The following is a 57671-nucleotide window of genomic DNA, read 5'->3' as shown; positions in this document are numbered from 1 at the left end:
TCCGCCCCGAGAGACGACGTACGGCCCGTTCGTGCGCTTCACCCGGCTCTCGCCGGGCGCGAACCCCCCATCGTCGCTAGGTTCGCCCTCAAGGTGCGCGGCAGCCGGCCGTGCTCCGGGTACGGGGATCCGTCGAGAAAGGGCGCGACCGTGGACTTCTGGGACTTCTTCTGGCTCCTCGTCTGGAGCTTCTTCTTCATCGCCTACCTCATCGTGCTCTTCCAGATCATCGCGGACCTGTTCCGTGACCGGGAGCTCTCGGGCTGGTGGAAGGCCGTGTGGATCATCTTCCTCATCTTCCTGCCGATCCTGACGTCGCTCGTCTACCTCATCGCGCGCGGGCGCGGCATGGCGGAGCGGCAGGCGGCCGCGGTCGTCCAGGCGAAGCAGGACACCGACGCGTACATCCGCCAGGTCGCGACCACGTCGCCGGCCGAGCAGATCACGCACGCGAAGTCGCTCCTGGACTCCGGGGCGATCTCCCCCGAGGAGTTCGCGCAGCTCAAGGCGAAGGCGCTCGCCTGACGGGCCTCGTCTGACGGGCCTCGCGTGACCGGACGGGCCGGTCGCACCCGCGTGCGGGTGCGACCGGCCCGTCCCACGATCGAGGCATGACCCGCTTCGGCTACACCCTCATGACCGAGCAGTCCGGCCCGCGCGCGCTCGTCGAGCACGCGGTCGACGCGGAGCGCGTCGGCTTCGAGTTCGAGGTGATGAGCGACCACTACTTCCCGTGGCTCGACGCCCAGGGCCACTCCCCGTACGCGTGGTCGGTGCTCGGCGCGGTCGCCCAGGCGACGGAGCGCGTCGGGCTCATGACGTACGTGACCTGCCCCCTCCTGCGCTACCACCCGGCCGTGGTCGCGCAGAAGGCCGCGACGGTCGCCCTCCTCTCCGACGACCGCTTCACGCTCGGCCTCGGCGCCGGGGAGAACCTCAACGAGCACGTCGCGGGTGAGCGCTGGCCCGCGGTCGGCGAGCGGCACGACATGCTCGAGGAGGCCGTGGAGATCATCCGGTCGCTGCTCGACGGCGAGCGCCTCACGTTCGAGGGCGTGCACTACCGCGTCGACTCGGCCCGGCTGTGGGACCTCCCCGACGAGACCGTGGAGATCGGCGTCGCCGTCTCGGGTCCGCAGTCGGTCGAGCGGTTCGCCCCGCTGGCCGACCACCTCGTGACCACCGAGCCCGACGCCGACGTCGTCCGGCGGTGGGCGGGGGTCCGGGACCGCGCGGACCTCGCGCCGTCGCGCGTCGTCGGGCAGATGCCGATCTGCTGGGACCCCGACGCGGACGTCGCCGTGGCGCGCGCGCACGAGCAGTTCCGCTGGTCCGTGGGCGGGTGGCGCGTGAACGCCGACCTGCCCACGACCGAGGCGTTCGAGGCCGCGAGCCAGTTCGTCCGGCCCGAGGACGTCGCCGAGGCGATCCCGTGCGGCCCGGACCTCGACGCGATCGTCGAGGCCGCCGCGGCCTGGTGGGAGGCAGGGTTCACCGACCTCGCGCTCGTCCAGGTCGGTGAGGTCGGTCAGCGCGAGTTCCTCGACCAGGCCGCGGGACCGCTGCTGGAGAGGCTCCGCGCCGCGAGCCCGACCGACACCCGCGGCGCGTAGCTCAGTCTCCCGTCGTCCTCCGGCGGAGCACGAGCACCGAGCCGGCGAGCACGGCGAACACGGCGAGCACCAGGACGACGGCCACCGACGCGCCGGTCGTCGCGAGCCCGCCGGTCGGGCCCTGCGACGGCGGTGCCGCGAGACCGGGAGCCGGTGCGGACACCGGCGGGCCGCCGGGCGCCCCGGCCACCGGGTCGTCCGGTGCCGGCGCTGGTCCTGGTGCTGGTCCCGGTACCGGTGCCGGCGCCGGCGCCGGCGCCTCGACCAGCGTGACGGTGCACGTCACGTCGGCCTCGAGCGGGACGTCCACGGCACCGTCCGCGGCGCACGCGTCGGCGAACCGCACGGTGTACCCGTCGACCGCAGGCTCGACCGCGACGGCGTACGCCCCGGGGACGAGCACGTGCCGGCTCCCCGGGAGGGCGAGCGGCGGTGCCGCCGCGACGGTCCGCCCGTCGCGGTCGCGGACGACGACGGCCGTCCCGAGCGGTACGTCGAGGACGTCCGCCTCGAGCACGGGCGACGGCACGGCGAGGGTGAGCCCTCCGGCCGTGGGAACGGCGGAGCGCGTCGCCAGGGCGGACGGCCCGACGAGGCGAGCGGGCTCCCCGTCGGCCGTCTCCACCGCGGTCACCACCGTGAGTGTCGACGGTCGTGCGACGGTGTCCACGTCCTCCGCGGCGTTGTTGGCGGGGGTCAGGTCGGCGCCGCTCGCGCCGTCGTCCCACGCCTCGGCGCGTACCGTCACCGGCGCGTCGACCTCCTGCGGACCGACGACGCGCGCGACGAACGTGACGCGGGCCGTCGCTCCGGCGGCGACCGTCCGGTCGTGCCACGTGAGCATCCCGCCGACGCTTCCCGGCGCGTCGTGCTCGCCGGCATCGGATGCGCCGACGAGCTCGAGCCCCTCGGGGAGCGCGGCGGTGATCTCGACGCCCGTCGCGTCGGCCGCGCCCTGGTTCTCCACCGTCACGGTGTACGTCACGTGCTCGCCCGCAGCGACGCGGTCACGTCCGTCGTCGACGGTCGTGACGAGGTCAGGACGCTCCGTGACGGCCGTGACGCACGAGCGCGACAGGGACTCGAGGACCGGCTGCGGGTCGCGGCCGAACGCCGCGATGTCGAAGACCGCTCCGCCGCTGCCCGTCGCGAGGTCCTGGTAGTCCTGCGTCGACGCGCCGGGCGAGACGATGGCGAAGAGGACCGCCTCGTGCTCCTCGAGCGCGGCACGCGCGTCCTCGACCGTCGCGCTCGCGCGCTGCGTGCTCTCGTCACCGACGAGCACGAGGCACGTCGCCGCCTCGGGGCGCAGGCCCGTACCAGGTTCCAGCGCGTGGACGACCGCATCGATCCCCGGCTCGGTCCCGCCGCTGGTCCGCAGGCCGGCGAGCGCCGCCTCGACGTCGGTCAGCTCGTCCGTCGCGGGCAGGTGGGTGTGGGGCAGGTAGTCCTGGCCGTCGGCGCCGAAGCCCACGAGACCGATCTGGTAGTCGATCCCGCGCGCCAGCTCGCTCGCGATGAGGAGGACGTGGGCGCGCACGGCGGCCTGGTAGCCGCCCATGCTGCCCGACTCGTCCACGAGGAACAGGACGTCTCCCGGCGGCTGCGGCACGCGCGGTACCGAGTCCGCGTCCTGCGCCGCCGCGTGCACGGCGTCACCGGCGTACCGGGAGACGAGGTCGCGGTCGTCCTCCAGCGGCACGCGCGCCTCGGCGACGCCGTGCTCGTCCGTCTCGGCCTCGACCTCCCGGCCGGCGGTCCCGAGCGTCACCACGCGGCCCGCGAGCGGCTCCCACGTGGCGCGGTCCCACAGGACCGCCCGGGCCGTGACGTGGCCACGGGACTCGGTCCCCGGAACCACGTGCGCGCTGACGTAGGCCGGACGTCGCTCGACCGTCACGACCGTGCTGTCGCTCGCGGTCGCCCCGTCCTTGTCCGTCACGGTGAGCGTCGCGGTGTACGTGCCGGCGGTCGCGTAGTCGTAGCGGGCGCGCACGGTCGACGTCGTGCACGGGCTGAGCCGCTCGACCGTTCCGTCGCCGCGGTCCCACACGCACTCGAGCGACCGTGCGTCGGTGCTCCCGGGGTCCGCGACGGAGGCCGCCGGGGCCCAGCCGTCGAGGAGGCGCACCGTGGTGTCCGCGCCCGCGGACACGGTGGGCGCGGCGTTGGACACCGTCACGGTCGTCGTCGCGGACGACGTGCGTCCGCGCGTGTCGCGGACCGACATCGTCACCTCGTACGTGCCGTCGTCCGGGAACACGTGGGAGGGGGCGGTGGTCCCGGTCGTCCGGCTCCCGTCCCCGAAGTCCCACGCGCGCTCGACGATCGCCGCGTCCTGCGGGACGGTCGTGTCCTCGATCCGGACGGACGTCCCCTCCACGGTCCGCGCGGGCGCCGTGACCTCCGCCTGCAGCGGGCCCACGACCGTCTGCTCGAGCGTCGTCGTGCCCCGCTCGCCCGCGTCGTCCGTGACGGTGAGCGTGACGACGTACGTCCCCGGCGCGGCGTAGGTGTGCGTCGGCTCGCGCTCGGCCGACGTGCTCCCGTCCCCGAAGTCCCACTCCCACGCCACGACGGTCCCGTCCGGGTCCGTGGAGCGGTCCTCGAACGTCACGGTGGCGTCGCCCACCTGTCCGGTGACGACGCGCAGCTCGTCGGTGGCGATCGAAGAACCGCCCCGGTTGTCGAGCGCCTCGTAGCGCACGCGGTCCGCCGCGACGGGCGCGTCGAGCTCGACGACCTGGAGACCCGAGTCGTCCGCGAGCACGGCCTCGGCAACGGTGGTGAACGCGTCGGACTCGGCTGCCGCCGCGCCGACCCGGACGTTCACCGGACGGGTCGCGCGCGAGTACGACGAGCGGACCTCGACGCGGTCGACGAGGTACGTCCGGTCGAGCCGCACGGTCGCGTGCTGGTTCGTCACGGCGCCGTTCGCCGTCCGCCAGGGTCGCTCCGTGCTCGGGTAGTCGACGTCGATCATCTCGACGCCCGCGTACGTCGACGACCACTCGCTCGACACCTCCGCGAGCACGCCGCCGTGCGCGGTGAGCGCGACGTCCGTGCCCCCGCCCGCGGGTCGCGGGACGAAGGACGCTGCCGGCGGGCCGACGACGCGCACCTCGCCCGTCACGACGTGCGAGACCACGCCCAGCGCGTCCGTCACGCGCAGCGCGACCGTCCTCGTGCGGTCGAACGTCACCGTGGGCGAGGCGTCCGTGCTGTCGACGTCGAACGTCGTGCCGTCGTGGTCGAGGTCCCACTCGTGCCGGACGACGCCGTCGGCGTCCGTCGACCCGTCGACGAGCTGCACCGGCTGGCCGGGGGCGGGCTCGACCGGGGAGACCTCGAACCGGGCGACGGGGCGGTCGGTGACGACGACGTCGCGCGTGACCGTGTCGCCCAGGCCCGCACCGTCGACCACCTCCAGCGTCACCGGGACGGTCCCGCGCGCGGCGAACGTGTGCTCCGGACGCTCGGTCGTGTAGTCGGCCGAACCGTCCCCGTCGACGTCCCACGACCAGGCGACGGGAGCCCCGCCCGCGCTCGCCACGGTGGTGTCGCGCAGGACGGCGGCCTCCCCGACGATCGCGGGCTCCGGCTCGACGACGAAGCGCGCGACGGGGGGCCCGACGTCGGGCGTCGCGGGGTCGCAGTCGTCGTCCCTGCCGTTGCCGGGGACCTCGACCCCGTCCGGTCGCGCCGACGCGTCGGCGTCGTCGCAGTCGACGTTGGCGGTCCACCCGTCGCCGTCGGCGTCGGGGTGCACCGCGAGCACGCGCCACCGCAGCGCGCGCGTCGCGCCCTCCGCGGTGGTCACGACCGCGCGCACGTTCGCGATCGTCGAGTCGGGGGCGGCGGCCGGCACGTGGTCGTACGTCGTGCCCGTGCCCACGGGGGTGCCGTCGACGTCCCAGTCGACGGTCGAGCCCGGCGCGTCGGCCCGGAACGTGCGGGTCGTCCCCACGGGGACCCGCACGAGGTCGTCCGTCGGCGGGTCGACCGCCACGAGCGCCGGGCCGTCGAGCGCGGCGACGTCGACGTGGGCGAGGTCGACCGACCTGCGCCCGGCCGCGTCGGTCCCCCGCACGCTCACGACGGCGCTGCCCGCGCGGTCGAACGTCCCGACGACGCTCGTGCCCGTCGCGTCGTCGTGCTCACCGTCGGCGTCGAGGTCCCACGCGACCTCCGTGCACGTCGCGCACGTCGCGGTGAGCGTCACCGCGGTCCCGGCGGTGGCCGTGTGCGTGCCGCCCGCGTCGACCACAGGGTACGGGGAGCCGCCGGAGCCCGCGACGGCCGCCTCGAGCGCGGGGACCAGCGCTCCCACGCCCGTGGCCACCTCGTCGAAGGCGGCGGTCATCGAGGCGTTGGCGGCCTTCTGCCCGGCGACGAGCGCGTCGAGGCTCCCCGCCGGGTTGTCCAGGTCGAGGCCGACGATCGCGTTCTCCAGGGCGGCAACCCCCGCGGCGTCGAGGCCGGCGTTGCGCAGCTCCCGCGCGTCGTCCGACGCGATGCCGTCCGCCGCGATCGCCGCCTGCTCGGCCGCGAGCGTCGCGAGCGTCGCATCGAGGTCCGCGCCGAGCTCCGCCTCGACCCGCAGGAGCTCGTCCGCTGCCGCGTCCTGAGCCGCCATCACGTGCTGCAGGTCGCGGGCGTACCCCTCGATCGCGCGTGCGTGCATGAGGGCCGCCGCCGCGTCGCCGGCCTCCTGCGCGCCCTGGTACTTCTCGAGCGCGCCGAGGAACGCCGCGCTGAGCGCCGCGCCTTCTCCGGTGGTGTCGGCCCACGCCGCGGTCGCAGCGTCGAGCGGGTCGCCCAGCGGTGCCGGGAAGGTGTCGACCGGGCCGACGAGGGCGGGCCCGACGAAGTCGGGGTCCGGCGGGTCGGCGGCGATCCCGGCGTAGTGGTCGGACTGGTTGAGGATGGTCAGGACGACGCCGACGTACAGCTCGGTCATGAGGTTGACGCCCACCGTGGGGCAGTACCAGTCGGCCGGGTAGGGCGTGGGGATCGCCAGGCACACGTACGTGAGGTAGAAGTTCACGAGCTTGCCGCCCAGGCCCGGACCCGTGAAGCCGGACGCCATGGAGTACCCGATGTGCGCGGACAGGAGCGCCGCGTACGCGTAGGCCGCGGTGCGCCAGTGCTCGGCCTGATCGGTCGCGCCGGCCTTCATCGCCGCGATCGCGGGGTCGGGGAGCGGCGGGACGTCAGACGGGAAGCGGACGCTGAACGCCTCGCGCAGGATCGTGTCCGAACCGTCGAACACGCCGTTCTGGCACGTGTCCTCGACGACGTCGTACGTGCCCGGCCCGAGCGTGCCCGACGGCTGGGTGATCGCCAGCACCTCGTCGATGAACGCGCTGCCGAGCATCGCGCTCTGGATCGTGTTCGGCGTGCCGGAGACGTCCGACAGGCCGCTGCCCGTGGACACGGTCCCGCTCGGGACGACGTACACGTCAGACGCCGTGTAGATGAAGTCGCAGTCGCGGGTCAGGGCACCGCTCGCCAGGACCGTCTGGTTCGGGCCGTAGACACCTTCCAGACCCCAGTACCCCGTGGCGTCCGCCTGTGCCGGGACCGCGCCGGCGGTCACGAGGCCCACCCCCAGCAGCGTCGCCGTCAGTGCCGCCGTGGCGCTCCGCCAGGTGCTCACGTCGTCGTGCCCCCTCTGCTCGTCCCCGTCCCGGGTGACGGGTGTACGCGCGAGGAACCCTACCGGCGGCCGCTCTCAGGAAACACCCAGCAACAGGCGAGCGGCGGGTGAAATCGCTCGTCCCGAGCAGCGCTGCGCCGCGTGCGCGGGCATGCCGGGGAAGGGCCGGCTCAGCCCTGGGGGCGCAGCGCGATGACCATCGCCTCGACGGCGAGCAGCGGCGCGACGTTGCCCTCGAGCCGCTCGCGCGCGACGCCGATCGCGTCCATCCGCCGCACGGTCTGCTCCGGCGTGGAGTCCTCGGCCAGCGTGCGCACCGCCTCGGCGAGCTCGACGTTGACGAGCTCGACCTCCGCCCCGAGCTGCACGACGAGCACGTCCCGGTAGAGGGACAGCAGGTCGACCATCGCGCGGTCGAGCACGTCGCGCTGGTGCCGGGTCGCGCGCCGCTTCTGGTCGGCCTCGAGGTCGCGGAGCTGGGACCGCAGGCGCGGCGGGAGGGTCTCGCCGTCGGCGACGCCGAGCGCGCGCAGCAGCTCGGCCTTCTCGGCCGCGTCGCGCTCCTCGGTCGCGGCCTTCGCCTCGGCCTGCGCGAGGTCCACGAGCTCTCCCGCCGCCAGCACGGCGTCGCCCACCCCGCGGACGCGGCGCGCGAGCGAGAGCACCGACGTCCGCCGGTCGCGGGCCCCCGCGTCGCGGGCCAGCCGGCGCGCGAGCCCGATGTGGCTCTGCGCCGCCCGGGCCGCGACGAGCGCGACGCGCTCGTCGACGCCGTCGCGCTGGACCAGCAGCCCGGCCACGGCCTCGACGGGCGGCACGCGGAGCACGACGCCACGGCACCGCGAACGGATGGTCACGAGCACGTCCTGCGGGCTCGGCGCGCAGAGGATCCACACCGTGTGGGGGGCGGGCTCCTCGATCGCCTTGAGCAGCACGTTCGTCGTGCGCTCGGCCATGCGGTCGGCGTCCTCGACGACGATCACGCGCCGTCGGCCCTGGGACGGGCTGCGGCTCGCGACCGTCACGAGGTCACGCACCTCGTCGATCTTGATCGTGACGAGCTCGGTCGCGACGAGCGTGACGTCGGGGTGGGTCCCGGCGAGCGTCGTGCGGCACGCCTGGCAGCGCCCGCAGCCGCCCTGCTCGCACTGCAGCGCGGCGGCGAACGCGCGCGCCGCGTTGGAGCGGCCGGACCCGGGCGGGCCGGTGAGCAGCCACGCGTGCGTCATCGCGGCGGGGTCCGTCGCGGCGGTGCGGAGCACCTCGACGGCCTGGTCCTGACCGACGACGTCGTCCCAGACGGTCACGCCGCCCCGCTCCCCGTCGCGGGCCCGGCCCCGATCCCCGAGCCGGGCTCGTAGCCGATCGCGCTGTCCGTGTCGTCGAAGCCGTCGTCCGGGTCTGCAGCGACGGTGTCCTCCGCCTCCTCCACGACCGGCGTGAGCTCGAGCCGGGCCGCGACGTCGACGCGGATCTGCGCCTGCAGGTCGTCGACCGAGGCGGCGGCGTCGAGCACGACCCAGCGCTCCGGGTCCGCCGCGGCGCGCGCGAGGAACGCGTCGCGCGTGCGGCGGTGGAACTCCGCTCCGGCACGCTCCAGCCGGTCGTGCTGTCGCCGGATCCGCGCCCCGGCCACGGCCGGGTCGAGGTCGAGCAGGATCGTGACGTCCGGCATGAGGTCCTGCACGGCCCAGCGCGAGATGAGCTCGACCTCGTCCGCGCCGAGCTCGCGACCGCCCGCCTGGTACGCGACCGAGGAGTCGAGGTAGCGGTCCGTCACGACCACCGCGCCGCGCTCGAGGGCCGGGCGCACGAGGCTCGCGACGTGGTGCGCGCGGTCCGCGGCGTAGATGAGCGCCTCCGTGCGCGGGTCCATGTCCTGCCCGTGGAGCACAGCGGCGCGCAGCTCCTTGCCGAGCTCGGTGCCGCCGGGCTCGCGCGTCAGCACGACCTCGCGCCCCGTGAGCTCGCCGAGCCACTGCCCGAGCAGGCGGGACTGGGTGGACTTGCCGACGCCGTCGCCGCCCTCGAACGAGATGAAGTACCCGGGTGCGCTCACGGCGTCCACCCTATCCGCGCCGTCGGACACGGGTGCGGCCGCGGGCTAGCCTCGAGGCATGCCCGACCCCGTTGCCGCCCGCCCCCTGCCCTCTCCCGGCGTCGCGTTCGCCGGACGCACGTTCGACGCCGTCCTGTTCGACATGGACGGCACGCTCATCGACTCCGTCCCGGCCGTGAACCGGAGCTGGCGCCGGATGGCGTCCGAGCACGGGCTCCCCGACCCCGACGACTTCCAGATCCCCCACGGGACCCCTGCCCGCACCCTCATCGCGACCCTGCTGCCCGCCGACCGCGTGGAAGCCGCGTTCGAGCGCATCCACGAGCTCGAGCTCGAGGACACCGACGGCGTGACGATCCTGCCCGGGACGCGCGACGCGCTCGCCACGCTGCCGCAGGCGCGGCAGGCGATCGTCACGTCGTGCACGCGCCCGCTGGCGGCGGTCCGCATCGCGGCGTCGGGTCTCGCCGCGCCGTCGGTCGTCGTGACGGCCGACGACGTCGCGCGCGGCAAGCCCGACCCGGACCCGTTCCTGCTCGGCGCGGAGCGCCTGGGCGTCGACCCGGCGCGCTGCCTCGTCGTCGAGGACGCCCCGGCGGGGATCGCCGCAGCGCGTGCCGCGGGCTGCACGACGCTCGCCGTGACCGGCACCCACTCGGCCGACGAGCTCGCGACGGCGTCCCCCGCCCCGGACGCCCTGGCGACGGGCCTGGCTGCGGTCCGCTTCGTCGTGGACCCCGACGGCGTCCGCGTCACCGACGCCTGACCACCCCGCCGAACAGGGGGGGCGCCTCCCACCCTCGCCCCCTGACGAGCCACGACCGCGTGGTCGGCAGGCTGCAGGCGCACGTTCGTCAGTAGACGCCGGCGCGCAGCGCGGCCGTGACGACCTTCGACGCCGCGGCGTGGACCTCGGCGAGCTCGTCGAGGCTGAGCCCCGTGGCGGCGACGATCGACGGCGGGATGCGCTCGGCGTCGCGGCGGCGGGCGCGGCCCTCGGCGGTGAGGGTCACGCGCACCTGACGGCCGTCGTCGGGCGAGCGCGACCGGCGCACGTAGCCGAGCGCCTCGAGCCGCTTGAGGAGCGGCGAGAGCGTCCCGGCGTCGAGGTGCAGGCGCGCGGCGAGGTCGCCGACGGTCGAGGTCGTGCCCGCGGCGTCGTCCTGCCAGAGCGCGAGGAGCACGAGGTACTGCGGGTGCGTGATGCCGAGCGGCTCGAGCAGCGGACGGTACAGCGCGACCATGCCGCGCGCGCCCGCGGAGAGCGCGAAGCAGACCTGCGCCTCCAGCGCGAGGGGGTCGGCGAACAGCGTGGCCGCGCCCTGCGCGACCGTCCCCTCGACCGTCGTGTCGACCTCACCACCCGCCATGGCGCCATCGTACCGAGGATCGCGTTATTCTTGGTACACCAATGATTGGTGCACCAATCATCTGACGAGACCTGCAGCGGAGGACACCGTGGCGCGGAAGAACGACAGGCGCACGCTCGGCATGCGCATCACCGAGGGCTTCCTCCCGATCTTCGGCCCCGCCCAGGTCGGGCGCCATGACGCCGACGGCCGAGGCGTCTCCGACGCGGAACGCGAACGCGACCAGGACCTGAAGACCCGCTTCGAACGCGTGACGGGCCCGGACGGCCGCAGCTACGTCGTCGAGCACACCGACTGACACCCCCGCGAGATCGACCCGAGCGTCCCCAGATCGACCCACCGAGGGTCGATCTCGGGCGCTCGGGTCGATCTCGCGCCGGCAGCCTCACTCCCCGGGGTACACGACCCCGATCTGGCGGCGGACCTCGTCGAGCGTGCGCATGACCTCGAGCGTCGAGTCCCACGACATGCGTGGGCTCTGCGTCTCACCCGCGGCGACGCGGCGCGCGACCTCGGCCGCCTGGTACTGCTTGCCCTCGCCCGTGAACCCGTCGTAGTACCAGGACGAGCCGTCGTGCCGGACCACGCGGAACGACGTCGGTGCGTAGAAGTTCCCCTCGACCTCGATGCGCCCCGCGGTCCCCGAGATCACGGCCGTCGTGGCCGTGCGCGACCACAGCGTCGTGGAGAGCGTCGCCTGCGTGTCGCCGTAGCCGAGCACGACGCTCACCTGCCCGTCGACGCCCGTCTCCGTGAGCGCGCCCACCGCGGTGACCGACGACGGCGCGCCCAGCAGGTCGTGCGCGAACGACACCGGGTACACGCCCAGGTCGAGCAGCGCGCCGCCCGCGAGCTCGGGCGCGTAGAGCCGGTGCACCGGGTCGTACGCGAACCACTGCCCGTGGTCGGCGCTGAGGTTGACGACGTCGCCGATCTCCCCGCGCGCGATCACCCCGCGCAGCGCGGCCACGTGCGGCAGGAACCGCGTCCACATGGCCTCCATGACGAACACGCCGGCCGCGCGCGCGGCGTCGAGCACCTCGACGGCCTCCGCCGCGTTGCGCGTGAACGCCTTCTCCACGAGCACGTGCTTGCCCGCGGCGATGGCGAGGAGCGCGTGCTCGCGGTGGTGGGAGTGCGGCGTCGCGACGTAGACGACGTCGACCTGCGGGTCCTCGACGAGCTCCTGGTAGCCGTGGTGCGTCGTCGGGACGCCGTGCGCGGTCGCGAAGCGCTCCGCGCGGACACGGTCGCGCGAGCCGACGGACGCGACCCGACCCTGGGTGTGCAGGCGCACCGCCTCGGCGAACGACGACGCGATGCCGCCCGCCCCGAGGATGCCCCAGCGGATCGACGGCGCGCTGCGCGGGTCGGGGACCGTGCCGGTCACGTCGGCGGTCAGGTCGGGGACGGGGTGGACGGCGAGTCGTGCCGAGTTCTCGGCAGCCGCCTGGGCCTCGATGCTCATGGGCCCACGCTATCCCGGTGGGATCGCTCCCACGCCGAGGTGTCCACGGAACCTCGGGGAGACGTGCGACCCCGCGGGACGACATCTCCCCCGTGCGGGTGGTGCGGCGTGCGGCCCGGCGCGCCACGATGGGGACCATGACGTCCCCCGCGCCCCGGACCGACGCGCCGACCGACACCCCGGACGTGCCCGAGGCGCGCGCGAGCGCCCGCGGGCTCGTCAAGGTCTACGGGTCCGGCACGACGGCGGTGCGCGCGCTCGACGGCGTCGACGTCGACTTCGCGCGCGGGCGGCTCACCGCGATCATGGGCCCGTCCGGCTCGGGCAAGTCGACGCTCATGCACTGCCTGGCGGGCCTGGACTCGCCGACCTCCGGGAGCGTCGTGATCGACGGGCAGGAGATCAGCCGGATGTCGCAGCGGCGCCTCACGGCGCTGCGCCGCACGCGCGTCGGGTTCGTCTTCCAGGCGTACAACCTCGTCCCCACGCTCACCGCGGCGGAGAACATCACGCTCCCCCTCGACATCGCGCGCACGCACGTGGACCGGGCCTGGTTCGACGAGGTCGTCGACTCCGTCGGGCTGCGCGACCGCCTGCACCACCGCCCGTCCGAGCTCTCCGGCGGGCAGCAGCAGCGCGTCGCGTGCGCGCGGGCGCTGGTCTCGCGGCCGTCGATCGTGTTCGCCGACGAGCCGACCGGCAACCTCGACTCGCGCTCGGCCGGCGAGGTGCTGGCGTTCCTGCGCCGCTCCGTGGACGAGCTCGACCAGACCGTCGTCATGGTCACGCACGACCCGCGCGCGGCGTCGTACGCGCACCGCGTCGTGTTCCTCGCCGACGGCCGCCTCGCGGGCGAGCTGCACGACCCCACGCAGCAGGACATCCTCGACGCCCTCGCGCTCGCGGCGGACGACGACGGCCCTCCGGCCGGGCCGGCCGCCGGGCCCACGACCTCGGCCGGGCCGGCGGCGCCCGTCGGGCGGCACGCGGCCCCGGCCGACCCGGCATGATCCGCGTCGCGCTGCGGGGCGTGCGCGCGCACGTCGTGCGGTTCGTGCTCTCGGTGCTCGCCGTGACGCTCGGCGTCGCGTTCGTCGTGGGCACGTTCGCGTTCCGCGGCATGCTCTCCTCGACGTTCGACGACATCATCGCGACGACGCTCACCGCCGACGTCTACGTGCGCGGGTCGCAGGAGGTCACCGGGGACGCGACCGGCCCGGGCGGCGGGAGCGGCGGGAACGGGTTCGCGGGCGACCGCACGCTCGTCTCCGCCGACCTCGCGGGACAGGTCGAGGCGGTCGACGGCGTCGCGCGCGCCGTGCCGGACGTCTCCGGGCCGGTCGTGCTCGTCGCGGCCGACGGGACCGCCGTCGTGACGACGGGACCGCCCAGCACGGCGTTCTCGATCGACCCCGAGGACCCGAGCCTCACCCTGCTCGACGGCGCGTGGCCCGGGCCGGGCGAGATCGTGCTCGAGCAGAGCGCCGCGGAGACGGCGGGGCTGTCGACCGGTGACGCGACGACGGTCGTGCTGGGCGGCGAGCCCACGCCCGTGACCGTGTCCGGCGTCTTCGGGATCGAGGCCGCCGCGGCGGGCGCGGTGCTCGTCGGGATCGACGGGGAGACCGCGCGCGACGTGTTCGCGCCCGACGGGATGGTGCCGCAGCTCGCGGTCTGGGCGACGCCGTCGTCCGAGTCGGTCGACGAGGACGCGCTCGCCCAGCGCGTCGGCGACGTGCTGCCCGACGGCGCCGAGGCCGTGACCGGCGAGCAGGCGCGCGCCGAGGCGAGCGAGGCCGTCGAGGAGGTGCTCGGCTTCGTCGAGACGTTCCTGCTCGTGTTCGCGGCGATCGCGCTGTTCGTCGGCGCGTTCATCATCGCGAACACGTTCGCCATGTCGGTGCGCGAACGCTTGCGCGAGCTCGCGCTCCTGCGCGCGCTCGGCGCGTCACCCGGTCAGGTGTTCACGTCGGTGCTCGTGCAGGCGCTCGTCGTGGGTCTCGTGGGGGGCGGGCTGGGGGTGCTCGCCGGGGCCGGTCTGGTGCGCGTCATCCGGTGGGGCCTCGCCCTCGCGGGCATGGAGTTCTCCGGTCGGGTGCCGCTCGGCGCGCCGCAGGTCGTCGCGGCCGTCGGGCTGGGCGCGGTCGTCAGCCTGCTCGCCGCGGTCCTGCCCGCGCGGCGCGCCGCGGCGATCCCGCCCGTCCAGGCGATGCGCGACGACGTCGCCCCGGACCGCGGGACCGGCGTCCGGGCCGTCGGCGGGGTCGTGCTCGTCGCGGTGGGCGCCGGGGTCCTGTGGCTCGCCGCGTTCCTCGGGTCGTCGGTCGCCGACGCCCCGACCGGGTGGGCGTGGGTCGACGACCTCAGCCCGCGCGTGCTGCTCGGCGTCGGCGCCGGGCTCGTGCTCGTCGGCGTGCTCGTCGGGTCCCCGGCCGTCGCGCGCGGCGTGCTCACCGTGCTCGCGTGGCCGCTCGTCGTCGCGCTGCGGCCCCTGGGGCGTCTCGCGCGCGGCAACGTGACGCGCAACCCGCGCCGCACCGCGAGCACCGCGGGCGCCCTGCTCATCGGCATGGCGCTCGTGTCGGTCACGGGCGTCATCGCGGCCTCGACCCAGGCGTCCGTCCGCAGCATCGTCGAGAACGAGGTGCGGGCCGACCTCGTCGTCGACTCCGCGACCCTCGTGGTCCCCGACGGTGCGGTCGACGCCGTGACGGCGACGCCCGGCGCCGCGGTCGTCGACACCGTGCGCCTCGGCCTCGCGCCCGTCGCGACGGTCGACCCCGCCGGGACCGGGACCACCGGGTCCGACGACGGGTCGGGTGCCGCCGAGGCCCGCGGGACCGACGTCGCGGGCGTGCCCGCCGGCTTCTTCGACACCGCCCTGGACCCCGTGGCGCTCGCGGGAGACCCGACGGCGACGCTCGAGGCGGGGGACGTCGTCGTGCACCGGCGCACCGCGCGCGAGCGCGGCTGGGAGGTGGGCGACACGCTGCACCTCGACGAGGGGGACGCCGCGGTCGAGGCGCGCGTGGGCGCGGTGATCGACAGCCAGCTCGTCGGGACCGGGATCCTCGTGCGCGACGACGTGTTCGACGCCGTCGTGCCCGCCGCGCAGGCGAGCGTCCGGATCGTCTACGTCTCGGCCGCGGAGGGCGCGCCCCCCGCCGAGGTGGAGGACCTGCGCGCGGCGCTGACGACCGCCGTCGAGCCGTTCCTCGTCGTCACGGTGCTCGACCGCGAGGACACCGCCTCCGCGTTCGCCGACCAGGTGAACCAGGTGCTCGTGATCCTCTACGCGCTGCTCGCGCTGTCGATCGTCATCGCGCTGCTCGGGATCGTCAACACGCTCGCGCTGTCGATCATCGAGCGCACGCGCGAGATCGGGCTGCTGCGCGCCGTCGGGCTCGGCCGCCTCCAGCTCGCGGGCGTCATCGCGATCGAGTCGGTGCTCACCGCGGTCTACGGCACGGTGCTGGGCGTCGCGACGGGCATCGGGATCGGCGCCGCGCTGCCCGGCGTGCTCGCCGACGAGGGCCTGAGCACGCTCGCGGTCCCCTGGGGCCAGGTCCTCGCGATCCTCGGCGTCGCCGTGGTGATCGGCCTCGTCGCGAGCGTCTGGCCCGCGATCCGTGCCGCCCGCCTCCCGGTTCTCGACGCGGTCACGGTCGACTGACCCCCTCGCCCGCTGAGAGCTGGGTGTTCGTCGTCCCGGTGCCGTCAGCACGACACGTACCCAGCACTCAGCGGACGGGGACCGGTTCCGGGGCCGGGGTGCGGTAGCGGCGGAGCGGGGCGTTGCGCCAGGCGACCAGCCCGACGACGGCGCTCGCCGCCAGTCCGCCCACCGCCAGGGCGACCGGAGCGGACGTGAGCGACGCGAGCAGGCCGCCGCGGAAGTTGCCGACCTCCGGCCCCGCGACGCCCACGACGTGCTCGACCGACGACACGCGCCCGCGGAACTCGTCCGGCGTCTCGAGCTGGACGAGCGCGCCCCGGGTCACGACGCTCACCGTGTCGGCGGCGCCCGCGACGACGAGGCAGCCCAGCGCGAGCCACAGCGGGCCCGCGAGGCCGAACCCGGCGAGCGCGACACCCCACGTCGCCGCGGCGGCGAGCTGGAGCGCGCCGGCCCGCGGCGCCCGGGTCACCGCACCCGAGAACAGGCCCGCCCCGATCCCGCCCACCGCGACGGCCGAGAGGAACAGCCCGAGGGTGCGCGGGTCGCCGTCGAACCGGAGCTCGTTGACGAGCGGGAAGAGCGAGATCGGCATCGCGAGCACCGTCGCCGCGACGTCGGTCGCGAACGACCCGCGCAGGGTCGGCCGGCGCCACACGATCGACCACCCGCCGGCGGCGGCCCGACGGCGCGGCGCGCGTCCGGTCGGCGCGGCCGGCCCCGTCAGCGCGGTCGGCGCGGTCGGCACGGTCGGCACGGCCTGCTCCTCCCCCGCCGCACGGTCGTCGCCAGGTGCTCCGACGGGGATGACGGCGGCCACGGCGTCGGACGGTCCCGGCGGCGCCGCTGAAGGGCCGCCCGGCGGAAGCGGCGGGAGGCGCACGAGCCCGAGCAGGGCGACGACCGCCGCCACGGCCTGGAGCCCGTACGCCGCCGCGACGTCCCAGCGCGCGACCACCAGACCGGCGAGCGCCGGGCCGACCAGCATCGCGACCTGGAACGCGAGGTTCTGCAGGGCCAGCCCCGCGGCGACCTGGTCGGGCGGGAGCAGGCGCGGCGGCACCGTGCGCCGGGCCGGGGAGCCCAGCGCGTTGCACGCGGCGCCGAGGCTCACGAGGCCGAGGAGCAGCCACACGGACCGGTTGCCCGCGACGGCCTGCGCCACGAGCCCGACCGCGGCGAGCACCTGCCCGGCCGCGGCGAGCCGCATGATCGTCCGCCGGTCGTGGACGTCGGCCAGGTGACCGCCCACGAGCCCGAGCGTGAGGAGCGGGACGGCCGTGGCGAGACCGATCGTGCCCGTCCACAGCGGGCTGTGCGTGAGCTCCCAGACCTGGAGCAGCACCGCGACGCTCGCGACCTGGAACCCCAGCCCGCCGACGGCGGACCCGGCCCAGAGGTCGCGGTATGCGCGGCTGGAGCGCAGAGGACGGACGTCGAGGACGTGGTCGCGCACCTCAGCGATCCTCGGGCGGGGCGGCGTCGGTACCGGATCCCGCGGTTTCGGCGGCTCCCACCGGCAGGGGGTAGCCCGCCGCGTCGAGCCGATCCACGAGCCGCGCGCGCAGCGAGCGGCGGGCGAGGACGCGCTCCAGCTCGACCACGACGGCGCTCAACGCGTGCGGCAGCTCGTCGTCGATCTCGGCGACGGACTCCTCCGTCGCGCGCCACTCCGCCTCCAGGAGCGGGACGAGCGCGCGAGCCTTCTCGGTGAGCGCGACCCGGCGCGTCCGGGCGTCCAGGCCGGGCTCCGTCTCGACCAGTCCCTCGCGCCGCATGGCCGTGACGGTCTGGCTCATCGCCGAGTGCGTCCGCCCGAGCGACTCCGCGAGCTCACGGATGGTCAGGGGGCCGGTGTGCGCGAGCCGGATCAGCGGGTAGACGAACCGCGACCGCACGCCCTCGATGCCTCGGTCGGTGTAGACCGTGCCGATCTCGTCGTCGAGGCGTCGAAGCACGGCGTGCAGGGAGTCCCATCGGCCGGGGACCGTGGTCGGGTCCTGAGAAGTCATAGCACTGTTATAACAGCACTCATGCGATTGTGGGCACCTGTCCGAGGCGTCACTAGGTTGCCGCCCTAACTAGATAGCCGTACTGTCTAGTCATGAGGTTCGACGAGCGGCTCGACCGCGAGCTCCTGCGCGGCGTGCTCCCGCTGTGCGTGCTGGCGGTCGTCGCGACCCACGGCCCCACCTACGGCTACGCGATCACACGGTCCCTCGCCGACGCGGGCCTCGGCACCGTGAAGGGCGGCACGCTCTACCCGCTGCTGCAGCGCCTGGAGGACGACGGCCTCGTCGCGACCTCCTGGCACCAGGGCGAGCGCGGGCCGAGCCGTCGGTACTACGCCGTCACGGACCAGGGTCGCGCCGCGCTCGCCGACGCGACCTCCCGCTGGGACGCCGTGACGACCGCGGCGAGCACCCTCGTCGCGGGCCCTTCCGGCACGCCCTCGCCGGACGGCGCTCGCCCGGCCGCGAGCCTCGCCCCGCACGCGGGGGCGCGCCCGGACCCCGCTCCGGGCCCAGGACCCGTCCCGGAGCCGGGCGCGATCCCGGCAGACGCACCCCCTCCCGACCTCACCCCGAGAAGGACCCCCCGATGAGCGACACGACCCGCTACACGATCGAGCGCCGCCACGCGCCGCACGTCGACCCGCGCTGGGCCGAGGCGCTCCTGCTGGAGCTGCGGCTCCAGGGCGTCGCGGGAGCGCGCATCGGCGCGGTGCTTGCCGAGGTGGACGCGCACGTCGTCGACTCCGGCGAGACCGCGCAGGAGACGTTCGGCGATCCCGTGGCATACGCGCGCTCGCTCGACCTGCCCGAGGACCCCGCGCAGTCGAGCTCCTCGATCGGCCGCACGGTGGCCGCCTCCGCCGTGCAGACGGTCGGGATGCTCGGCGTGCTGTGGTCGCTGCGACCCGCGCTCGACGGCGGCACCCTCGTGGTCCCCGCCGGGATGCTGCTCGTCCTCGTGGCCGCGCTCGCGGGCTTCGTCGGGCTGTGGCGCGCCGGCGACCGGCTGCTGCGCGCCGCCCTCGCCCACCCCGTGCCGGCCGTCCTCGGGAACATGGTCGTGACGGGCGCCCTCGTGGCCGTCGCGGTCACGCTGCGCACCCCGGTCGCGACCCTCCCCGCGGTCCCGGTCCTGGTCGCGGCCGCCGTCGCGCTCGTCGTGGGGACCGTCTGGGGCCTGCGCGAGCAGGGCTCGGGAGACCCCGTCGTCGACCCGCTCGACGACGCGCCGCACGCCCGCACCGACCGCACCGGGCGCTGGGGCGTGCTGCTCCTGCCCGCCGTGACGGTCGTGCTCGGCACGATCGCGCTGCTGGCCCGCTGACCCGGGCGGGACCAAGGTCACGCACCCCGGCGTCCCGGTGGTGGTCCCCCGGGCCGCGTGCCACGGTGGGGAAGGCCGGCGGGCACCGGCCTCGCACGGCTGCGGCGCGCCCGACGGCGACCCACCGACTCCACAGGAGGCCACGATGTCCGAGGTTCCCGTCCGCACGCTCATCAGCCCGCTGCGCTACGTCCAGGCCCGCGGTGCGCTCACGCGGCTCAGCGAGTTCGTCCGACCGATCGGCACGAAGCCGCTGCTCGTCGCCGACGACGTCGTGTGGGGCATCGTCCAGGACACGGTCGCCGTGTCCTTCCAGGACCAGGACCTCCCCCGGCACCGCACCGGGTTCGGCACGTACGCCACCGCCGCGGAGGTCGACCGGCTCGCGCGCGAGATCGACGAGCTCGGCGCCGACGTGATCGTCGGCATCGGCGGCGGCTCGACGATCGACGCCGTGAAGGCCGCGGGCCACCTGCGTGGCATCCGCTGGGTCTCCGTGCCGACCGTCGCGTCCACCGACGCCCCCTGCTCCGCCCTGTCCGTCATCTACACCGAGGACGGCGCGTTCGAGGAGTACCGGTTCTTCCCGCACAACCCGGACCTCGTGCTCGTCGACACGGGCCTCGTCGCGAACGCGCCCGTGAAGTTCCTCGTCGCCGGCGTCGGCGACGCGCTCGCGACGTGGATCGAGGCGCGCGCCGTCGCCGAGGCGAACGCGTCGACCATGGCCGGCGGCCTCCCGCTCGTCACGGGCACGGCGCTCGCGCAGCTCTCGTGGGACATCCTCTGGGAGAACGCGCTGCCCGCGATCGACGCGGTGAAGGACCACCTCGTGACGCCCGCGGTCGAGAAGGTCGTCGAGGCGAACACGCTCCTGTCCGGGCTGGGCTTCGAGTCCGGCGGCCTCGCCGCCGCGCACGCGATCCACAACGGCCTCACCGCGGCGCCCCAGACGCACGGGCTCACGCACGGCCAGAAGGTGAACATCGGCTCCGTGACGCAGCTCGTGCTGGAGGGTGCACCGACCGAGGAGATCGAGGAGTTCGTGCGCTTCACGACGCGCGTCGGCCTGCCGAACACGCTCACCGAGATCGGACTGACCGCCGACGACGTGCACGACCTCACGCGCGTCGCGGAGGCCGCCACCGCGGAGGGCGAGACGATCCACGCCATGCCGTTCCCCGTGCGCGTGCCGGAGCTCGTCGACGCCCTGCGCTCCATCGAGGGCTTCTCCCGCCGCGTCCGCGCCGAGGCGGGCCTCCCCGAGCCGGTCGAGCACACCGCGCACTGACCGTTCCCACGGCCCCAGGCCCCCGTCGCCGGAGGGGCCCGGCCCGGGAGAGGACGACCAGACGGTACCGACCCCTCGACCAGGGGGATCTGGCGCGTCCGGCCGCCCGGACGCGCCACGATCACCTGGTCGGCCGACGGCCGCTACTTCTTGGCGGCCGGCTTCTTCGCGGGGGCCTTCTTCGCGGCCGGCTTGCGGGCCGTGGTGCGCTTCTTCGCCGGGCCCTGGGCGCGCTTCTCGGCGAGGAGCTCGATCGCGCGCTCGGGGGTGATCGACTCGGGCGTGACGTCGCGCGGGAGGGTGCGGTTGGTCTCGCCGTCGGTGACGTACGCGCCGAAGCGACCGTCCTTGACGACGATCGGCTTGCCGCTGTTCGGGTCGTCGCCGAGCTCGCGCAGGGGCGGGGTCGCGGCGCGCTGGCCACGGCCGCGCTTGGGCTGCTTGTAGAGCTCGATGGCCTCGTCGAGGGTGACGGTGAACATCGACTCCTCGTCGGGCAGCGAGCGCGAGTCGGTGCCCTTCTTGAGGTACGGGCCGTAGCGGCCGTTCTGCGCCGTGATCTCCTCGCCGGACTCGGGGTCGGTCCCGACGACGCGGGGCAGCGACAGCAGGCGCAGGGCGTCGTCGATCGTGATCGTGTCGAGCGACTGCGTCTTGAGCAGCGACGCCGTGCGGGGCTTGGGCTGTGCGGCCTTGGCCTTCTTCTGCGCGGCGGCGGACAGGCTCGTGTCGATCGGCGGGAGGTCGAGGACCTCGGTGACGTAGGGCCCGTAGCGTCCGGCCTTCGCGACGACCTCGTTGCCCGAGACGGGGTCGGTGCCCAGCACCTTGCCGTCGTCGGCGCCGGCCGCGAGCAGCTCGCGCGCCTTGGCGACGGTCAGCTCGTCGGGGGCGACGTCGTCGGGCACGGACGCGCGCGGCGGGTTCTCGCCCTCCTTGACGGGGACGGACAGGTCCTCCACGTACGGGCCGTAGCGCCCGACGCGGAGCTGGATGCCCTCGCCGATCGGGACCGAGTTGATGCCGCGGGCGTCGATGTCGCCGAGGTTCGCGACGAGGTCGCGCAGACCCTCGGCGTCCTCACCCTTCGCGGCGTCGCCGAAGTAGAACTCGGTGAGCCACGCGACGCGGTCACGGCGTCCGGCGGCGATCTCGTCGAGGTCGGCCTCCATGCGCGCCGTGAAGTCGTAGTCGACGAGCCGGTCGAAGTGCTCCTCGAGCAGCCGCACGACGGCGAACGCGAGCCAGCTCGGCACGAGCGCCTGCCCGCGCGAGAGCACGTACCCACGGTCCTGGATGGTCGAGATCGTCGACGCGTAGGTCGAGGGCCGCCCGATGCCGAGCTCCTCGAGCGCCTTGACCAGGCTCGCCTCGGTGTAGCGGGGCGGGGCCGACGTCGAGTGCCCGTCGGCCGTGAGGTCGTCGCCGCGCAGCGGGTCGCCCTCGGCCATCTGCGGCAGGCGCGCGTCGTCGTCGCCCTTGGCCCCGACGACGGGCGCGTCCTCCGCGTACCGGTCGACGTCGGAGCTCTCCTCGTACGCGGCGAGGAACCCGCGGAACGTGATGACGGTGCCGGACGCGGCGAAGACGGCGTCGCGGCCCGCGACGTCCCCCGCGGCCGCGGACAGCGTCGCGCCGAGGCGCACCGACGCCGTCGACCCCTTGGCGTCCGCCATCTGCGACGCGACGGTGCGCTTCCACACGAGCTCGTAGAGCTTGAACTGATCGTCGCTGAGCTCGCGCTTGACCTGCGCGGGCGTGCGGAACGAGTCGCCCGCGGGACGGATCGCCTCGTGCGCCTCCTGGGCGCCCTGGTTCTTCGCGGTGTAGACGCGCGGCTTCTCCGGGACGAACTCGGGACCGTAGAGCTCGGCCGCCTGGCGCCGGGCCGCGGTCGTGGCCTCGGCGGAGAGCGACGGCGAGTCCGTACGCATGTAGGTGATGTAGCCGTTCTCGTACAGCGACTGCGCCGTGCGCATCGCCTGGCGCGACGACATGCGCAGCTTGCGGCTCGCCTCCTGCTGGAGGGTCGACGTCGTGAACGGCGCCGCGGGGCGGCGCGTGTACGGCTTGGTGTCGAGCGACCGCACGGCGAACGCGGCGTCCGCGAGGCCCGCCACGACGGCGCGGGCGGTCGCCTCGTCCAGGTGCGCGACGTCGTCGCGCACCGCCGCGGCCTTCAGCTGACCGCGGTCGTCGAAGTCGCGGCCCGACGCGACGCGCGCGTCGCCGACCTGCACGAGCCGGGCGCCGAACGCCTTCCCGGCGTCGGCGGCGGACGCGTCCGCGTGCTCGAACGTCCCCGTGACGTCCCAGTACTCCGCGGCGACGAACGCCATGCGCTCGCGCTCCCGCTCGACCACGAGGCGCGTCGCGACCGACTGCACGCGCCCGGCCGAGAGCCCCTGCGCGATCTTGCGCCACAGCACCGGCGAGACCTCGTAGCCGTAGAGGCGGTCGAGGATGCGTCGCGTCTCCTGGGCGTCGACGAGGTGCTCGTCGAGGTCGCGCGTGTTCTGCAGCGCCCGCTGGATGGCCTCGCGCGTGATCTCGTGGAACACCATGCGCTTGACGGGGACCTTGGGCTTGAGCGCCTCGAGGAGGTGCCACGCGATGGCCTCGCCCTCGCGGTCCTCGTCGGTCGCGAGGTAGAGCTCGTCGGCGTCCTTGAGCGCGCGCTTGAGCTCCGCGACCTTCTTCTTCTTGTCCGCGTAGACCTCGTAGTACGGGTCGAAGCCGTGGTCGACGTCGACCGCGAACTTGCCGTACGGGCCCTTCTTCATGTCCGCGGGCAGCTCGGACGGCTGCGGCAGGTCGCGGATGTGCCCGACGCTCGCCTCGACCTCGTAGTCGTCGCCGAGGTAGCCCTGGATCTTGCGAGCCTTGGCGGGCGACTCGACGATCACGAGCTTGCGTGGCATCCGATCCTGCTTTCGTCCGTGCGTACGTGTCCGTGGCGGGCGCTCCCCGCCCGACGGCGGCCGGGCACCACCCGGGGCGCGTCCGGTGCGTCGTGGTGCCGCGAGGACGACCCTCCGGTCGTCCGCCGTGGCAGCCTACGACGTTACGCCAATCGCGCCAGCCGCACCCTACCGCCGAACCGGACGGGAGTCCGGACGGGCTGTGGACTGGCGGACGAGCAGCAGGACGGCGAACGCCGCGGCGGTCACCGCGAGCACTCCCGCCACCCCGCCGGCGTACGCGGTGACCTCCTGCGCGGCCGTCGTGTCCCACGTCGCGGGCGTCGCCCGCAGCGCGAGCGCCGCCGCCACGCCGGCCGCCGCGGCGCCGAGCAGGAGGAGGACGGCCATGACCGTCGAGCCCGGCGACGGGCCGGCGCCCGGGTCGAGGGCCGACCCCGGCGTGAAGGCGCACACGAGCGCCGCCCACGCGAGGACGACGAGGACCGCGGCGACGACGTCGCTCGGGCGGTGCCACTGCCCGACGAGCGTCGAGACCCCGGTCGCGGCCGTGTACGCGCCGCCGAGGACCGCCACGAGCGGACGGGCCGCGCGCGGCACCACGAGCAGCAGGGCGGCGGCGACCGATCCGGCGACGGTGGTGTGGCCGCTGGGCAGCGAGTTCTCCCAGTGCCAGCCGCCGATCAGCTCCTCGCGACCGAGGAGCGAGTGCTTGACGAGCTGCGTCGTCACGTTCGCGCCCACGACGAGGAACGCCACCTGCACGGCGAGGCCCCAGCGGCGGCGCAGGAGCGCGATGCCCATGGCCGCGCCGAGCCCGCCGACGACGAACGCGACCGAGACCGTGTCCAGGACCGGCTTGGCCACCGCCCAGAGCTCGCCCTGGCCGGCGACGGCGCCGTCGAACGCGGCCCGCTCGAGCATCTGCCCCGCGAACGTGTCGACGAAGAACCGCCACACGAGCCACGCGCCCGCGACGGCGAGCACCGCGACGACCGCGGCGACGACGCGCGACGCGGTGCTGGGCCCGTCCGCCTCGGCGGTCGGGAGGCGCCGGGGCGCCGGGTGCGGTGCCGGCTGCTGCGCCGGGTGCGGTACGGGCGGGTACGACGCCCCGGGCGGGTAGGGGGCGCCGGACGGGTAGGCGGCGACCGGAGGGGGCGGCGCCACCGGCGGGAACGGGGCGCCGGAGGGCGCGGGCGGCAGCACCGGCGGCGTCGCCGGGAGCGGTCGCGTGCCCGTCCCGCCGCTGGTCGGCAGCGGCCGGGTCGGGGCGTGGTCGGCTGGCATCCCTCCACCGTAGAGGACGCGTGTGTGCGTTCCGGGAAGACGACGGGAAGAGGCTCCGCGCGCTACTCCCCCGCGCTGGGCACGAGCCGGGAGAGGATCAGCGACGCGGCCGGGCTGGTCGGCTGCGGCGACGCGTACGGGTCGGCGTCCGACGGGAACCCGGTGTACGCGACGGTCGAGTACTGGGCGGCCGTCGGCCGGCCGAGGAGCGGGATCGCGGGGACCTGGTCCACGTAGACGTGCTGGATCGTGGCCAGCGCCGCCGCGCGTTCCGCCTCGTCGGTCGAGGACGCGTAGGTCTGGAACGCGGCGTCGGCCTCGGCGTCCTGGAACCGGCCGAAGTTCGCGCCGGCGGTGGTGCCGAGGGGACGCAGGTGGGCGCCGTTCATCTGGCTGGAGTACGTGTCCCAGGGCGTCGCGCCGCCGTCGGTCCAGTGCATCGAGGCCTGGAAGTCGCCCCTGCCGATCTCGTCGAACCAGTCGGCCTCGTCCTGCCCCTCGACCGTCGCGACGATGCCGAGGCGCGCGGCCGCCTCCTTGACCGCCTCGAGCTCCCACATGTAGTCGGTCCACCCCGAGGGGTTCGTCAGCGTGAACGTGACGGGCGTGCCGTCCTCGTCCTGCAGCACGCCGTCCACCAGCTCGTACCCGGCGTCCTCGAGGGTCGCGACGGCGCCGGGGACGTCGACCACGAGGCGCCGGTCGGCGAGGTCCGGGGCGAGGAACGTCTCGCCCGCGGGGAGCGGCAGCCCCGTCGCGCTGCGCAGCGGCGGCCAGACGCCCGACGTCGCGAGGTTCGAGATGTCGTCGCGGTCGAGCACGGCGTTCAGCGCGCGCCGTACGGCGACGTCGTCGAACGGCGGCACCTGCGTGTTGAGGAAGAGCGCGTCGATCGCCAGACCGGTGGGGGCGAACTGGTGGAGGTGGTCGGGGTCGGCGGCGACGTAGACCGTCCTGTACCCCGGGATGTACGCCCAGCCCCACTGCACCTCGCCGCTCACGTACGCCGCGGTGAGCGAGTCGTTGTCCGGGAACGCGACGTACCGCAGCTCGGGGACGGCGAGGGGCCCGCCCCAGTAGTCGTCCCGGGCGACGAGCGTGACGCCGTCGGGCGCGAACTCCTCCAGGACGTACGGGCCCGTGCCGACGGGGGCGAGATTCGGGTCCTCCAGGAGCGTCTCGGCGGGACGTGCGGCCCACACGTGCTCGGGCACGACGAACGTGTTGATCGCCTTCGTGCGGTTGACGTACTGGCCGCTCCCGAACGTCACGACGACGTCCCGCCCCTCGACGCGGACGTCCTCGTACGGGAGGAGGTCGGGGTTGAGCGCGGGGTCGTCCTTGCGGAGCCTGAACGTGAAGGCGACGTCGTCGGGCGTGAGGGGCTCGCCGTCGGACCAGAGCACGCCCTCGCGCACCGTGACCCGCAGCTCCGTGAAGCCCGCGTCCCAGGACCAGGCGCTCGCCAGCCAGGGGGTCGGGTCCTGGGCGGGGTCGACGAGGTTGACCTGCGCGAGCGGCTCGTAGAGGACGTTGGCGTACCCGAGCTTCTGCGCGGCGGACCCGCTGTCGAAGGGGTTGTGGTCCTCCCCCTCCACCGAGTTGGGCATCCCGATCGTCAGCACGCTGGAGACCGCCTCGGGCGTCGGCTCCTGGGCCGGGCCCAGGAGGCCGCACGCCGCGACGACGAGCGCGGCCGGGACGGTGACGGAGACGACGACGGCCGCACGACGCACCGCGGCGCGGACGGTACGGCGAGCGACGGGACGAGTGGTCACGCGGGGCTCCTCATCGAGTCCGTGGTCTGCGGCGACGTCGGGCGCTCCGTCGCTCTCGACGCCATTCCGGAGGCGATTCAACCACACATTACTAACTCGTCAGTAAGAGACAGCGGGTCACAGTATGGTTGCGGTCATGACCGACGCCACCCCCGCGCGGAGCGCCACCGATGCCGCCCCCGCACGGACGCCCCGCCCCCGCCGCACGCGCCCGGCGACGCTCGAGCGCCGCGAGGAGATCCTGCGCGCGGCGATGCGCGTGTTCGGGTCCAAGGGCTACCACCAGGGCTCGCTCGCCGAGGTCGCCGAGCAGGTCGGCATCACGCACGCCGGGGTGCTGCACCACTTCGGCTCCAAGGACCGCCTGCTCACCGAGGTGCTGGAGTTCCGGGACCGCGTCGACGTCGAGCACCTCGAGGGGCAGCACATCCCCGGCGGGCTCGACCTCTTCCGGCACCTCGTCAAGACCGCCGCGATCAACGCCGAGCGGCCCGGGATCGTCCAGGCCTACACCGTGCTCACGGGCGAGGCCGTCACCGACGGCCACCCGGCGAGCGCCTGGGTCACCGAGCGCTTCGCCGGGCTGCGCGCCGACATCGCGGGCGCGCTGCGCGAGGTGATCGAGGAGCGCCGCGCCGCGGGCGACACCGACACGGACTACGAGCTCACCGACGCCGCGCTCGACCTCGCCGCGTCCACGATCATCGGGGCGATGGACGGCCTCCAGACCCAGTGGCTCCTCGACCCCGACGCCGTGGACCTCGCCGAGGGCACCGCGTTCGCGATCGAGGCGATCCTCGCCTCCACCCTCGCCGGGGCCCGGCGTCCGCGCCCGCTCGGCTGACGCCCCGCCGTCGGGCCGCGCCCGACACAGGGATCCACGTCGGCGGACCAGGGCTCTGCCTCGGCGGACCAGGGCTCTACCTCGTGGCGGGCTCGGGTTCCGGCGCGGTCGTGACGTCCGTGCCCGACGGCGGCGCCTCGCCGGCCGTGCGGCCGTCGCGGTACGCGGCGATCGACAGGGTCCGCAGGCGGGACGACCGGCCCGACGGGTTGTCCACGAACCCGACGGCCGAGATGTACGGCTCGATGACGTGGATCTTCTGCAGCGGCGTGACGATGAGCAGCTGGAGCCCGAGGCGGCGGAACAGCTCGAGCGCGAACCGGGTCGACTCGTCCGACCCCCGACCGAACGCCTCGTCGATGACGACGAACCGGAACGCCGTCGAGCGCACCGCGCCCCAGTCGAGCTTGAACTGGTAGGCGAGCGACGCCGCGAGCACGGTGTACGCGAGCTTCTCCTTCTGCCCGCCGGACTTGCCGCCGGAGTCGGAGTAGTGCTCGTGCTCGGAGTCGTCGGCGCGCGACCGCTCCGACGCGGAGAGCACGAACCAGTTGCGGACGTCGGTCACGCGGCGGCGCCACGCCTCGTCCAGGTCGGTTATGCCCTCCCGGCCGCGGAACCGCTCGACGAGCGCCTTGACCCGCAGGAACCGGTCCTCCGAGTAGGACAGCGCGGCGTCGGCGAGCGACCCGTCGCCCTCGGCGAGCGCGCGGTCGTCCTCGGCGAGGATCCCGTCGCCGTCGGTGCACGCGCGCAGGTCCTGCTGGAACTCGCGCACCTCCAGGTTCGGCGTGCGCGACATCTCGAGGCGGATGTACCGGCCCGGGTTGTAGTCGATCGCGCGCAGCGAGTCGTTGATCGTGTCGATCCGGTCGCGGATGACGTCGGCCTGCTTGGCGAGCTCGGCCGCGAAGCCCGCGATGTCGCGGATCGCGTTCGTGTTGAGGTACGCCTTGAAGTCGGCCTCGAAGCGCGGGAGGTCGTCGCGCACGAGCCGGTCGTGGATCTCGCGGTAGCCGTCGGCCGACCGCACGTCCGCGTCGAGCTCGGCCGTCTCCACCGGGTAGGCCGAGCGGAACGACGCCATCTGGCCCGCGACGCGCGTCCCGAGGTCGGCCCGCTCGCGCTGCGCCTGCTCCGCCTCGGCCGTGAGCCGCGAGCGCACCGCGTTCTCGACGGCGTCCAGGTCGGCCGCGCGCGTCGGGCCGGTCGCGCCGCCCCGGTCGGCACCGTCCCGGTCGGCACCGTCCCGGCCGGCGCCGGCCGCGCCGACGGCCGCGAGCTCGCGGTCGAACTCCGCGGTGAGGGCCGCCGTCGTCTCCTCGTCGAGCGCCTCGCCCGCGCCGTCGAGCACGGCCCGGGCCCGCTCGCGCGCGGTGCGCGCCTCGTCGAGCGCGTGCCGGTCCGCGCCGAGCGTCGCGACGACGCGGTCGCGCTCGGCCTCGAGCTCGCCGTGGCGGCGCGCGTTGTCGTCGAGCAGCGTCGCGATCCGGCCGAGCTCGTCGCTCGCCTCCTCGAGCCGCCGCTTCTCCTCGGCGAGCTCGGCGATGCGCGCCGTCTCCGCGCCGCGGTCGAGCTCGTCCCAGTCGCGGTAGACGTCGAGCCGCCCGAGCGCGGCCGAGCGCGCCTGGAGGTCGGCGCGCGCGGCGGCGGCCTCGTCGCGGCGCCGCGCGAGCGTGTCGCGCCGCGCGGTCACCTCGGCCGCCTGCTCCAGCAGCGCGTCGATCTTGGCCTGCGTCGACCACCCGAGCACGTAGCCGCGGCGGTCGTCCACGGCGCGCGTGTCGTTCTTCTCGTGGTGGTCCGGCGAGTGCTTCACCTGGCCCGCGCGCGTGATCGCCCGCGGCAGCCGGCGGAACGCGTCGAGGTCGGGCGCGCACGCGTGGTCGGCGCGGCGCTCCAGCTCGGCCTCGACCCACGCCGTGAGCGACGGCGCGTCGTCGAGCCGCCGCACGTCGAGCAGGTCGGCGAGCAGCGGGACGTCGTCGCGCGGCGCGGGCCGGGCGGCCGGGACGCGCGCGGGCACCCGGTGGTACACGAGCCGCAGGCCCAGGTGCTCGCGGTCGACCCAGGCGGACACGGCGTCGTAGTGCGCCGCGGGCACGAGGAGAGAGAGTGCGAAACCGCGCAGCACGCGCTCGGCCGCGCCCTCCCAGTCGGCGTGCTCCGGGCGCACCGCGAGCAGCTCGCCGACGAACGGCACGTCCGCCGGGGAGAGCCCGACGCCGGCGCACAGCCGGTCGCGGACCTCCAGGTGGGTGCGCGGCAGGTTGGAGCGCCGGTCGGCGAGGCTCGCGAGCTCGGCCTTGACGTCGGCGGTCTCCTGCTCGACGGCACGCACCTCCGCGGCGACCTCGCTCGCCCGCTCCTCCGCCCGGGCGAGGCCGTCGCGCACGCGCACCGCGGCGTCGTCGGCCGCACGTCGCAGCGCGGCGAACGCCTCGGCGTCGACCAGCGCGGCTGCCACGGCCGCCGCCCCGCCGCCGAACCCTGGCTCGCTCCCCACGACGCCCTCACCCTGGGGGGAGACCCCGGGTTCGGCAGCCTCGGGTGCAGCGAGAGTGAGGCCCGCCGCGGCGGCGTAGCCCGCGAGCTGGGCGACGCGGCGCTCGCGCGCGGCGCGCTCGACCTCGCGGCGCGCGACCTCGCCCTCGATCGCGGCGAGCCGGTCGCCGCCGTGGCCCGCGCGCTCGAGCTCGAGCCGCTGCCGCTCGGCCGCGAGGAGCCCCAGCTCGTCGCCGACCCGCTGGCGGCGGGACTCGCCGTCCGCGACGCGCTCGTCGAGCGCGCCGATGAGCCCGTCGAGGTCGGCCACGCGGCGCGACGCCGTGAACGCGCGCAGGGCGTCGCGGCGCGCCACGAGCGCGGCGGACCGCTCCCCCAGCGCGTCGTGCGCGTCGCAGTCCGCGAGCAGGGGCGCGAGGCGCTCGATCTGCGCGGTGGCCCGCACGACGGCGTCGTGCGCGCTCGTGAGGTCGTCGAAGTGGGCGACGAGCCGGTCCGTCCACCGGTCGGCGTCGAACGGCTCGAGCATGTGCTCGCGCACGAACTCGCCGAGGTCGCCGACCGACTTCATGGACACGGTCTGGTGGAACAGGTCCATCGCCTGCTCCGACGGGATGCCGAGCAGGCGGCGGAAGTCGCGCCCGTACTCGGGGAAGTGGTCGCGCACCTGGGCGCCGGACTCGCGCAGCCGACGCCGCAGCGCCGCCACGTCGCCGCCGAACCCGGCGAAGTCCGCCGTGATCGTCAGCGGGCGGTCGGCCGTGACGAAGAACCGGTCCGGCTGGCCCGACTGCCCCGGCGCGAGCCAGAACACCTGGGCGAGCGTGACCTCCTGGTCGAACCCGCGGTTGGAGAACCGGCCCAGCACCACCGAGTACGTGCCGCGCTCGCGCAGCCCGACGTGACGCGTCGTGCCCGTCGCCTCGTCGCGCTCGGACTTGTAGTGCCCCGCGACGTACGACCGCAGGGACCGCTCGCGCGCGCCCGCCCCCGCCGCCTTGTTGTAGGAGATGCGGTGCGACGGCACGAGCAGCGTCGTCACGGCGTCGACGATCGTCGACTTGCCCGACCCGATGTCGCCCGTGAGGAGCGCGTTGCGCCCGTCGAGGTCGAACGCCCACACACGCTGGTCGAACGTGCCCCAGTTGAGCACCTCGAGCCGCTCGAGGCGGAAGCCCGCCCGGGCGTCGAGGTCCGCCGCCGGGTCGTGCAGCTCGACCGCGCTGAACAGGCCCTCCATCACGCCACCGTCCTCGTCGTCGTGCCTGCGCTCGTCCCTGCGCTCGTCCCTGCGGCCGTCCCTGCGCCAGCGCTCGTGCCCGACGACGTCCCGCGCGCCCCGCCGTCCGCGGCCAGCTCCAGGTACTGCGCGAGGCGCGCGTCGAAGTCCGCGAGCCACTGCGCGTCGACGAACGCCTTGAGGATGCGGCGCACCTCGTACCGCCGCGCGTCCCCCGTCGCGGCGTCGGCGTCGTCGCCCGGGGTCCCGCCGTCGGGCGAGCCGTCCGGGTCGGGGCGGCCCGCCGGGCGCAGGAATCCGAGCTCCACGACGCGCCGGACGAGCCCGTCCACGCGGTCCACGAGCCGCGCCTCGTTGGCCGCCGCGCCGGCGTCCTGCGCGAGGAACACCCGCAGCAGGTCGACGATCTCCGCGCGCGCGAGCACGAGCCGCGTCTCGCCGCCCTCGGAGTCCGCCTGCGCGAGCCGCTTGCGCAGCAGCGCGAGCAGCAGGCTCACGTCGAACGGCAGCTCGCGGCGCGGGATGAGGCGGGGCACGCGCTCGTCGCGCTCGTGCTCGGGCTGCGAGCGCAGGTAGGCGTAGCCGTCGCCCTCGTCCACGACGACCTGGAGGCCCATCATCGCGACCGTGTCGCGCACCTGCGCCTCGCGCGCGAGCAGGTCGCGCCACAGCGCCTCGCCGGACTCGCGGTAGACGACGCCCTTGAGCAGCGACGTCACGACGACGGACAGCTCCGGGTCGCGCGCGGTGCGGGTCGTGCTCACGAGGTCTCCTCCGGGGCGGTGTCGGCGGTGTCGGCGGTGTCACGGGGGTGCGGGCCGGGCGGGGTGCCGGGGACGGAGACCGGGTCGCGCGGAGGACCGCCCGCCCCCGTGCGCCGCGCGTACGTGACGCGCGGGAGCCGCGCGACGCGCAGCACCGGGTCCGGCGCCCCGTCCTCGGCGACGGGCCCGGTCGGGGCCTCTCCCTCCCAGCGCACCTCGTCGGTGCGCTCCTCGTCGTGCACGACGACGAAGCGCGGGTCCTCCAGGGACAGGTACGTCACGAGCTCGGCCAGCCCGTGCTCGAGGGGCGCGTCGGCGAGCAGGTCGGCGAGCGCGACCTCCCCCGGGCCGCCGGGCCGGGAGAGCGTCGCGCGGACGGCCCGCGCGAGGCGCTCCGGGTCGACGTGCACCTGGTCGTACAGCGCGTCGACCTCGAAGTCGTCGTCGCCGGCCTCGACGTGGTCCGAGTCGAGCCGGGCCGTGGGCCGCGGCGTGAAGAGCGGCCGCTCCGTCGGCAGCACGACCTCCGGCGCGACGGCGTCGACCGCCATCCCCGGGGGGCCTCCCGCGCCCGGGCCGCCCGGCCTGCGGGCGACGTCGCGCGCGGCGAGCGCCTTCGCCTCCACGCCGCGCAGGATGTCCATGACCCGCCGGTTCTCGAGCCAGACCTGGTCGTCGAGGAAGCGGCGGAGCTGCTCGGAGAGGGTCCGCACGGTCGCCTGCGTGCGCTCGCCGGCGTCCAGCCAGTCGTAGTGCACGCGGCGCAGCCGACGGTGCTCGTCGTCCGCCGCGGCCCGCACGGCCGCGTCGTGGGCCGCGGGGGCCGCGGGTGCCGGCCGCACGACGTCGGGCACGATCGCGTCGAGGGACTGGACGCGCTCGACGAGCGCGGCGAACTCCTCCTGCCGGCGGCGGTCGAGGAGGAAGTCGTAGAACGCGTGGAACGACCGGCCCTGGTCGGACTCCGCGATGGCCGTGCGCGACCGCACGACCTCCTCGAGCAGCTCGCCCTTGGCGCCGTCCCAGCCGGTGATGCGCTCGCGCAGCTCGCGGTCGAGCGAGCGGAAGTTCGCCTCGACCTCGCGGAAGTCGGAGAGCAGGTCGGCGGCGGTCTGCGTGAGCTGCTGGTAGCGGTCGCGCTGCGCGGCGGCGTCGAGCACGGCGACGCGCCCGGCACGCACCTGCGCGATCTCCTCGTCGATCGCGGAGCGGCGCTCCTCGAGCTCGCGCAGACGCTCCGCCGGGTCGGTCTGCGTCCCGACGGCGAGCTGGCGCAGGAGCTCGAAGACCGTGTTGAGCCGCGACTCGGTGCCGACGAACCCGCGGCCGCGCAGCGACGCGACCCAGCGCACGGCCTGCTCGACGGCGGGCGTCGCGTCGTAGTGCGGCTCGCCGGAGCCCGGCGGGTACCAGGCGCGCAGCCAGCCCTGGTCCGGGTGCGCCCAGTGGTCGACGTACGCCTGCGGGGTGCGCGGGTACCGCGGCTCTGCACCGTCACGACGACCGCCGCCCCGGACGGACCCCCCGTCGACCGCCCACAGGTGGTCGTCGAGCCGCGCGACGAGCTCGCTCTCGGGGATCGCGCGCACGTTGTCCTCGACGAACAACGTGCCGAGGAACGACAGCACGAGCGGCGCCGTGTCCGCGCGCAGGAGCCGCCACGCCGCGCTCGACCGTCGCAGGGAGTCGACGTCGTCGTGCTGCACGCAGGTCCTCTCAGGGGAAGGGCGGCCCCGCGGGAAGCACGGGCGCCCCCAGATCTTAGGTCGGGCAGCCCCCGGCGCCCGGACGACCCACCGGTCGGACCGACCCGGCCCGACGGCGAGCGATGCACCAGCGCTCGAGAGATGCGCCCAGAGGTGCATCCGTCGTGCCGCCGTGCACCGCTCGGCAGCGGCCCGGATGCGGGGCCAGGATCCGGGACCATGGTCCCTGTCGGCCGAGGGTGCGGGCTTCGTAGCCTGGGTGCGGCGCCGAGCCGGCAGCGCGCCCACCCTGCCGGCCGGCGCCACCTTCTGCCCGCCCGCCGGGGCGTCCCCCGACCCGGCGGGGCCCCGCGGACCCGAGGACCGCCCGTGACCGGAACGACCACCGCCCTGACGGACGACGCGCGCCCGGGCCGGACGCCGTCGGGCACGGGGAGCGCGCAGGACGCGGCGTTCGACCCGTTCGCCCGCCCCACCGGCTGGACCCACTCCCGCGGCGTCCTCTTCGGCGAGATGCTGCTGTTCGGCCTGCTCAGCCTGACCGCGGCGTTCGTGCTGTCCTACGACGCCGTGCTCCTCGCCGCGAACCCGACGGCCACGCTGTCGTGCGACGTCAACACCGTGCTGTCGTGCGGGACGGTCGCGCAGTCCTGGCAGGCGCAGGTGTTCGGGTTCCCGAACGCGTTCCTCGGCCTCGTCGCCGAACCCATCGTCATCACGACGGCGGTCGCGGCGCTGGGCGGGACGCGGTTCCCCCGCTGGTTCCTCTTCGCCGCGCAGTGCGTGTACTTCCTCGGGGTCGTGTTCGCCTACTGGCTCTTCTACCAGTCGATGTTCGTGATCGGCGCGCTGTGCCCGTGGTGCCTGCTCATCACGGTCTCGACGACGCTCGTGTTCGCGTCGCTCCTGCACTGGAACGTCCTGGAGGACAACCTGTACCTGCCGCGCGCCGCGCAGGCGCGGCTGCTCGGGTTCGTCCGCTCGGGGGCCTTCGGCTACCTGGTGGCGGCGTGGCTCGTGGGTCTCGCGATCCTCGTGGTGCTCAAGTACGGCCCTGCGCTGCTGGCCTGACGGGACCCCCGCACGCGGCGAGCCACGCCGAGAACGTCCCTGCACGCCGTCGAGCACGAGGTTGCTCCCGGAAAGAGGACGGGAACGACAGCAACCTCGTGCTCGACGCGGACGGGGGTCAGCCGGTCAGGGGCTCAGGGGGTCGTGGTCCCCAGCGAGTAGGCGCCCGAGCCTGCGTAGGCGTGCACGACGAACCGGTAGTAGCCCGCTGCGCCGTTGTACGTCAGGGACTCGTTGGCCCCCGGCGACGTGGACTGCGCGACCGTCACCCACGAGTACCCGTTCCACTGCTGCAGGTACAGGTCGTAGTCGCTCCCGGCCGGGCCCGTGACGCAGCCGCGGTGGGAGCCCGCGGTCGCGGCCGTGTAGTACGACCCGTTCGGCTGCACGGCCGTCGCCCCGGCGGAGAGCGTGCCGGTGTACGTCCGGGCGTAGCCGGTGCACCCGGTCGGGGGCTCGGGGTCGCCGCCCCCGCCGTCGCTCGTGACGAGCGTGAGCCCGTACGCGGAGAGGATCTCCCCGACGGGCTGGAAGTACGTCGTGCCGCCGGAGCTGCAGTTGCCCGACCCGCCGGAGGTGACGCCCTGCGCCTGGTTGCCCGCGAGCAGCGAGCCGCCGGAGTCGCCCGGCTCGGCGCACACGTTCGTGCGGATGAGGCCGGTGATGGTGCCCTGCGCGTACGTGACCGAGGCGTTGTACGCCAGGACCGTCCCGCAGTGCCAGCCGGTCGTGGAGCCCGACCGGCACACCGACGCGCCGACCGGCGCCTGCGTCGCCCCGGCCACGGCCACGCGGCCGCCGGCGTAGTTGTTCACCGCGCCCACCGGCGTGTTGCCCGCGTCGACCTGGACCCAGGCGTAGTCGTTGCCCGGGAAGCTCGACCCGCGGAACGTGCCGGCGGGGCCCGAGGTGCGCGCACCGACCGAGCCGCAGTGCCCGGCGGTGACGAACCCGCCCTGGACCGCGAACCCGACGGAGCACCGCGTCCCGCCGCCGATCGTGTAGGCGTTGCCGCCCACGACGTCGACGAGCGGCCGCGGCACCTCGGTGGTCTCCTCGTACGCCACCGCGTCCGCGGGCACGCCCGCCGCCGCGACCTGCGCGGCGACGTCGGACTCGCCGCCCTCGCGCACGGAGACGACGACGCGGTTGCGCGTCACGTCGACGTACCAGCCCGGCAGCGCCGCCGGGTCGTCGGCGAGCGCGCCGTCGAGGGTCGCGCGCCAGGACTCGAGGTCGGCGAGCGTGTGGTCCACGGTCACCGCGGTGGCGCCCTCGGCCCGCACCGCACGGGCGTCGGCGGCGTCGGTGACGCCGACGTAGAGGACGTTCGCGGCGTCGTCGACCCAGGCGCCGGCGTAGTCGGCGCCCAGGCGACGCTCCAGCGCCGCCTCGGTGCCCGCCGCGTCGGACTGGAAGGCGAGCCGCGTCCGTGCGTCTCGCGCGCTGAGGCCCAGGTCGCGCTGCAGCGCGCGCTCCAGGCCGGGGGTCGTCTTGGGGACCGCGCGCACCGTCGCGCGCTGGTCCTCGGGGGCGGGCGTGCCCGCGACGGCGTGCGTCGCGGCCGCGCCCGTCAGGAGCGTCGCGGCGGCGGTGACCGCGGCGATCCTCCTGCGGAGTGGTCGTGTCATGTCGTCCATTCCCTTCGCCGGGCCGGGCGGCCCGGTCGAGGGTCACGCTAGGGAGACGTCCAGCCCACGCCCAGATCGCGATCAGGTCATACGCGGGCGCTATGTGCGGGCTCGCCCCTACGCGATCTCCACCGGGTGCTCGGCACGCCAGCGCCGGTAGCGCGGCGAACGCTGCACCGCGTCGCGGTGCGCCCCCGCGGCGGCGCGCGCGATCGCGTCGACCGGGAGGCGCTCGGCCGCGTCGCGGCGCCAGCCCACGTGGTGCGTCCAGCGCAGCGGAGCCCCGTCGAGGGCGACCGTCCGCACGCCCGGCGCGTCGAGCAGCACCGGCTGGACGAGCGCGACCGCGTGACCGCCGCGCACCTGGTCGATGCACGACGTCCGGTCCGACTCTCCCATCGCCCGCGGCGTGAACCCCGCCCGCACGCACGCGCTCACGAAGCACCGCTCGAAGCAGCCGCTGCCGGGGGCCGTGAGCCACAGCGCGTCGGCGAGCTCGCCCAGCCCGACGGCGTCCCGCGCCGCGACCGGGTGGTACTCGTCGACGAGGACGAACACGGGGTCCGTCGAGACCGCCGTCCACACGACCCCGCCCTCCGCCGGCGGGGCCGCGTCGCCGCACATGCCGACCAGCGCGACGTCGAGGGTCCCGCTCGCGAGCCGCTCCGCCGTCTCCTCGACGGACCACGACGTCGCCGTGGTGACGAGGAGGTCGTCGACCCCGAGCGCGGCGGGCAGCGCCGCGTGCAGGCGGTTCGCGAACAGCCCTCCGATCGCGGAGCTCACCGTCCCCACGCGGACGGCCCCCGTCGTCGCCCGGTCGGAGACGTGCCGCCGCGCGTCGTCGACGAGCGCCGCCATCGCGGGCAGCACGACGCGCGCGTGCCGCAGCACGAGCTCACCGAGCTCGGTCGGGCGCGCGCCCAGGCGGTCGCGCGTGAACACGCACCCGCCCAGCGCGCGGTCGATCCGGTTGAGCTGGGCGGTGAGGGCGGGCTGCGCGAGGCCCAGCGACGCCGCCGCCTTGGTCACGCTGCCCGACTCGGCCACCACCACGATCATGCGCAGGTGCCGCACCTCGAGGTCCATGCCACCCGAACGTATCGGTACGCGCCCGCCCTGTCTCGCCCGTCTCGCCCGCCTCGCGACCGCGACCGTCGCCCGACCCGGGCGTCAGCCGACCGGCACCAGGAACCCGTCGCCCACAAGGCCCCGCACGGTCGGCAGCAGCTCGCCCGCGAGGTCGTCCGCCGGCACCTCGAAGAGCGCGGCGATCGCCCCGACGAGCTGCCCGACGGTGAGCTCGCCGTCGCTCGCGCCGACGAGCGCGGCGAGCCCCGTCGACGCCTGGACGGCCCGCCCGAACCCGTCGCCCTGGCGCAGCAGGACGACCGTCGGATCGGGAGCGCCCGGCGTGTGGAACCGCTCCTCGGTCACGTCGGACGCGACGGCCAGACGCGCCTCCGCGAGCGCGGCGTCGTCGCGCGCCGTGAGCCAGTCGTGCGCCGCGAGCGACGCCGCGAGGTGGCCGCCGAGGGGCTGGCGGACCGGCCCGGTGCGTTCCTCGAGCCGGCGCAGGGTGGGGCGGGCACCGTCGAGCGGACGCCGCAACGTCACGATGCCGAACCCGACGGCCTCCACGTCGCGGGCCGCGAAGTCGTCGAGCCACGCGGCGTAGGCGGCGGCCCAGGCCGCGGGCTCGCGCTCCGGCGTCGTCCCGCCGTCGCGGATCCACGTCTCGGCGTACTCGGCCGGGTCCTGCACCTCGCGCTGGACCACCCAGCCGTCCAGCCCCGCCTCGTCGAGCCACGCCCCGACGCGCTCGTCCCACGGGACGCCGCGGCGGTGCTCCCAGTTGCCGAGGAGCTGGGCCACGCCGCCCGGTGCGAGCACCTCGCCGACGCCCGTCACGAGGTCGCGCACGACGTCGTCGCCCGCACGCCCGCCGTCGCGGTACTCGTACTCGGGCAGCGCGCCGGCGCCGCCGGCGCGGGGCGTGATGACGAACGGCGGGTTCGACACGACGAGGTCGAACCGCTCGCCCGCCACGGGCTCGAGCATCGACCCCTCGCGAAGCTCGATCGGTGCAGCAGGCCCCGCAGTCGTGTCGGGCTCCGTGTCGGCCGCCGTGTTGAACGCCCCGTTGAACGCGGTGTTGAACGCCGTGAACCCGAGGGCGCGCCGCGAGATGTCGGTGCCGACGACCGACCGCGCGTGCCGCGCGGCGTGCAGTGCCTGGATCCCGCAGCCCGTCCCGAGGTCGAGCACGCGCCCGACCGGGGTGCGGACCGTCACCTGCGCGAGCGTCAGGGACGCCCCGCCCGCGCCCAGGACGTGGTCCGGCGCGAGCCGGCGACCCGTCGCGAGCTCGCTCAGGTCCGAGGACAGCCACCACGTCACCGGGCCCGCCGCGTCCGACGCCGCGTAGGGCCGCAGGTCCACGACGGCGCGCACGGCGTCGTCGTCCGCCGCGCCCGCGGCCTCGACCAGGCCGAGCCGCCGGGCGCCGTCGACCCCCGTGCGACCCAGGGCGGCGTCGACCGCAGCGCGCGGGACGTCGTCGCCCAGGAGGAAGAGCGCGGCGAGCGCGTCCGTGGGGTCGCCCTCGCGTCCCCGCAGCGCGCGCCGCGCGGGCACCGCCTGCTCGCGGTGCAGCGCGGCCGAGGCGACGGGGCCGAGCACCCGCTCGACGCCGTCGACCGTGAACCCTGCCGCCGCGAGGTCCGCGCGCAGCGTCGCGGCGGCCGCCGCGAGCTCCGCGGGCGCGAGGCCCGCACCGGGCGCGGCGGGGCTCACGAGACCGTCCGGCGCGGCGGGCGTGGACGAGGCAGGGACGGCGTCGGCGGGAGGCATGGGTCCATCCTGGCGGATCCGCGCGCGGGGCGGTCGGTCCGGCCCCGGACGCGCCGGACCCCGGCGCGCCGAGGCGGGCCGGGGTCCGGAGGGAGCAGGGGCGTCAGCAGTTCTGCGTGCCGTACACCGCGACGTTCTGGGCGGAGGTCTGGAACGACTCGTCGGTCATGAGCGACGTGATGGAGGACAGGTCGGCGCTGGCCGGGTCGTCCACGGCGGTCTCGAGCGTGTCGGTGAGCTGGCGGAAGACGCCCGTCACCGTGTCCCAGTCGCCGCTGATCTCGGCGGGAGCCTCAGCCGCCTCGAGGGACGCGGTGAACGTCTCGAACTCGGTCACGGCGGCGGCCGGGTCGCTGGAGTCGATCGAGCCGAGCGTGCTCTGGGCGTCGAGGAGCGTCTGGTAGGCCGTGCAGAAGTCGCCCGAGGCCTCGGCGTCGCCGGACTCCTCCTCCGTGGGCTCCTCCGACTCGGCGCTGTCGGTGGACTCGTCCTCGGCCGGGGTCGTCTCCTCGGACGCGGTCGTCTCGGAGTCGGTGCTCGCGTCGTCGCCCGAGCCACCGCAGGCGGCGAGGCCGAGCACGAGGAGGGCGCTCGTCGCGAGGGCGGTCGTGGTCTTCGTGATCGTCAGTCGGTTGCGCATGAGCCCCATGGTTTCGCATGCCGTCGCGTCGCGCGCCCCCAAACCGCCGGGGTGGGGACCGCTCCCCATGTGGCGAGCGCCACGGGACGCAAGACCTGCGCGCCCCCGGTCAGTGGGTGCAGCCCGCCCGGAAGTAGTCGGTGACCGCCTGGGACGACGACGTGAGCGCGCCCGTGTCGATGCGCCGCCCGACGCGGTCGATCGCCCGGGACAGCTCGCCCGTGTCGCGTGCGCCGGTCGCCTCGACCTCGTCGGCGATCATCGTGAGATACGTCGTCACGACGGCCCAGTCGCGCGCGATCTCGCCGGGCGGCGTGGCCCCCGCGAGCGTGTCGCGGGCCGTCGTGAACCCCTCGACCAGCGCCTCGGGGTGCTCGACGGTCAGGTTCACCTGCGCCTTGGCGGCGACCCCCCACGCGACCTCCGCGTCCCGGCAGACCGGGTCGACGGCGGTCGCGGCGGCGGGGTCCGCCGTCGTGCCCTCGGCCTCGTCCCCCGGCTCGGCCGCCTCGTCGTCGGGCGTGGTCCCCGGGGCGTCGTCGGCGCCGCCGTCGTCCACCGGGGCGGCGTCCCCGCCCTGGGGCGCGGCGGGCGGCGACGGCACGGCGGCCGGGGCGGCGTCGGGCAACGACACGACGTCGAACGCCCCGCTCGCGACGACGGCCAGGCACAGCCCGGCGACGACGGCGAGGACCGCGGCGTGGGCCACGGCGCGCACCGGTGATTGCATGGCCCCTATGATGACGCCTCGCGCGCGCGAGGCGAACCCCGCGAGCCGTCCCGGCCCGCGGGTCCTGCCCGCCCGTCGGACGTCGACCCGTCGTCAGCCCATCGTGTTGACGATGAGCCCGATGTGGGTGAAGAAGTTCATCGCGCCGAACAGCAGGAACGCGACGCCGGACAGGCCCCACGCCCACCCGATGACGACGCGGACGACCCGGCGACCGGAGCGGACGGCGAAGGGGAAGAGGATCGCGCCGACGCCGACGAGCGCGATGAGCCCGGACATGAAGATCGCCTCGACGAGCGGGTAGGCGGCGAACGCGCCCGAGATGGGCTCCTCCGGCGGGGCGGCGAAGAGCTGGTACGTCACGCCGGCGATCGCGATGGCGACGAGGCCGAGTCCCATGCCGAGCACGAACACCGAGACGGGGCGGGCCACGGCCTGCAGGTGCTCCGTCGCGTCCGCGCGCTCCAGCGCGGTCCGGCCACGGGTCCACAGGTAGAACGCCGCAGCGACCAGCAGCACGCCGAACGCGAGGCTCGTCTCGCCGAAGATGATGTTGTCGAACGGGAAGCCGCCCGCGGCGAGCGGCCACGTGAGCGTCATGTGCAGCCCCGTCGCCGTGAGGATCGTGCCGAGCACGCCGAACGCGAGCGACCAGCCCTCGACGACGACCTTCCCCGGCGATCGGAGCAGCTCACGCCCGAGCATGACCAGCAGGATCAGCCCGGCGCCGACGGCGACGGACATCACGGTGTTGTACGTGGGCATCTGCGCCCAGTCGATGACGAGCCCCTCGGCGGCGACCATCTCTGTCCACTCCTCGTTCGTTCCCACGAGCCGCACTCACGACCCGAGGGCGATAACCATACGAACGTATAGGTTATTCCTCGCCCGCCGCACCGGGTCCGTCCGCACCCCCGGCGAAGAGACCCGCCCCGTCGAGGTGGAACCCTCCTCGGCCCGGAGCCGGTGGGTCGACCTCACTACGATGGCCGCGTGGACGAGGGAGCGGGGACCATCGACCGGGAAGCGCGGCGTGACGGGGAGAGCGCGGGGGCCGGGGCGGTCCACGACGCGACGCACGACGCGCCGCACGGCGCGCGCGCCACGGTGCAGGGACGCAGCGCGCAGCGGCAGCGCGCGATGGCCGAGGCGGCGGCGCACCTGCTCATCGAGGAGGGCTTCGGCGCCGTGACCCACCGCCAGGTGGCGCGGGCGGCGGGCGTGCCGCAGGGCTCGGCGTCGTACTACTTCCCGACGAGCGCGTCGCTGGTCTCGACGGCGGTCGAGGCCGCGGAGGACGTGCGCGCGACGGCGGCGCAGGAGCGGGCCGACGCGCTGTCGCGGGAGCCTCGTTCGAGCGCGGCGACGGCGCGCGAGCTCATCGAGACGCTGTACGCGCCGCACGTGGACGACACCGTGGTCGACGTGCGGCTGGACCCGATGCTGACGGCGATGCGCGACCCTGCGCTGCGGCCGATCATGCGCGCGTCGCGGCCGCGTCTGCTCGCCGCGGCGCAGACCGTGCTGGACGCGTCGGGCCACGCGCACGTGTCGGACGTCGACCTGGTGGCGCACGTCGTCGACGCGGCGCTGCTGTCCGCGGCGGCGGCGGAGGACGGGCGCGTGCTGGACCACGCGACCGAGACCGTCGCGCGCTTCCTGGACCACTGGCACTGAGGCGCACTAACTTACTTACCGGTTATTCAGTTTTGCCGGTAGAGTGGCCGCGCCCGGGCCTCCCGAGCGCGTGAGACGTGACCGCTCGACGCGCACCCGGGAACCGTCGCCGTCGCCGTGGAAGGACCGTCCGTGAGCACCCTCCCCTACCTCGACCCCGCTCTGCCCGTGGCCGACCGCGTCGAGGACCTCCTCGCGCGGATGACGCTCCCCGAGAAGGTCGGGCAGATGCTGCAGCTCGACGCGCGCGACGGCGTCGGGCCGGCGGTCCTGGACAAGCACGCGGGGTCGCTGCTGCACACGTCCCCGCAGAACGTGGTCGAGGCCCACGCGCTCACCGGGCAGACCCGGCTCGGCATCCCCCTGCTCGTCGCCGAGGACTGCATCCACGGCCACTCCTTCTGGGTCGGCGCGACGATCTTCCCCACGCAGCTCGGCATGGCCGCCACGTGGGACCCCGAGCTCGTCGAGCAGGTCGCCCGCGCCACGGCCGTCGAGGTCGCCGCGACCGGCATCCACTGGACGTTCTCGCCCGTGCTGTGCATCGCGCGCGACCTGCGCTGGGGCCGCGTCGACGAGACCTTCGGCGAGGACCCGTACCTCATCGGCGAGCTCGCGTCGGCGATGGTGCGCGGGTACCAGGGCGACGGCCTCGCGGACCCCACCGGCGTCCTCGCGACCGCCAAGCACTTCGCCGGCTACTCCGAGACGCAGGGCGGCCGCGACGCGAGCGAGGCCGACATCTCGCCGCGCAAGCTCCGGTCCTGGTTCCTGCCCCCGTTCGAGCGCGTCGCCCGCGAGGGCTGCGCGACCTTCATGCTCGGCTACCAGTCCATGGACGGCGTCCCGGTCACCGTCAACGGCTGGCTGCTCGACGACGTCCTGCGCGGCGAGTGGGGCTACACCGGCACGCTCGTGACCGACTGGGACAACGTGGGCCGCATGGTCTGGGAGCAGCACATCCAGCCCGACTACGTGCACGCCTCCGCCGCCGCCGTGCGCGCGGGCAACGACATGGTCATGACGACGCCGAAGTTCTTCGAGGGCGCGCTGGAGGCGGTCGCGCGCGGCCTCGTCGAGGAGTCGGCGATCGACGCGGCCGTGCGCCGCATCCTCACGCTGAAGTTCCGGCTCGGCCTGTTCGAGGACCCGCGGCGCCCCGACGTCGCGCGTCAGGAGGCCGTCATCGCCTCGGCGGAGCACACCGCCGTCAACCTCGAGGTCGCGCGGCGCTCCCTCGTCCTGCTCGCGAACGACGGCACGCTCCCCTTCACGGGCGGGCGCACGGTCGCCGTCGTCGGGCCGAACGCGGACGACGACCACACACAGCTCGGCGACTGGGCCGGCGCGTCGGGCCAGGCCGACTGGCTGCCCGACGGCCACCCGCGCGAGATGACCACGACCGTCCTCGACGGCTTCCGCGCCCTCGCCCCCGAGGGCTGGACCGTCACGCACGCGCGCGGCGCCGACATCCTCACGCTCGAGCCCGACCCGGAGGGCGAGCTGTTCCCCGACGGGCAGCCACGCCCGCAGGTCGTCGTGCCCGCGAAGCCCGACGACGCGCTGATCGCCGAGGCCGTGGCCGCGGCGCGCGACGCGGACCTCGTCGTCGCCGTCGTCGGCGACCGGATCGAGCTCGTCGGCGAGGGCAAGTCGACCGCGACGCTCGAGCTCGTCGGCGGCCAGGTCGCGCTGCTCGACGCGCTCGTCGCGACCGGCACGCCCGTCGTCGTGGTGGTCGTCGCGTCCAAGCCGCTCGTGCTCCCGCCGTCCGCCCACGCAGCGGCCGCGATCGTCTGGGCCGCGAACCCCGGCATGCGCGGCGGGCAGGCCGTGGCCGAGCTCGTGCTCGGGCAGATCGAGCCCGAGGGCCGGCTCCCGATCTCCTTCGCGCACCACGCCGGCCAGCAGCCCACGTACTACAACGTGGTCCGCGGCCAGCACGGCGACCGGTACGCCGATCTCACCCAGCGCCCCGCCTTCGCCTTCGGGGAGGGCCTGAGCTACACGACGGTCGACTACGCGGACCTGCGCGTCCTGGGCTCGGTGCACGGCCCCGACGACGTCGTCCGCGCCCAGGTCACGCTGACCAACACCGGCACGCGGCCCGTCCGCGAGACCGTGCAGGTCTACGTGAGCGACACCGTTACGTCGGTGACGTGGGCCGAGAAGGAGCTCAAGGCGTACCGCAAGGTCGCGCTCGCGCCCGGCGAGCAGGTGACGGTCGACCTCGAGGTCCCCGTCGCGGACTGCACGCTCGTCGACGCCCAGGGCCACCGGGTCGTCGAGCCGGGCGAGTTCGAGCTCCGCGTCGGCCCGTCGTCCCGCGAGGACGCGCTCCTGCGCGCGCCGTTCATCGTCAAGGGCTGAGAGCGGACCCGGTCCGCGAGACCAGCACACGACGACGCCCGGGCCATGGAGGCCCGGGCGTCGTCGTGTGCTGGACTGCTGCCGGTCAGGCGCCGGTCGCGACCCGCTCCGGCTCGACCGACGTCTCCTCGCGGTCGACCCGCGCCGCCCGCAGGCGGGACATGATCACCGCGCCGAACGCGATCGCCGCGGCGACCACGGCGATGCCGATGCGCAGCGCGTGGTTCGCGTCCGCCGGCACGCTCATCAGCACCACCGCGGGGGCGATGAGCACCGACACGAGGTTCATGACCTTGATGAGCGGGTTGATCGCCGGGCCGGCCGTGTCCTTGAACGGGTCGCCGACGGTGTCGCCGATGACGGTCGCCGCGTGCGCCTCGGAGCCCTTGCCCCCGTACGCGCCGTCCTCGACGATCTTCTTCGCGTTGTCCCACGCACCGCCCGAGTTGGCGAGGAACACCGCCATGAGCACGCCCGCGCCGATCGCCCCGGCGAGGAACCCGGCGAGCGGGCCGACGCCCAGGCCGAAGCCGACCGCGATGGGCGCGAACGCGGCGAGCAGGCCCGGCGTCGCGAGCTCGCGCAGAGAGTCGCGGGTGCAGATGTCCACGACCTTGCCGTACTCCGGGCGCTCCTGGAACGTCATGATCCCCGGGTGCTCGCGGAACTGGCGGCGCACCTCGAACACGATCGCGCCGGCGGCCCGCGTCACGGCGTCGATCGCGAGGCCGGAGAAGAGGAACACCGTCGCGGCGCCGAGGATCACGCCCACGAGCGTGATCGGCGAGATGATCTCGTAGTCGAGCATCGCCGTGACGAGGCCGCTCCCGACCGTCTGGACGTCCGCCATCGCGTGGCTCACGGCGTCGGCGTACGACCCGAACAGCGCGGTCGCGGCGAGGACCGCCGTCGTGATCGCGATGCCCTTGGTGATGGCCTTCGTCGTGTTCCCGACCGCGTCGAGGTCGGTGAGGATCTGCGCGGCCTCGTCGACATCGCTGCCACCGTCCCTGCTCTCCCCCACCGACATCTCGTAGATGCCCTGCGCGTTGTCCGAGACCGGGCCGAACGTGTCCATCGCGACGATGACGCCGACCGTGGTGAGCAGCCCGCACCCGGCGAGCGCGACGAGGAACAGCGCGAGCCACACCGAGCCGCCCGCGAGGAGGAACAGGCCGCAGATGGCGGCCGCGATCACGCCCGCCGTGTACACCGCGGACTCGAACCCGACGCCGATGCCGGACAGGACGACCGTCGCCGCGCCCGTGCGGGAGGTGGCGGCCACGTGCAGGGTCGGCTTGGACGTCGTGCCGGTGAAGTAACCCGTGATCCACAGGATGATGCCGGCGAGGACGATGCCGATGACGACCGCGAGGCTCGCGACGACGCGCGGGTCGGCCGCGAGGCCCGAGAGGTCGCCGAGGTCCGCGGTGCCGTCGAGCGCCGAGAACGACGAGGGCAGGTAGACGAACGCGGCGACCGCGGCGAGCACCGCACCGATGAGCGCGGAGAGGTAGAAGCCGCGGTAGATGGCCTTGAGCCCGTTCTCCTGGCCGCGGACGCGCGTGATGAAGACGCCGAGCACCGCGACGAGCGCGCCGATCGCGGTGACCACGAGCGGGAAGACGAGGCCCTCCTCGCCCATGGCCGCCTTGCCGAGGATGAGCGCCGCGACGAGCGTCACCGCGTACGACTCGAACAGGTCGGCGGCCATGCCCGCGCAGTCGCCCACGTTGTCGCCCACGTTGTCCGCGATCGTCGCCGCGTTGCGCGGGTCGTCCTCGGGGATGCCCTGCTCGACCTTGCCGACCAGGTCCGCGCCGACGTCGGCCGCCTTGGTGAAGATGCCGCCGCCGACGCGCATGAACATGGCGAGCAGCGCGGCGCCGAAGCCGAAGCCCTCGAGCACCGCCGGGGCGTCGCCCTTGTAGATCAGCACGACGCCCGCGGCGCCGAGCAGGCCGAGGCCGACGACCGACATGCCGACGACGCCGCCCGTCCGGAACGCGATGCGCGCGCCCTCGGTGCGTCCGCCGGGCCGGGTCGCGGCCGACGCGACGCGCACGTTGGCCCGCACCGCGAGCCACATGCCGAGGTAGCCGATCGCCGCCGAGAACCCCGCGCCGACGAGGAACGCCACCGAGCGCCCGACGCGGATGCCGCCGTCACCGGGCAGCAGGAACAGCAGGCCGAACACGATCACCGCGAACAGGGCGAGCGTGCGGAACTGGCGGCTCAGGTAGGCCCCGGCGCCCTCCTGCACGGCCTGGGCGATGTCCTGCATCTTCGCCGTGCCGTCCTCCGCGGCCAGGACCTGTCTGCGCAGGACGAACGCGAAGACCAGCGCGACGAGCGCGATCACCGCGATGACGGTGACGATGGTGAGACTTTCCGAACCGAGCGTGAGCATCCGTCCTCCTTGACGAACCGCGCGACCGTCGCGCCGGTCCCCTGCCGGAGCGATGGGGGTGAGTCTACGCACGTGTGGCGCACGTCACGACCACTCGTGCAGGACGTCACAAACACGGCGCGCCGACCGGCCCTGGGCCGCGCTGAACCGCGCTCTCCCGCCACCCCAACGAAACCCTCGACCCCGTCGTTGAGAAGGACAAGAGTGGTTCCACGAGCGGGGGAGGCGGTCGCGATGGCGCGATGGGAAGAGGTGCTGGACGAGATCGTCCGCACGCGGCGACGCGCCCTGGTGGGCTACGCCCATCTCCTGACCGGAGACGTCACGGAGGCGGAGGACCTCGTGCAGGACGCCCTGTTCCGGACGTTCCGGCGGGGCCGCGCGGCGACCGACTTCGCTCTCGCCGAGAGCTACGTCCGGCGCGCGGTCCTCAGCGGGTTCCTCGACGGCACCCGACGGCGGCGGCGCTGGGACGGCGTGCGCCACCTCCTCGCCCCGTCCGACCCGGCCGACCGCGTCGAACCGGTCGTCGAGGCGCGCGTCGACGTCGTCGAGGCGCTCGGCGTGCTGGCTCCCCGCGAGCGCGCGTGCGTCGTCCTGCGCCACTTCTCCGACCTCACCGTCCGGGACGTCGCGGAACGGCTCTCGCTGAGCGAGGGCACCGTCAAGCGGTACCTGAGCGACGCGAACGCCAAGCTCGCGGCACGGCTCGGCCCGCTGCGCGTCGCCGACGACGACCTGCCCGTCACGCCTCCCGTCCGCGGCACCGCCCCCTCCACCCCGCCCGCCCCGTCCGCCCCTGGAGGTGCGCGATGAACCGCCCCACGAACCCCGGCCCCGTCGACCTCGACGTCGTGCTGCGCTCGGTCGCCGACGAGGTGGTCCCCCGCACCGACGACGCGACGTCCGCCGGTCTCGTCCGCGACGGCGTGCGCCACGTCCGCCGGCGTCGCGCCGTGCTCGTCGGCACGGCCGCCGTGCTCGCCGTCGCCGCCGCGGGCGTCGGCGCGAACGCCCTGCTCGCCGAGGACCCTCGCCCCGTCCTGCCCGCTCCCGCCCCGAGCCCCGAGCCCACGCCGAGCCCGACGCCCACGTACCGGGCCGCGTTCCCCTCGCCCGTCACGACCGACGCGCTCCGGTGCGGCGCACCCGCACCCACGGCGACGGGCAGCGACCTGCTGGCGACGGCGTCGGTCGACCCGGCCGCCGTCACCGTCGCGTCCCCGGACCTCGTCGAGGTCACGGGCCGCGTGTCCGTCGACGCCGCCGCGCGCGTGAGCGCCCTGGACCCGGCCGGGCTCACCGGGTACGTCGTCGTGCAGGACGGGCTCGTGGTGTCGTCCGTGACGCCCACGAACCTCGACGGCGCGGCGCCGGTCGACCTCGCCGAGGGCGACGTGCTCGACCTCACCACGTCGGTCGACTCGTCCGCCTCGTGCGACCCCGCCGGCGTCACGGAGCACTCGCCGTCGCTCCTGCCGGGCGACTACGAGCTCGCGGTGGTCGTCCCCTGGGTCGTGTCGTCGTACGCGCTGGAGCGCGACGGTGCCTGGGGCGAGGCCGTGACCGCCGCCACCGGGTCGGGCGAGCCGCTGTTCGACGGTTGGCTCGTGACGCCGTCTGTCCCGTTCACGGTCTCGGCCGCCCCCGACGCTGAGCACTCAGCGCCCCCGGCGACCCCCGACCCGGTGCCCGGGGCCTTCACCGGCCCGACGACGACATTCCCCGCCGCGCCGTCGTACGAGGGCCTCCGGTGCGGCATGCCCGCCCCCTCCCCGACCGGCGACGAGCTCCTCGCACGGCTCGAGACCCCGGGAGCCCTCTCGGTGGCGAGCGGGACCGAGGTCACCCTCGCCGCCCGGCTCGCCGGGCTCCCCACGGCGCGCACCGAGACGGTCGACTTCCGCTGGCTCCGTGCGTACGTCGTCGCCCAGGACGGGGTCATCGTCAGCTCGACCGTGCCGGCCACCGACTCCGAGGCGTACGCCGTCCTCGAGCCGGGCGCGACCGAGCAGCTCGACCACGCCGTCACCACCGCGGTGGCGTGCGAGTGGGGGCTGCCCTCGGACGCGTCGCTGCCGCCCGGCGAGTACACCGTGCAGGTCGTGCACCCGTGGATGATCACGCGGTACTCGCTCCAGCAGCTCGACGGGTCGTGGGGCGCCGAGACCGCGAACGGGAGCCTCTACAAGGGCTGGCTCGTCTCGGCACCGGTCCGGCTGACGATCACCTGACCCGGCGCGGATCCGGGCCGGTCAGGGCCGGGCGTGCCCGTGCGGTGCGCCCGGCGTCGGCCGCTCCGTGCGGTGAGCACCCGCCGCGAGGCGGGCGACGACGTCGGGCCGGGTGAGCGGGAACAGGTGCCCCTCGCCCGCGAGGCCGACGCGCGGGACGGCGAGCCGGTCGGACAGCTCGCGCTGCTGCCGCAGGAAGCGCGCGCCCCCGCGCAGACCCGTGACGAGCAACGGGTCCGCCGCCGTGGACAGGGAGCGCCCTGAGTCGAGCAGCGCGCGCACGCGCGGCGCCTGCTCCCAGCTCGCGAACCACTCGTGGGCGAGCATCGTCCAGGTGCTCGCGCTCCCGTAGCGCACCCGCGCCACGTCGCGCGGGAGCGGGTCCGCGCGACGGGCGACGACCCGCACCGCCCCGCGTCGCAGGGCCGGTCCGGCCGTCCCGAGCGCGCTGCCGACCAGCGCAGCCAGCGCGTCCCCCGCCCGGGCGGTCGGCCGCCCCGGGTGCAGGGCCGGGAGGTGCGGCTCCCACGGGCTCGTCGGGTCCAGGAGCACGAGACGGCGCACCTCGTCCGGGTGGAGCAGCGCCCACTCCAGCGCGGCGAGCCCGCCCACGGAGTGACCGACGAGGCCCACCGGTCCGGAGCCGTCGACCCGCAGGGCCGTCCGCACCGCGTCGACCGGCCCGGTGACCGGGGTGCGCCACGCGTCGAGGACGCGGACGTCGTCGGTGCGCGCGGCGTCTCGGAGCTCGCCCACCAGCGGCGCGAAGTCCTCGGGCGTCAGCGCCAGCCCGGGCAGGACGACCCAGGTCGTCGCGCGGTCCGGCGCGTCCGCTCCTCGGCCTGCGCTCACGCACCCACCCTAGGGAGCGGGCCCGCGCCCCGCGCGGTACAACGTTTCGCGGGCGCCGCTCGTCTCAGAGTGCGACAAGACGAACGCACCCGCGACGTCCCACCTCGAGGAGGACCGTGCGACCAGCGACCGGCCAGGACCGCCCCGACGACGACCCGCTCACGGTGCTCGTGCGGGACCGCGGCAGCGCGCTCGTGGGCTACGCGTACCTCCTCACCGGGGACATCGCCGCCGCCGAGGACCTCGCGCAGGAGGCCGTGGTCCGCGTGTTCGTCCGGTCCCGTCGCCACCGGTGGCCCGACGCTCCCGAGTCGTACGTGCGCCGCGCCATCCTCTCGCTGTACGTCGACGGGTACCGGCGCTCCCGGCGCTGGCGCGACGTCGAGCACCTCGTCGCCGTTCCCAGGCACCGGGACGGACCGGCGGAGGCCGCCGACACCTCCGCCGACGTCCGCGACGCGCTACGAGCGCTCGCGCCGCAGGAGCGCGCGTGCGTCGTGCTGCGCTACTACGACGACCTCACCGTCCCGCGGATCGCCGAGCACCTCGGGCTCTCCGTGGGGACGGTCAAGCGCTACCTGCACAACGCCGTCGGCAAGCTCGAGACCCTCCTGGGTCCCCTCGACGACACTGCGGACGACGACACCGACGACCAGGTCGGGCTCGTGACACCCCACGCCCCGACCGCGCCTCGGAGGGCAGACGCATGACCCGCCTCGACGACTTCCTCCACGATCTCGCCGACACGCCACGACGCGAGGGCGTCGTGCTGCCGCTCGCCGACGTCCAGCACCGGGTCCGCCGCGGACGACGCGTCCGCCGCACCGCGACGGCCGGGATCGTGACGGCCGGCGTCGTCGGGGTCGGTGTCGCAGCCGCGGCGCTGGGACTCCCGGGATGGCGTGCCACCGAACCCCCGCCCGCGGCCACGTCCGCCCCTCCGGAGGTCGTCGCACCGCTCACCGGGACGACCGTGGCGTGCGGGACTCCCGAGGCGGACCTCGCCGCCACGACGACGCTCACGCTCACCGGGCCGGGCGGGGCCGGGGTCCTCGGCGTGCAGGACGGAGACGGTGACGTCGGGTCCCTCGAGCTCACGAACCACGGCGAGGAGCCGTTCGTCGCGGCGTCGAACGGATTCGCACGCACGGTGCTCGTCGACGACGCGGTGGTCGTCGCCGTGCCGATGATGGAGCCCGACCCGTTCCACGCGATCGACCTCGCGTCCGGGGAGCACCAGCCCTTCGGCATCACCCCGACGAGCCCGTGCGACGGCGGCGCGCTCGCGCCCGGCACCTACACCGGCTACTACGTGCTCCAGGTCGACGCGCTCGGGAGCACCGCCGACCTCGACGCCTGGGACGGCACCACCGGCACGTCCACGACGATCGTCAGCGCACCGTTCGAGGTCGTCGTCGGGTGACTCTTCCCGCCAGCGACCCGGGGTGAGGACCCCGCCGTGGGCGATGATGGGCGGGTGACCTCACCGACCACGCCCGCCGTGACCGACCCGACCCCCCACGAACGCGCGCGTGCGCACGCCCAGGACCTCGCGACCTTCGTCGAGGCGTCCCCGTCGTCCTACCACGCGGCGCACGAGGTCGCGCGCCGCCTGGAGGCCGTCGGCTTCGAACGGCTCGACGAGACGGCGGCGTGGCCGCCGGCGACCGGCAGCGAGGGCGACGGGCGCGCGGGCGGGCGGTACGTCGTCGTGCGCGACGGCGCCGTGATCGCGTGGGCCGTCCCCGCGGGCGCGACCGCGACGACGCCGTTCGCGGTCCTCGGCGCGCACACCGACTCACCCGGGTTCAAGCTCAAGCCGCGCCCGAGCGTGGGCCGCGAGGGCTGGTGGCAGGCGGGCGTCGAGATCTACGGCGGGCCGCTGCTCAACTCGTGGCTCGACCGTGAGCTGGAGCTCGCCGGGCGGCTGGTGACGTCCGACGGCGCGGAGCACCTCGTGCGCACCGGCCCGCTCCTGCGCATCCCGCAGCTCGCGATCCACCTCGACCGTGCGGCGAACGACGGGCTCACGCTCGACAAGCAGCAGCACACGCAGCCCGTGTGGGGGCTCGCGTCAGCGTCGGGACCGGCCGGGTCCGACGTCGCGGGCGCGGCGCACGGGACGAACGGCGGGGACGTGCTCGCCGAGCTCGCGCGCCACGCGGGCGTGCGCGCGAGCGAGGTCGCGGGGTACGACGTCGTCGTCGCGGACACGCAGCCGCCGCGCGTCTTCGGTGCGCACGACGCGTTCCTCGCGTCCGGGCGGCTCGACAACCTCCTCTCGGTGCACGCGGGGCTCGTCGCCCTGCTGGAGGTCGCGGGCCCGTCCGACCGACCCGTCGAGGGCGACGTGATCCCCGTGCTCGCGGCGTTCGACCACGAGGAGATCGGCTCGGAGTCGCGGTCCGGGGCGTCGGGCCCGTTCCTCGCGGACGTGCTCGACCGGATCGCGGCCGGCCTCGGCGCGACGCAGGAGGAGCGGCACCGCCAGCTCGCGGCGTCGCTGTGCGTGTCGAGCGACGTCGGGCACTCGGTGCACCCCAACTATCCGGAGCGTCACGACCCCGCGAACCGGCCGCTCGCGGGCGGCGGGCCGATCCTCAAGATCAACGCGAACCAGCGGTACACGACCGACGCGCACGGCGCGGCGGCCTGGTCCCGGGCCTGCGCGCGGGCCGGGGTGCCGAGCCAGGAGTTCGTGTCGAAGAACACCGTGCCGTGCGGCTCGACGATCGGCCCGCTCACGGCGACGCGCCTCGGCATCCGCACGGTCGACGTCGGCGTCCCCATCCTCTCGATGCACTCCGCGCGCGAGCTGACGGCGGTCGTCGACCCGTGGTACCTCTCCCGCGCGGTTGCGGAGATCTTCCGCGGCTGACCCCCCTCCCCCTCCTCCACCCGGCCGAACCGGTGGTCCTGGCTCGTCCCGCGCGTCGGACGGACCAGGACCACCTGTTCGGGCGGCCACGATCGCCTGGTCGGCGGTCGGAGGGGTCGCGGGGGCGGGGTCGGCGAGCGGGCTGATACGTCACTCACGTCCGGCGCGGGCGCGGACGCCGCGCAGCATCTTCTGCGTCATGAGGAAGCTCACGGGCTGGACCGCCTCGACGACGGCGCGGCCTGCGGCGCCGCGCGGGAGGTAGCGCTCGCGGACCAGCAGGCGTGAGCGCGGCACGCCGTCCTCGCCCGGCGGGAGCGGGCGGACGACGAACGCCCACGAGAACCGGAACGGCATCGTGTCCGGCTGCCCCGGGCCGGGCGTGCCGAGCAGCACGAGGTGCGATCCCGGCTCCAGCTCCGCGACGCGCAGCACGGCCTCGTCGGCGAGGTGGACGTCGTCGCCCACGGCCAGGTCCTGCCAGCGCTCCTCGATCGCGTCGGCGCTGCGGATGTCCAGGCCGACCAGGTTCTCCAGGGCGTCGTAGGAGTAGAAGCCGCCGCGGCCCTGGCCGAGCTGCACGAGCCACGGCCACACGTCCGCCGGTGGCGCGTCGATCGTGACGGCCCGCGTCGCGACGACGGCGCGCGCGTCCGGCACGAGGTCGTCGCCCGGCAGCACGCACTCGTGCTCGCCCTCCCAGGTGCCCCAGGTCTGGGTCATGCGCCGAGTGAGCAGGAGCGCCCCGACGGCGAGCGCCGTCGTCACCACGACCCGGACCCCGCGCACCGCTCCCATGCGTCGATCCTCGGCCGCGCGGCGCGCGCCGCGCGAGGGCCGGAAGTCCCGAGCGCGGCCGCCGTCGGCCGAAGGACGGGCCGGAGGTGGGAGACTCGGAGGCGTGCCGCACGCCCCCTCCCCCACCTCCCTGCGACCGACGAGCGCGGCCCTGCTCGACGTGCTGCGCGCGGGCGGGCGGCGCGACGAGCGGCTGCTGCACGTGCGCGAGCTGCCCGCTCGGGAGGGGGTGCAGGCCGACTGGCCGGGGTGGGCCGACGCGTCGCTCGTCGCGGGCTACCGCGCGCTCGGCGTCGAGCGCCCGTGGGAGCACCAGGTCGCCGCGGCCGACGCCGCCTGGTCCGGTCGGCACGTGGCGCTCGCCACGTCGACCGGGTCCGGCAAGTCGCTCGCGTTCTGGCTGCCCGCGCTCTCGGCGGTGCGGGCCGACGCCGCCGCGCGCGTCCTGGACCCCGGCCGCATCGAGTCGGTCGCACGCCGCGGCTCCGTGCTCTACCTGTCCCCCACCAAGGCGCTCGCCGCGGACCAGCTCTCAGGGCTCCAGCGGCTGCTCGACGCCGCCGGGACGCGCGACGTCCGGGTCGCGACGTGCGACGGCGACACCGGGCAGGACGAGCGGCGGTGGGTCCGCGAGCACGCCGACGTCGTGCTGACCAACCCCGACTTCCTGCACTTCGCGCTCCTGCCGTACCACCGCGGCTGGTCGCGGCTGCTGCGCGACCTGCGCTACGTCGTCGTCGACGAGGGCCACGCCTACCGCGGGGTGTTCGGCGCGCACGTCTCCCTCGTCCTGCGCCGCCTGCGGCGCCTCGCCGCGCACTACGCGCGCGAGGGCGACCGCCCGCCGACGTTCGTCGTCGCGTCGGCCACGACCGCCGACCCCGCGACGAGCGCCGCGCGGCTCGTCGGGGTCGAGCCCGACGACGTCGTGACCGTCGCGCGGGACACCTCGCCCGCGGGGCGCAAGACGTTCGCGCTGTGGGAGCCGCCCGTCGTCGTGGGATTCGACGCGACGTCCGCGGCCGGGCCCTCCGACACGCCCGCCGAGGGCCGCGAGGACGACCCGACCGTCCCGACGACGGTCGACGCCGCGGCGGAGCATCCCCGTCGGAGCGCGACGGCCGAGGTGGCGGACCTGCTCGCGGACCTCGTCATCGCGGGCGCGCGCACGCTCGCGTTCACCCGCTCGCGTCGCGGCGCGGAGTCCGTCGCGGTGCAGACGCAGGACAGCGTGCGCGTCGTCGACCCGCGGCTCGTGCGGCGCGTCGCCGCCTACCGGGGCGGCTACCTGCCCGAGGAGCGGCGCGAGCTCGAGGACGCCGTGCGCGCGGGCGACGTCCTGGGCCTCGCGACGACCAACGCGCTCGAGCTCGGCGTGGACATCTCCGGGCTCGACGCCGTCCTCATCGCGGGGTGGCCCGGCACGCGCATGTCGGTGTGGCAGCAGGCGGGACGCGCCGGGCGCGCGGGGGCCGACGGACTCGTCGCGTTCGTCGCCCGGGAGGACCCGCTCGACACCTTCCTCGTGCACCACCCCGAGGCCGTGCTCGACGCCCCGCTCGAGGCGACCGTGTTCGACCCCGCGAACCCCTACGTCCTCGCGCCCCACCTGTGCGCGGCCGCTGCCGAGAACCCCCTGCGGTCCGACGACCTCGCGGCGTTCGGCGACCCCGACGCGGTGCGCGGCCTGCTCGACGTGCTCGTCGCCCGGGGCGCGCTGCGCCGTCGTTCCTCCGGGTGGTACTGGACGCACGCGCAGCCCGCGTCGGGCATGACCGACCTGCGCGGCTCGGGCGGCGCGCCCGTGCGGGTCGCCGAGGCCCGCACCGGCCGGCTGCTCGGCACGGTCGACGCGGCGTCCGCGGACGGGTCCGTGCACGACGGCGCGGTGTACGTCCACCAGGGCCGCACCTACGTCGTCGAGCACCTCGACCTGACCGACCACGTCGCGCTCGTGCGCCGCCAGGACGTCGACCACGGGACGTGGTCCCGGTCCACGACGTCCATCACGATCGTCGACGAGCCCGCGGACGGGGACGTCGCCGCCGGACGAGAGGTCGTCGAGCGGTCCTGGGGGCCCGTCGGCTGGGGGTACGGCCCGGTCGACGTGTGCTCGCAGGTCGTGAGCTTCCAGCGCCGACGGCTCCCGGACATGCAGGTGCTCGGCACCGAGACGCTCGACCTCCCCGAGCGCACGCTGCCGACCATGGCCGTCTGGTGGACGGTCCCCGCGTCCGTGATCGAGGAGGCGGAGGTCGACGCCGACGAGCTGCCCGGCGCCCTGCACGCCGCCGAGCACGCGTCCATCGGCCTGCTCCCCCTCCTCGCGACGTGCGACCGCTGGGACCTCGGCGGCGTCTCCACCGCCCTGCACGCCGACACCGGCGAGGCGACCGTGTTCGTCCACGACGCCTACCCCGGCGGAGCGGGCTTCGCCGAGCGCGGGTACGAGCTCGGCGCGACGTGGCTGCGCGCCACGCGCGACGCCATCGCGCGCTGCCCCTGCCACGACGGCTGCCCGGCGTGCGTGCAGTCCCCCAAGTGCGGGTCGTACAACGCCCCGCTCGAGAAGGCCGCCGCCGTCCGCCTGCTCGACGCCGTCCTCGCCCACGCCCCCACCCCGTAGAACCGTGGTCGCGCGAGGTAGAGCCCTGGTTTGCGCGAGGTAGAACCGGGTTTCTGTGCCCGACGCCGCGTGGTCGCCTGGGCCGGTCAGGGTGGGTGGTCACCGCGACCAGGGCGCTCGTTCAGCGTGCGGTCGCCGGGCCGGCGCGGGCGGCAGCCGTCGCCCGGCCCAGCGCGACGCCGAGGACGGTGACGCCGGCGGTCGAGGCGACGTCGACCCGCACGACCCCGCCGCCCTGCTCTGCGCACGCGGTGACCGCCACCGCGTTGCGGGCCGCGACCTCACGGGCGCGGCTGCAGGGCTCCCAGCCGTCGCGGGCGGCCGTTGCCGCCGCGAGCGCCGCGAGGTCGGCGCCGGTCTGAGCCGCCCCGCGGGCCGCCTGGGCGTGCGCGAGCGCGCCCAGCCCGAGGGCGAGCACGAGCACGACGGCGACGATGCCGAGCACCAGCACCGTGCCCGCGCCGCGCTCCGCGTCGGGCGCCTCGTCGTGCCGCCCGGCCCCGGCCAGGGCAGCGCGGCGACCGGCACGGCGCCTCGCCCGCGCACGCGCGGCCGCGTCTCGCCGGACGGCGGCCCGCTCCCGGGTCATGGCTCGACCCACGCGACGGCCTCGCCGCTCGCGCGCAGTGGCGACCCCGAGAGCCACCCACCGACGACGGGCGTCGTGACCCGGACCTCGACCCACGGGTCGCCGCGCACGACGCCGACGGTCGCGTCGTCCCCCGCCACCCGGAGCGCCGTCGCGCGCACGGTCGCGTCGTCCTCGCCGATCGCCGCCGCACGGGCTGCGGCCCTCGCCGCGTCGGCGGAGCGCATCTGGGCGCCCGCCGCCGCGGCGAGGGTGAGGACGACGACGAGGACGAGGACGACCGCCGGCAGCGCGACGGCGAGCTCGGCCGTGACCGCACCCCGCTCCCGATCGCCGCGCGACCGGACCTCCGGCGAGCGCAGCGCCCGCGACCGGAAGCTGCGCCACGCACCGGTGCCCGCGCCTGCGTCCTGTCGCACGGCTCAGCCCAGCGACAGCGCGCTGCGCACGATGCCGAGCAGCAGCTCGCGCACCTCGCCGCTCTTCAGCACGACGATGAGCAGCCCGGCAAAGCCCGCCGCCGCGACCGTCGCGATCGCGTACTCGGCGGTCGCAAGGCCGGACTCGGCGTCCTGCCCCGTGCCGTCGCCCGTGAGGCGCGCGAGCACGCGCCGTACATGTCCTGCCATGGGTGCTTCCCCCTTCTCGTGGCCCGCGGTCGCGGGCGTGCGGCGCCACCGTGCCGCACGCAGGCGTGCTCACGTAGGGATCCGACTATCGATGGTGGACGGGACCCTCTCGATCCGGGCCTGTGGACGCCCACGCGCGTAGCATCCTGGCGTGGCACGA

At 75.3% G+C, this 57671-nt stretch carries 45 protein-coding genes (1 of these 45 running past the window's edge); 20 read left to right on the top strand and 25 right to left on the bottom strand.

Annotated elements, in window-relative coordinates:
- Positions 1-150 precede the first annotated feature (150 nt).
- Together ACZ402_RS01940 and ACZ402_RS01935 are read left to right on the top strand one after the other, a co-directional pair.
- A complete protein-coding gene (locus ACZ402_RS01940; protein WP_375822471.1) occupies positions 151-525 on the top strand; it encodes an SHOCT domain-containing protein in 375 nt (124 codons plus the stop codon).
- 86 nt (positions 526-611) lie between these two features.
- Positions 612-1613: a TIGR03557 family F420-dependent LLM class oxidoreductase gene (locus ACZ402_RS01935; protein WP_375822472.1), complete on the top strand. Its 1002-nt coding sequence runs from the start codon at positions 612-614 to the stop codon at positions 1611-1613.
- 1 nt (position 1614) lies between these two features.
- Here the strand turns inward: ACZ402_RS01935 and ACZ402_RS01930 are convergent, their stop codons facing one another.
- The 3 genes from ACZ402_RS01930 to tmk all read right to left on the bottom strand — a co-directional run bounded on the left by ACZ402_RS01930 (position 1615) and on the right by tmk (position 9331).
- On the bottom strand, positions 1615-7272 hold the full coding sequence (locus tag ACZ402_RS01930; RefSeq protein ID WP_375822473.1) for a PKD domain-containing protein: 5658 nt from the start codon (positions 7270-7272) through the stop codon (positions 1615-1617).
- 170 nt (positions 7273-7442) lie between these two features.
- The gene (locus ACZ402_RS01925) at positions 7443-8579 is read right to left on the bottom strand and encodes a DNA polymerase III subunit delta' (RefSeq protein WP_375822474.1); all 1137 of its coding nucleotides are present in this window, start codon (positions 8577-8579) and stop codon (positions 7443-7445) included.
- On the bottom strand, positions 8576-9331 hold the full coding sequence (gene tmk / locus ACZ402_RS01920) for a dTMP kinase (RefSeq protein ID WP_375822475.1): 756 nt from the start codon (positions 9329-9331) through the stop codon (positions 8576-8578). Before tmk ends, ACZ402_RS01925 begins: the two co-directional genes overlap by 4 nt.
- Before the next feature lie 58 nt (positions 9332-9389).
- Here tmk and ACZ402_RS01915 point away from each other — a divergent pair, with 58 nt between their 5' ends.
- On the top strand, positions 9390-10097 hold the full coding sequence (locus ACZ402_RS01915; RefSeq protein ID WP_375822476.1) for an HAD family hydrolase: 708 nt from the start codon (positions 9390-9392) through the stop codon (positions 10095-10097).
- Between the two features lie 88 nt (positions 10098-10185).
- Here ACZ402_RS01915 and ACZ402_RS01910 read toward each other — a convergent pair whose 3' ends face one another.
- On the bottom strand, positions 10186-10701 hold the full coding sequence (locus ACZ402_RS01910) for a MarR family winged helix-turn-helix transcriptional regulator (protein ID WP_375822477.1): 516 nt from the start codon (positions 10699-10701) through the stop codon (positions 10186-10188).
- A gap of 121 nt (positions 10702-10822) precedes the next feature.
- Here ACZ402_RS01910 and ACZ402_RS01905 point away from each other — a divergent pair, with 121 nt between their 5' ends.
- The gene (locus tag ACZ402_RS01905; RefSeq protein WP_375822478.1) at positions 10823-10999 is read left to right on the top strand and encodes a hypothetical protein; all 177 of its coding nucleotides are present in this window, start codon (positions 10823-10825) and stop codon (positions 10997-10999) included.
- Between the two features lie 87 nt (positions 11000-11086).
- Here ACZ402_RS01905 and ACZ402_RS01900 read toward each other — a convergent pair whose 3' ends face one another.
- A complete protein-coding gene (locus ACZ402_RS01900) occupies positions 11087-12169 on the bottom strand; it encodes a Gfo/Idh/MocA family protein (RefSeq protein ID WP_375822479.1) in 1083 nt (360 codons plus the stop codon).
- 128 nt (positions 12170-12297) lie between these two features.
- Here ACZ402_RS01900 and ACZ402_RS01895 point away from each other — a divergent pair, with 128 nt between their 5' ends.
- Both ACZ402_RS01895 and ACZ402_RS01890 read left to right on the top strand, forming a co-directional pair.
- The gene (locus ACZ402_RS01895; protein ID WP_465272272.1) at positions 12298-13179 is read left to right on the top strand and encodes an ABC transporter ATP-binding protein; all 882 of its coding nucleotides are present in this window, start codon (positions 12298-12300) and stop codon (positions 13177-13179) included.
- Positions 13176-15842, top strand: a complete 2667-nt coding sequence (locus tag ACZ402_RS01890) for an ABC transporter permease (RefSeq protein WP_375822481.1) — start codon at positions 13176-13178, stop codon at positions 15840-15842. Before ACZ402_RS01895 ends, ACZ402_RS01890 begins: the two co-directional genes overlap by 4 nt.
- Positions 15843-15909: 67 nt before the next feature.
- Here ACZ402_RS01890 and ACZ402_RS01885 read toward each other — a convergent pair whose 3' ends face one another.
- Positions 15910-17301, bottom strand: a complete 1392-nt coding sequence (locus ACZ402_RS01885) for an MFS transporter (RefSeq protein ID WP_375822482.1) — start codon at positions 17299-17301, stop codon at positions 15910-15912.
- Between the two features lies 1 nt (position 17302).
- Positions 17303-17857, bottom strand: a complete 555-nt coding sequence (locus ACZ402_RS01880; protein WP_375822483.1) for a MarR family winged helix-turn-helix transcriptional regulator — start codon at positions 17855-17857, stop codon at positions 17303-17305.
- 92 nt (positions 17858-17949) lie between these two features.
- Here ACZ402_RS01880 and ACZ402_RS01875 point away from each other — a divergent pair, with 92 nt between their 5' ends.
- The 3 genes from ACZ402_RS01875 (at position 17950) to ACZ402_RS01865 (ending at position 20475) form a co-directional block, all read left to right on the top strand.
- Complete coding sequence (locus ACZ402_RS01875; RefSeq protein WP_375822484.1) at positions 17950-18450, top strand: PadR family transcriptional regulator; 501 nt, start codon at positions 17950-17952, stop codon at positions 18448-18450.
- Entirely contained in the window at positions 18447-19184 is a 738-nt protein-coding gene (locus ACZ402_RS01870) for a hypothetical protein (RefSeq protein ID WP_375822485.1), read from the top strand. Before ACZ402_RS01875 ends, ACZ402_RS01870 begins: the two co-directional genes overlap by 4 nt.
- A gap of 145 nt (positions 19185-19329) precedes the next feature.
- A complete protein-coding gene (locus ACZ402_RS01865) occupies positions 19330-20475 on the top strand; it encodes a glycerol dehydrogenase (protein WP_375822486.1) in 1146 nt (381 codons plus the stop codon).
- A 143-nt stretch (positions 20476-20618) separates the two neighbouring features.
- Here ACZ402_RS01865 and topA read toward each other — a convergent pair whose 3' ends face one another.
- The 3 genes from topA to ACZ402_RS01850 form a co-directional block, all read right to left on the bottom strand.
- The gene (gene topA, locus ACZ402_RS01860) at positions 20619-23396 is read right to left on the bottom strand and encodes a type I DNA topoisomerase (protein ID WP_375822487.1); all 2778 of its coding nucleotides are present in this window, start codon (positions 23394-23396) and stop codon (positions 20619-20621) included.
- 168 nt (positions 23397-23564) lie between these two features.
- Positions 23565-24686, bottom strand: a complete 1122-nt coding sequence (locus ACZ402_RS01855) for a phosphatase PAP2 family protein (RefSeq protein WP_375822488.1) — start codon at positions 24684-24686, stop codon at positions 23565-23567.
- 62 nt (positions 24687-24748) lie between these two features.
- Positions 24749-26464 (bottom strand): ABC transporter substrate-binding protein, encoded by a 1716-nt coding sequence (locus tag ACZ402_RS01850; RefSeq protein WP_375822489.1) that lies wholly within the window; start codon positions 26462-26464, stop codon positions 24749-24751.
- A gap of 136 nt (positions 26465-26600) precedes the next feature.
- Between ACZ402_RS01850 and ACZ402_RS01845 the strand changes: the two genes are divergently transcribed.
- On the top strand, positions 26601-27308 hold the full coding sequence (locus tag ACZ402_RS01845) for a TetR/AcrR family transcriptional regulator (protein WP_375822490.1): 708 nt from the start codon (positions 26601-26603) through the stop codon (positions 27306-27308).
- A gap of 76 nt (positions 27309-27384) precedes the next feature.
- Here the strand turns inward: ACZ402_RS01845 and ACZ402_RS01840 are convergent, their stop codons facing one another.
- Genes ACZ402_RS01840 through ACZ402_RS01830 form a run of 3 tightly spaced genes read right to left on the bottom strand, consistent with a single transcriptional unit; the run spans position 27385 to position 33523 of the window.
- Positions 27385-31053 (bottom strand): ATP-binding protein, encoded by a 3669-nt coding sequence (locus tag ACZ402_RS01840; protein ID WP_375822762.1) that lies wholly within the window; start codon positions 31051-31053, stop codon positions 27385-27387.
- Complete coding sequence (locus tag ACZ402_RS01835; protein WP_375822491.1) at positions 31053-31817, bottom strand: DUF4194 domain-containing protein; 765 nt, start codon at positions 31815-31817, stop codon at positions 31053-31055. The genes ACZ402_RS01840 and ACZ402_RS01835 overlap by 1 nt, the downstream gene beginning before the upstream one ends.
- Positions 31814-33523, bottom strand: a complete 1710-nt coding sequence (locus ACZ402_RS01830; RefSeq protein WP_375822492.1) for a DUF3375 domain-containing protein — start codon at positions 33521-33523, stop codon at positions 31814-31816. Before ACZ402_RS01830 ends, ACZ402_RS01835 begins: the two co-directional genes overlap by 4 nt.
- Positions 33524-33892: 369 nt before the next feature.
- On the opposite strand from ACZ402_RS01830, the gene ACZ402_RS01825 reads away from it, so the two are divergent.
- The gene (locus tag ACZ402_RS01825; protein WP_375822493.1) at positions 33893-34594 is read left to right on the top strand and encodes a vitamin K epoxide reductase family protein; all 702 of its coding nucleotides are present in this window, start codon (positions 33893-33895) and stop codon (positions 34592-34594) included.
- Positions 34595-34728: 134 nt separating this feature from the next.
- Here ACZ402_RS01825 and ACZ402_RS01820 read toward each other — a convergent pair whose 3' ends face one another.
- The 6 genes from ACZ402_RS01820 to ACZ402_RS01795 form a co-directional block, all read right to left on the bottom strand.
- Positions 34729-36225 carry a S1 family peptidase gene (locus ACZ402_RS01820; protein WP_375822494.1) on the bottom strand — a complete coding sequence of 499 codons (1497 nt, stop codon included), beginning with the start codon at positions 36223-36225 and terminating at the stop codon, positions 34729-34731.
- A 117-nt stretch (positions 36226-36342) separates the two neighbouring features.
- Entirely contained in the window at positions 36343-37314 is a 972-nt protein-coding gene (locus ACZ402_RS01815) for a LysR family transcriptional regulator (RefSeq protein WP_375822495.1), read from the bottom strand.
- 84 nt (positions 37315-37398) lie between these two features.
- The gene (locus ACZ402_RS01810) at positions 37399-39078 is read right to left on the bottom strand and encodes a DUF7059 domain-containing protein (protein ID WP_375822496.1); all 1680 of its coding nucleotides are present in this window, start codon (positions 39076-39078) and stop codon (positions 37399-37401) included.
- Between the two features lie 103 nt (positions 39079-39181).
- Positions 39182-39718 (bottom strand): hypothetical protein, encoded by a 537-nt coding sequence (locus tag ACZ402_RS01805; protein ID WP_375822497.1) that lies wholly within the window; start codon positions 39716-39718, stop codon positions 39182-39184.
- 109 nt (positions 39719-39827) lie between these two features.
- The gene (locus tag ACZ402_RS01800) at positions 39828-40448 is read right to left on the bottom strand and encodes a hypothetical protein (protein WP_375822498.1); all 621 of its coding nucleotides are present in this window, start codon (positions 40446-40448) and stop codon (positions 39828-39830) included.
- 93 nt (positions 40449-40541) lie between these two features.
- Positions 40542-41279 (bottom strand): DUF981 family protein, encoded by a 738-nt coding sequence (locus tag ACZ402_RS01795; RefSeq protein ID WP_375822499.1) that lies wholly within the window; start codon positions 41277-41279, stop codon positions 40542-40544.
- Between the two features lie 162 nt (positions 41280-41441).
- On the opposite strand from ACZ402_RS01795, the gene ACZ402_RS01790 reads away from it, so the two are divergent.
- Both ACZ402_RS01790 and ACZ402_RS01785 read left to right on the top strand, forming a co-directional pair.
- Positions 41442-42125, top strand: a complete 684-nt coding sequence (locus ACZ402_RS01790; protein WP_375822500.1) for a TetR/AcrR family transcriptional regulator — start codon at positions 41442-41444, stop codon at positions 42123-42125.
- Positions 42126-42257: 132 nt separating this feature from the next.
- Positions 42258-44495: an exo-beta-d-1,3/1,6-glucosidase gene (locus tag ACZ402_RS01785; protein WP_375822501.1), complete on the top strand. Its 2238-nt coding sequence runs from the start codon at positions 42258-42260 to the stop codon at positions 44493-44495.
- 85 nt (positions 44496-44580) lie between these two features.
- Here ACZ402_RS01785 and ACZ402_RS01780 read toward each other — a convergent pair whose 3' ends face one another.
- On the bottom strand, positions 44581-46905 hold the full coding sequence (locus ACZ402_RS01780) for a sodium-translocating pyrophosphatase (protein ID WP_375822502.1): 2325 nt from the start codon (positions 46903-46905) through the stop codon (positions 44581-44583).
- A gap of 234 nt (positions 46906-47139) precedes the next feature.
- Between ACZ402_RS01780 and ACZ402_RS01775 the strand changes: the two genes are divergently transcribed.
- Together ACZ402_RS01775 and ACZ402_RS01770 are read left to right on the top strand one after the other, a co-directional pair.
- Complete coding sequence (locus ACZ402_RS01775) at positions 47140-47721, top strand: sigma-70 family RNA polymerase sigma factor (RefSeq protein WP_375822503.1); 582 nt, start codon at positions 47140-47142, stop codon at positions 47719-47721.
- Positions 47718-49139, top strand: a complete 1422-nt coding sequence (locus ACZ402_RS01770; protein WP_375822504.1) for a hypothetical protein — start codon at positions 47718-47720, stop codon at positions 49137-49139. Before ACZ402_RS01775 ends, ACZ402_RS01770 begins: the two co-directional genes overlap by 4 nt.
- 21 nt (positions 49140-49160) lie before the next feature.
- Here ACZ402_RS01770 and ACZ402_RS01765 read toward each other — a convergent pair whose 3' ends face one another.
- Positions 49161-49991 (bottom strand): alpha/beta hydrolase, encoded by an 831-nt coding sequence (locus tag ACZ402_RS01765; protein WP_375822505.1) that lies wholly within the window; start codon positions 49989-49991, stop codon positions 49161-49163.
- A 116-nt stretch (positions 49992-50107) separates the two neighbouring features.
- Here ACZ402_RS01765 and ACZ402_RS01760 point away from each other — a divergent pair, with 116 nt between their 5' ends.
- From ACZ402_RS01760 to ACZ402_RS01750, 3 genes are read left to right on the top strand one after another with little or no spacing between them, the layout of a single operon-like run.
- Positions 50108-50701, top strand: coding sequence for a sigma-70 family RNA polymerase sigma factor (locus ACZ402_RS01760; RefSeq protein WP_375822506.1), 594 nt, complete (start codon positions 50108-50110; stop codon positions 50699-50701).
- Positions 50698-51414: a hypothetical protein gene (locus tag ACZ402_RS01755; protein ID WP_375822507.1), complete on the top strand. Its 717-nt coding sequence runs from the start codon at positions 50698-50700 to the stop codon at positions 51412-51414. The genes ACZ402_RS01760 and ACZ402_RS01755 overlap by 4 nt, the downstream gene beginning before the upstream one ends.
- Before the next feature lie 54 nt (positions 51415-51468).
- Positions 51469-52869: a M18 family aminopeptidase gene (locus ACZ402_RS01750; protein ID WP_375822508.1), complete on the top strand. Its 1401-nt coding sequence runs from the start codon at positions 51469-51471 to the stop codon at positions 52867-52869.
- 150 nt (positions 52870-53019) lie between these two features.
- On the opposite strand, the gene ACZ402_RS01745 is transcribed toward ACZ402_RS01750, so the two are convergent.
- Complete coding sequence (locus ACZ402_RS01745) at positions 53020-53667, bottom strand: SRPBCC family protein (RefSeq protein ID WP_375822509.1); 648 nt, start codon at positions 53665-53667, stop codon at positions 53020-53022.
- A gap of 103 nt (positions 53668-53770) precedes the next feature.
- Here ACZ402_RS01745 and ACZ402_RS01740 point away from each other — a divergent pair, with 103 nt between their 5' ends.
- Entirely contained in the window at positions 53771-56293 is a 2523-nt protein-coding gene (locus tag ACZ402_RS01740) for a DEAD/DEAH box helicase (protein WP_375822510.1), read from the top strand.
- Between the two features lie 121 nt (positions 56294-56414).
- On the opposite strand, the gene ACZ402_RS01735 is transcribed toward ACZ402_RS01740, so the two are convergent.
- The 3 genes from ACZ402_RS01735 to ACZ402_RS01725 are packed head-to-tail and all read right to left on the bottom strand — an operon-like array spanning position 56415 to position 57511.
- Positions 56415-56882 carry an Rv3654c family TadE-like protein gene (locus ACZ402_RS01735; RefSeq protein WP_375822511.1) on the bottom strand — a complete coding sequence of 156 codons (468 nt, stop codon included), beginning with the start codon at positions 56880-56882 and terminating at the stop codon, positions 56415-56417.
- The gene (locus tag ACZ402_RS01730; protein WP_375822512.1) at positions 56879-57301 is read right to left on the bottom strand and encodes a TadE family type IV pilus minor pilin; all 423 of its coding nucleotides are present in this window, start codon (positions 57299-57301) and stop codon (positions 56879-56881) included. The genes ACZ402_RS01735 and ACZ402_RS01730 overlap by 4 nt, the downstream gene beginning before the upstream one ends.
- 3 nt (positions 57302-57304) lie before the next feature.
- Positions 57305-57511 carry a DUF4244 domain-containing protein gene (locus tag ACZ402_RS01725; protein WP_375822513.1) on the bottom strand — a complete coding sequence of 69 codons (207 nt, stop codon included), beginning with the start codon at positions 57509-57511 and terminating at the stop codon, positions 57305-57307.
- Positions 57512-57662: 151 nt separating this feature from the next.
- On the opposite strand from ACZ402_RS01725, the gene ACZ402_RS01720 reads away from it, so the two are divergent.
- Positions 57663-57671: the 5' end (the start) of a hypothetical protein gene (locus ACZ402_RS01720; protein WP_375822514.1), read on the top strand. 399 nt of this gene lie beyond the right edge of the window; the window shows 9 of its 408 coding nt (coding positions 1-9); the start codon lies at positions 57663-57665; the stop codon falls past the right edge of the window.

The organism is Cellulosimicrobium sp. NPDC030954, assembly GCF_055571305.1.
Note: the sequence above shows the minus strand (reverse complement) of the source record. Positions and strands in the feature narration are given on the sequence as shown.

Excerpts from the sequence above, each read along its gene's own strand:
- ACZ402_RS01935 (WP_375822472.1), top strand. The coding sequence starts at position 612 with ATGACCCGCTTCGGCTACACCCTCATGACCGAGCAGTCCGGCCCGCGC.
- ACZ402_RS01810 (WP_375822496.1), bottom strand. The coding sequence starts at position 39,078 with ATGCCTCCCGCCGACGCCGTCCCTGCCTCGTCCACGCCCGCCGCGCCG.
- ACZ402_RS01915 (WP_375822476.1), top strand. The coding sequence starts at position 9,390 with ATGCCCGACCCCGTTGCCGCCCGCCCCCTGCCCTCTCCCGGCGTCGCG.
- ACZ402_RS01870 (WP_375822485.1), top strand. The coding sequence starts at position 18,447 with ATGAGCGACACGACCCGCTACACGATCGAGCGCCGCCACGCGCCGCAC.
- ACZ402_RS01900 (WP_375822479.1), bottom strand. The coding sequence starts at position 12,169 with ATGAGCATCGAGGCCCAGGCGGCTGCCGAGAACTCGGCACGACTCGCC.
- ACZ402_RS01820 (WP_375822494.1), bottom strand. The coding sequence starts at position 36,225 with ATGACACGACCACTCCGCAGGAGGATCGCCGCGGTCACCGCCGCCGCG.
- ACZ402_RS01895 (WP_465272272.1), top strand. The coding sequence starts at position 12,298 with ATGGGGACCATGACGTCCCCCGCGCCCCGGACCGACGCGCCGACCGAC.
- ACZ402_RS01775 (WP_375822503.1), top strand. The coding sequence starts at position 47,140 with ATGGCGCGATGGGAAGAGGTGCTGGACGAGATCGTCCGCACGCGGCGA.
- ACZ402_RS01905 (WP_375822478.1), top strand. The coding sequence starts at position 10,823 with ATGCGCATCACCGAGGGCTTCCTCCCGATCTTCGGCCCCGCCCAGGTC.
- ACZ402_RS01880 (WP_375822483.1), bottom strand. The coding sequence starts at position 17,857 with ATGACTTCTCAGGACCCGACCACGGTCCCCGGCCGATGGGACTCCCTG.
- ACZ402_RS01815 (WP_375822495.1), bottom strand. The coding sequence starts at position 37,314 with ATGGACCTCGAGGTGCGGCACCTGCGCATGATCGTGGTGGTGGCCGAG.
- ACZ402_RS01780 (WP_375822502.1), bottom strand. The coding sequence starts at position 46,905 with ATGCTCACGCTCGGTTCGGAAAGTCTCACCATCGTCACCGTCATCGCG.
- ACZ402_RS01800 (WP_375822498.1), bottom strand. The coding sequence starts at position 40,448 with ATGCAATCACCGGTGCGCGCCGTGGCCCACGCCGCGGTCCTCGCCGTC.
- ACZ402_RS01735 (WP_375822511.1), bottom strand. The coding sequence starts at position 56,882 with ATGACCCGGGAGCGGGCCGCCGTCCGGCGAGACGCGGCCGCGCGTGCG.
- topA (WP_375822487.1), bottom strand. The coding sequence starts at position 23,396 with ATGCCACGCAAGCTCGTGATCGTCGAGTCGCCCGCCAAGGCTCGCAAG.
- ACZ402_RS01840 (WP_375822762.1), bottom strand. The coding sequence starts at position 31,053 with ATGGAGGGCCTGTTCAGCGCGGTCGAGCTGCACGACCCGGCGGCGGAC.
- ACZ402_RS01745 (WP_375822509.1), bottom strand. The coding sequence starts at position 53,667 with ATGGGAGCGGTGCGCGGGGTCCGGGTCGTGGTGACGACGGCGCTCGCC.
- ACZ402_RS01910 (WP_375822477.1), bottom strand. The coding sequence starts at position 10,701 with ATGGCGGGTGGTGAGGTCGACACGACGGTCGAGGGGACGGTCGCGCAG.
- ACZ402_RS01875 (WP_375822484.1), top strand. The coding sequence starts at position 17,950 with ATGAGGTTCGACGAGCGGCTCGACCGCGAGCTCCTGCGCGGCGTGCTC.
- ACZ402_RS01845 (WP_375822490.1), top strand. The coding sequence starts at position 26,601 with ATGACCGACGCCACCCCCGCGCGGAGCGCCACCGATGCCGCCCCCGCA.
- ACZ402_RS01770 (WP_375822504.1), top strand. The coding sequence starts at position 47,718 with ATGAACCGCCCCACGAACCCCGGCCCCGTCGACCTCGACGTCGTGCTG.
- ACZ402_RS01890 (WP_375822481.1), top strand. The coding sequence starts at position 13,176 with ATGATCCGCGTCGCGCTGCGGGGCGTGCGCGCGCACGTCGTGCGGTTC.
- ACZ402_RS01755 (WP_375822507.1), top strand. The coding sequence starts at position 50,698 with ATGACCCGCCTCGACGACTTCCTCCACGATCTCGCCGACACGCCACGA.
- ACZ402_RS01855 (WP_375822488.1), bottom strand. The coding sequence starts at position 24,686 with ATGCCAGCCGACCACGCCCCGACCCGGCCGCTGCCGACCAGCGGCGGG.
- ACZ402_RS01725 (WP_375822513.1), bottom strand. The coding sequence starts at position 57,511 with ATGGCAGGACATGTACGGCGCGTGCTCGCGCGCCTCACGGGCGACGGC.
- ACZ402_RS01805 (WP_375822497.1), bottom strand. The coding sequence starts at position 39,718 with ATGCGCAACCGACTGACGATCACGAAGACCACGACCGCCCTCGCGACG.
- ACZ402_RS01865 (WP_375822486.1), top strand. The coding sequence starts at position 19,330 with ATGTCCGAGGTTCCCGTCCGCACGCTCATCAGCCCGCTGCGCTACGTC.